The organism is Pseudomonas sp. UBA3153 (genome assembly GCF_002364635.1).
Classification (GTDB): domain Bacteria; phylum Pseudomonadota; class Gammaproteobacteria; order Pseudomonadales; family Pseudomonadaceae; genus Pseudomonas_O; species Pseudomonas_O kuykendallii.
In genome coordinates this window covers 111,562-168,287 of record NZ_DEYR01000003.1, presented here as the reverse complement: position 1 = coordinate 168,287, position 56,726 = coordinate 111,562, and the positions used below count along the sequence as shown (strand labels likewise).

The window sequence follows — 56,726 nt, the reverse complement described above, 5'->3', positions numbered from 1 at the left end:
CACCTTGATGCTGAAGAACTCGAGGTGTTCTTCGTAGTTCGGGCTGGCGATGGAGTAGGCGCGCAGCAGCGGGCGACCGTCAACTTCGAGACCGATCATGACGAACTGCCCATTCTGGAAGCGCAACCCTGGATCACGGGTCACCTTGAAGCTGAACAGGGTGTCGTTCCAGTGATGAACACTGAGAACGCGTTCGGTCGCCAACTTGCTCATTCGGGGTCTCCAGATAGAAGCAGCCGCCCAGGCGGGCAGAGAATTGCGCGGGATTCTAATCGCGCCCACAATATCTGTTAAATGAATTATCAAGATAAGGGTTATCGGTTATATAGATATGCGTTTTACCCTCCGGCAATTGCAGATCTTCGTCGCCGTGGCCCAGCACGAAAGCGTCTCGCGCGCGGCCGAATCGCTGGCGCTTTCCCAGTCGGCGGCGAGCACCGCGCTGACCGAACTGGAGCGGCAGACCGACTGCCAGCTGTTCGACCGCGCCGGCAAGCGCGTCAGTCTGAATGCCCTCGGCCATCAGCTGTTACCCCAGGCGATGGCGCTGATCAACCAGGCCAAGGCGATCGAGAACCTTCTCGACGGTCGCAGCGGCTTCGGCTCGCTGGCGGTGGGCGCGACCCTGACCATCGGCAATTACCTGGCGACCCTGCTGATCGGCAGCTTCATGCAGCGCCATCCGGAATGCAGGGTGAAGCTGCAGGTGCAGAACACCGCCAACGTGGTGCAGCAGGTGGCGCATTACGAACTCGACCTCGGGCTGATCGAAGGCGATTGCCGGCACCCGGACATCGAGGTGCAACCCTGGGTGCAGGACGAACTGGTGGTGTTCTGCGCGCCCGGCCATCCGCTCGCCGGTCGCGGCCGGGCCAGCCTGGAGGAGCTCACCGCCGAGGCATGGATTCTGCGCGAAAGCGGTTCGGGGACGCGGCTGACCTTCGAGCAGGCCCTGCGCACCCACCTCGCCGAACTGAACGTGCGCCTGGAGCTGGAACATACCGAAGCGATCAAGCGCGCGGTGGAGTCGGGCCTGGGCATCGGCTGCATCTCGCGCCTAGCGCTGCGCGACGCCTTCCGCCGCGGCAGTCTGGTGGCGCTGGAAACGCCCGACTTGGACCTGCGCCGGCAGTTCTATTTCATCTGGCACCGGCAGAAGTACCAGACCGCGGCGATGCGCGAGTTCCTCGAACAGTGCCGCCAACTCACCGCTGGCGTGGAGCGCAGCGACCAGGTGCAGCTGCTGCCGATCGCCTGATCAGCCCAGCAGGATCAGCGCCCAGACCACCGCGATCATCGTCAGCGCGACGAACTGGGCGGCACTGCCCATGTCCTTGGCATCCCTGGACAGCGGGTGCCGCTCCAGGGAAATCCGATCGACCACCGCCTCGATCGCCGAATTGAACAACTCGACGATCAGCGCCAGCAGGCACACGGCGATCAGCATCGCGCGTTCGCCGCGGCTGACCGAGAAGACCAAGCTGAGCGGAATCAGCGCCAGGTTGAGCAGCACCAACTGGCGGAACGCCGCCTCGCCGCGGAAGGCGGCACGCAGCCCGGCCAGGGAATACCCGGTGGCATTGAAGACGCGTTTGAATCCGACCTGCCCTTTGTACGGTGACATGCTGCGCCCCTCGCTGTTCGAGGGGGCGATGCTAGGCGGCGGTCGGTCAAGAAAACGTGAAGCGAGGCGGCGATCAGTTCGCCGGGATGCTTTCCATCTGCTGCAGCAGCAGCGCGGCCTGGGTGCGGGTGCGTACGCCGAGCTTGCGGAAGATCGCGGTGACGTGGGCTTTCACGGTGGCTTCGGAGACGCTCAGCTCGTAGGCGATCTGCTTGTTCAGCAGACCCTCGCACACCATCGTCAGCACGCGGAACTGCTGCGGGGTGAGGCTGGCGAGGCCGGCGCTGGCGGCCTTGGCTTCGGCGGAGACGCTGACCGCGGTGTCCGAGAGCACCGGCCACCACTCGTCGCCATCGAGCACCGCGCGCACGGCATGCTGGATCACTTCCAGCGGGCTGGACTTGGGAATGAAGCCGCTGGCGCCGAACTCCCGCGAGCGGGCGACCACCGCGGCCTCTTCCTGGGCCGAGATCATCACCACCGGCACCTGCGGGTACTGACCGCGCAGCAGCACGAGGCCGGAGAACCCGTAGGCGCCCGGCATGTTCAGGTCGAGCAGCACCAGGTCCCAGTCGCCCTTTTCCGCCAGGCGGCTTTCCAGCTCGGCGATGCTGGCGGCTTCCACCAGCCGCACGCCGCTGCCCAGCCCCAGCGTCAGAGCCTGGTGCAACGCGCTGCGGAACAGCGGGTGATCGTCGGCGATGAGAATTTCGTGGGCGGCCATGACATATCCCTATTTCTTGTTGGGCCCGAACATTCGAGAGGGTGTTACGGACGTAACGCGCGATCCCGGGCAACGCGGATCAGCCAACGACGGCTGGGCTGGTAAGCCCGGCCATCCGGCGTGAATGAGCACCCTGGTGCCGATTTCGACGCCACACGGACCCGCATCGTTCCTAAACACCCCTCTGAGCGGCGCCAAGCATGCCGAGCGATGCCGGGGTGGTCAAGCTGCGGGCTTTGCGGCAAAGTCTGCGCCTTTTTCCGCCGAGAGTCTTCATGCGAAGCCACGCCCTGCGCGCCGACCTACTGATGGTCCTGACCGCCCTGATCTGGGGGTTTTCCTTCGTCGCGCAACGCCTCGGCATGGACTCGGTCGGCCCCTTCCTCTATACCGGTCTGCGCTTCGCCCTCGGCAGCCTGGTGCTGTTGCCGATCGTGCTGTTCCTCGGCCGCGCCCGAAACGGCCAGCCGCGCCAGCCGCTCAATCGGGGGCTGGTGCTGGGCGGCATCGGCATGGGCCTGGCGGTATCGCTGGGGATCAACCTGCAGCAGGTCGGCCTGCTGTTCACCAGCGTCACCAATTCCGGCTTCATCACCGGGCTCTACGTGATCATCGTGCCGCTGCTCGGACTGCTGATCGGCCAGCGCGCCGGCGCCGGCACCTGGCTGGGCGCCTCGCTGGCGGTGGTGGGGATGTTCCTGCTCAGCGTCGGCGAGGGTTTCCACGTCGCCTCGGGCGACTGGCTGCAACTGGCGGGGGCGTTCGTCTGGGGCGTGCATGTTCTGCTGGTGGGGTTCTTCGCCAGCCGCCACGATCCGCTGCGCCTGGCGCTGCTGCAGTTCGCCACCTGCGCGGTGGTCAGCCTGCTGCTGGCGGTGTGCCTGGAGGACATCCGCCTCGCGGCGATTCTCGACGCCGGCCCGGCGATCCTCTACGGCGGGCTGTGCGGCGTGGCGATCGGCTACACCCTGCAGGTGGTGGCGCAGAAACACGCCATCGCCTCCCATGCGGCGATCATCCTCTCGCTGGAGGCGGTGTTCGCCGCCCTCGCCGGCGCGCTGTTCCTCGACGAGCTGCTCTCGCCGAAAGGCTACATCGGCTGCGCGCTGATGTTCGCCGGCATGCTGGTGGCGCAGCTGTGGCCGAGGAAAGCGGTTTGACCCTGGCGTTCGTGGCGCGGCTGTCCGCGCAGGCGGGATGACGCAGTGCCTGGTGGATCGGTAAAGCGCGATCCACCCTACGGCAGGAAGGCTTTCAGGCGCTGGTGCGCGTCGTCCTGCGGGTCGATCTCGTGGTGATATTTCGCGCCCAGGTAATGGGCGGTGAACACGTCGAGGTAGACGCCCAGCGCATCGGCCGCGGCGTCATCGCCGGCCAGCTCGAGGCAGAGCGCGGCGACTTCGGCGGTGCACAGGTGGTCATCGCGCTTGGAGCGGCGCAGGCGGTAGCGCGAGAGCTGCTCGGGCTGCAGGCTGAGCACCGGCAGGCGATCCAGGTAGGGACTCTTGCGAAACATCTTGCGCGCCTCGGTCCAGGTGGCGTCGAGCAGGACGAACAGCGGCCGCTTGCCCTCTTCCACCCGCACCTCGTCGACCACCCGTTCGGGCGCCGCGTACTCGCCGGGGAACACCAGGTACGGCTGCCACTGCGGGTCTTCCAGCAGCGCCGGTAGCGCTGGGTCGACCGCGGTGCGCAGCCAGCCGAACGCCGAGGTATCGCGTACCAGGTCGGCGATCAGCCAGCCGGTGTTGCTCGGTTTCAGCGCTTCGACGTCGTGCATCAGCAGGCACATCGCCGAACGCGTCTCCACCCGTGGCCGCCAGGCGCATACGCAGTGGCTGAACTGGATTCGGCAATCGGGACAGCGTGGCGCACGCGATCCACGGGCGACGAAGGGTTTCAGGCTGCGGGCGAGGCGTTCGGCGCGCAGGCGGGCGACGGCATGCATGATCGGCGGGGACTGGCGAAGGGCCGGCGAGTCTAACAGACCCGCCGGCACCGCCCCAGGCATCAGAAGCTGTGGTTGAGCGCCAATCCGATGAAGTGGATGCGGGTCTTGTACTCGCCGCTGTAGGTGCCACCGTTGCCGGTGCAGCGAACCCCGCTGTCCTGGTAGAGCCCGCCCGCGCCGGGCACCCAGCCGGCCGGCGAGCAACCGTCCGTGTAGTCCATCTTGCCGCTATCGAACTTGACGAAGCTGTAGGCCAGGTCCACCGAGGTCTCCGGGGTGAACTTGTAGTTGGCGCCGAACGACAGCCAGTAGCGGTCCGCGTCGGGGAAGCCGGGATGGCGCAGGTCGGTGCCGTTCACCGGCGATTTGTCGTAGGCCACCCCGGTGCGCAGCATCAGGTCCTTGGTGTACTGGTAGTTCATTCCGAGGGAGATCTTGTAGGTGTCCTTCCAGTCCTGCTTGACCGACAGATCACCCTCTTTGACGCCATTGAAGTACGGGTAGCCGGGAGTCTCGTCGATCGCCAGGCTCACGGTGTCCAGCCGCGAGTGGCCGGTGAAGGTCAGGTCGGCCATCAGCGCGATGCGCTCGTTGAGCTGATGGAAGGCGCTGAAGGACAGCGTTTCCGGCGTGTCGATGTTGCTCTTGCCCTTGGAATGCAGTGGGTGCAGGCGCGTGGCAGCGAAATCGCCCGGGTTGATCCAATTGCTCGGGTCGAGCACCGAGAGGATGTCTTCCGGCGGCGTGGAGGGGTCCGGCACCGCGCCGCTAACGCCGGCGAAGCTCCACTTGGTGTCGCCCTCTAGGGTGTGGCGGATGTGCGAGCGATAGGCGATGCCGAACCGGGTGTTCTCGGTCGGCTCCCACATGTAGCCGATGTTCCAGCCGAAGCCCCAGTCGTCGCCCTTGGCGCGGAAATAGCCGTCGCCGTTGACGTTGTCGGCGAAGTTCGAGGCCACGCAATCGACGAAGGCGTCGCGGCTCTGCAGCGGATCGCAACTGGCAATCTGCTCCGGCACCCCAAGGCCCAGCGGGTCGAGGATGGGATTCAACTGTCCCGCCGCTGCGGCGAGGAAGGTCGCCGCATAATTCTCATCGACGAACTGCCCGGCCAGTTGCCGCGACGCGCCTTTCACGTCCGCCGCGCCGCGCTGGGTGGACTTGATGTACTGCGCGGAGATGCCGAAGCCGACGCTGTGGTGCTCGTTGAAGCGGTAGGCGATGCTCGGGTTGAAGTTCACCGTGAGCAGATTCGCCGACTGGATACCGTAACGGCCGGCCCAGTCTTCCTGATAATCAAGCTTGGCGCCGTAGGGCGTGAAGATGCCCAGGCCGATGGTGACGTTGTCGTTCACCTGATGGGAGATGTACAGGTTCGGCGCGGCGGCGGAATCGGGCAGGTAGGAGCCGGCGTTGCCCTCAACCGGGTTACCGAAGACGTCCACGCTGCCGTTGTCGTGGTATTCGCCGCGGGGAATCACGATGGTGATGCCGTTGGTGACCTGATCGCCCTTGAGCCGGGTGAGGCCCGCCGGGTTGTAGAAGATGGTCGAAGGATCGGCCGCCTCGGCGCCGTTGGCGTGGGCGGTGCCCTGGGCGGAAACCGATTGCGAACCGAAGTGGTAACCCGAGGCGAGCGCCGTGGGTAGGTGGGCGGCCACCAGGCCGCCTGCAAGCATGGCCAGAGGCCAACGCTGGGGCTTTCTTGTCATTATTCTCAGCTCCTAGAGCATTCTGCTGTCAGCCTGGAGGCTCGATACAGTCAGGCCTCCTGCCTTCCCTGGGCGTGTTGTCGCAACCTGGGCGCTATTCTGACTGCGGACATCCGCGGAATTTCCCCGATCTTTGGTCGGGGAAGGCAGAAAGCCATCTTTTCGCTGTCGCGTTTGGTAACACTTAAGCGACCCTGTTCGTCAGCTCCCGCTTCGGCTCACAATCGCCTCCCTCGGAAGTCGCGGCGAACGCCCAGGCACGCGACCGGTCCAAGCCCCTGTCATTCGCTCCGGAGAACCTCATGCCGCGTTTCACTGCCCTCGTCCTCTGCGCCTTGCTGCCCGTTGCCGCGCAGGCCGCATCCCTCAAGGAAACCGAGCTTTCCGCCATGCTGCAGAAGGTCGCCAAGGAAAGCAGCGTCGGCACTCCGCGGGCGATCAACGAGGACATCCTCGACCAGGGCTACACCGCCGAGGGCAAGGAGCTGATCAACCATCTCAGCGTGCTACCGGCGCACGCCGCGAAGATGCGCGCCAACCCGGACGCGGTACGCGCCCAGCTCACCGCGAGCGTTTGCGGCAACCCCGGCTACCGCAAGCTGCTCGACCAGGGCGCCCTGCTGCGCTACGAGTTCTCCGAATACCAGACCAATAAGCCGGTCGGCACTGCGCGCTTCTCCAAGGCAGACTGCGCCCAGTGAGGGCCGTCTGCGCGGCGCGAGCCGTCCTGCCTGCTGAACCCTCTGCCCCACGCGGGTAAACTGAGGCCCATCGAAGCGCGTCAACACTCATCGTCCGAGGCGTCTTTTGCGGCGCCGCACGACGCGCGTTTCGATCTGCCCTGACGGCCTACGCCCCCCACGATGGGTGCGAGGCCGACAAAACCCGATTCGAACGCCGGCGCGATTCCGCCCCCCCGTGTGGGCCATCCGCTCAGCCCGACCGCTGTACGGGCTCGCTGGCGTCAATGCCGTTTCGCGCCCGTGGATGGCCGGACGACGAAGGAGAAGTTGCGTGACCCATCCCATCGAAGAAGCCCGCTCCCCGCTCGCCCACAGCGAGGAGGAGTTCGAGCGACGCCTCGAAGAACTGGTCGAGGCCCGCGTCCCGGAAAACAGCCGCAACCTGCCGTTGTACCGCGAGATGCTCGCCACCGTGCTGCGCATGGCCCAGGCCGACCGCAACCGCTGGGACGCAAAGATCATGCTGCAGACCCTGCGCGAGATGGAGCACGCCTTCGCCACGCTCGCGCAGTTCAAGGGCCGCCGCAAAGTCACCGTGTTCGGCTCGGCGCGCACGCCCATCGAGCATCCGCTGTACGCGCTGGCCCGCGAACTGGGCGCGACCCTGGCGCAGCGCGGGCAGATGGTCATCACCGGCGCTGGCGGCGGCATCATGGCGGCCGCCCACGAAGGCGCCGGCCTGAATCACAGCCTGGGGCTGAACATCACGCTGCCGTTCGAACAGCACGCCAACGCGACCGTCGACGGCACCGGGAACCTGCTGTCGTTCCACTTCTTCTTCGTTCGCAAACTGTTCTTCATCAAGGAGGCCGATGCCCTGGTGCTCTGCCCGGGCGGCTTCGGCACGCTGGACGAGGCGCTGGAAGTGCTGACCCTGATCCAGACCGGGAAAAGCCCGCTGGTCCCGGTGATCCTGCTGGACGAGCCCGCCGGCAGCTACTGGCGGGACGCCTTGCAGTTCATCAGCCGGCAACTGGGCGACAACCGCTACATCCTGCCGGGCGACATGAAGCTGATGCGCCTGGTGAACAACGTGGCGGACGCGGCGGACGAAATCGACCAGTTCTATCGCAACTTCCACTCCAGCCGCTGGCTGAACAACCGCTATGTCCTGCGCCTGCGCCATTCACTCAGCGAAGCCGCGCTCGACCGGCTGCGCCAGGACTTCACCGACCTGTGCCTGAGCGGCAGCTTCGAGCAACTGCCCTACGACGAGACCGAACAGGATGAACCGGAGCTCAGCCAGCTGACGTGGCTGGTCTTCGCCTTCACCGGCCGCGACCACGGCCGCCTGCGCGAGTTGCTGGACTTCGTCAATCGCCCTGAGCACTGGGCGAAGCGCTGATCGGGCCGTTCGCCCACGTCAGCCGGCGTTCCGCAAGGACGCCTGTTGGCGCTTGGCAGGCTTTCAAGGTCATGCACGCGCAGCCGCCCGAGCGACAAGCGCTCAGTCAGGCCTCGCCCATCATGCGAAGTCATTCCTTCCTGCAAGGCACTCCTGGGCGATACGGCCGGATCGTCCTTGCCGGGTGCGCGATCCTGAGGCAGATGCGACTGCGCTGACGAAACCTGACAACGAAGCTTTTTCCACCGCGCCGCCGGTACGGCCGTTGTCGGTGGCGGGGGGCGAGATCGATGGGTGAGCAGGAGAAATGTCCGCCAGACCTGGCGGCGGCCATGCAGGAACGAAGCACCTGTTGAATGCCGAGACCACCGAAGGTGGCAGCTCAATCGTCCAGGGCGCCGCGTAGCAGCCGGCCGATCATTTCCAGGGAGTAACCGCGGTAGGCGAGAAACCGCCCCTGCTGGGCGCGCTCGCGGGCATCGGTAGGAAGCTGGCCACGAAACTTGCGCTGCCAGACGTCGCGCAGGTTTTCGCTCCAGTCGATGTTCGACCGCTGCATCGCCTGTTCGATATCGTCGCGCTGCAATCCACGCTGGCCCAGTTCTTCGCGAATGCGCTGCGGCCCGTAACCGGCACGCGCGCGGCTCGAAACGTAGCTTTCCAGGTAGCGAGCGTCGCTGAGCAGGCCGTCTTCGGCCAACCGTTGCAATGCGCTGTCGATGAGTTCGGGAGGGGCGCCGCGCTTGCGCAGCTTTCGGGTCAGCTCGACGCGGCTGTGTTCACGCCGCGCGAGCAGATCCATGGCCGCCCGGCGTACCGCGACCGGTGTGTCGAGGACGACGGGCATGCCGTGACTCAGAGGTCGATGTCGGCCGTCTCGTCGGCCGCGACCGCAGAGGCCTTGCTGTCGGACGGTGCGACCAGCATTTTGTCGCGGATCGCCTTGTCGATGGCGTTGCCGATTTCCGGGTTGTCTTCCAGGAACTTGGCGGCATTGGCCTTGCCCTGGCCGATCTTGTTGCCTTGGTAGCTGTACCAGGCGCCGGACTTCTCGACGAAACCGAGTTGCACGCCGAGGTCGATGATCTCGCCGTTGCGGTAGATGCCCTTGCCGTAAAGAATCTGGAACTCGGCCTGGCGGAACGGCGGTGCCACCTTGTTTTTGACGACCTTGACGCGGGTCTCGCTGCCGACCACTTCCTCGCCTTCCTTCACCGCGCCGGTACGGCGGATGTCCAGGCGCACCGAGGCGTAGAACTTCAGCGCGTTACCCCCGGTGGTGGTTTCCGGGCTGCCGAACATCACACCGATCTTCATGCGGATCTGGTTGATGAAGATGACCAGGCAGTTGGCATTCTTGATGTTGCCGGTGACCTTGCGCAGGGCCTGGGACATCAGGCGAGCCTGCAGGCCGACATGGGTATCGCCCATCTCGCCTTCAATTTCGGCCTTCGGCACCAGAGCGGCCACGGAGTCGACGATGATCACGTCGACCGCGTTGGAGCGCACCAGCATGTCGGTGATTTCCAGGGCCTGTTCGCCGGTGTCCGGCTGCGAGACCAGCAGGTCATCGACGTTGACGCCGAGCTTGCCGGCGTAGTCCGGGTCGAGGGCGTGCTCGGCGTCGACGAACGCGCAGGTCGCGCCCTGCTTCTGGGCTTCGGCGATCACCGACAGGGTCAGGGTGGTCTTGCCCGAGGATTCCGGGCCGTAGATCTCGACGATCCGGCCCTTCGGCAGGCCGCCGATGCCGAGCGCGATGTCCAGGCCCAGCGAGCCGGTGGAGATGGCGGGAATGGCCTGGCGATCATGATCGCCCATGCGCATCACCGCGCCCTTGCCGAATTGTTTTTCGATCTGGCCAAGGGCCGCAGCCAGGGCGCGCTTCTTGTTCTCGTCCATTGAAGTCCTCTCGATTCAAGTGGGCCAGAGGCCACGACAACTGTATAAGTAGCCAGTATTAGAGCACAGGGTTGGCCGGTCGCCTACCCCCGCTCGGGATTTTCTCCGGCAGCTAGTCGGATAAATCCTTCGAGGGCGGCCTGCACGGTGGCGTGGCGAACCTGGTCGCGATTTCCAGGGAATTGCCGGCGTTGCGCGAACAGCCGTTCGCCGTCCGCCCAGGCCAGCCATACGGTGCCGACCGGCTTCTCCGGGGAACCGCCGTCCGGGCCGGCGACGCCGCTCACCGCCACGCCGAAACGCGCGTCGCTGCGGCTACAGGCGCCGCGCACCATCGCCTCGACGACCTCACGACTGACCGCGCCAACCCGCGCGAACAGTTCGACCGGAACCCCGAGCTGGGCGGTTTTCTGGGTATTGGAATAGGTGACGTAGCCGGCCTCGAACCAGGCGGAGCTACCGGGGATGCGGGTGATGGCTTCGGCGATGCCGCCACCGGTGCAGGATTCGGCGGTGGTGACCTGGGCGGCAAGTGGTTTCAGGCACTCGCCCAGTTGCCGGGCAAGATCGGTAAGCGTGTCCATGGCGTTCTCCGCAGGGTCGGGCATGCATACCCTACCTCAGTTGCGGCGCCGATCAGATCAGGGGCATCTTCGTTGTGCGCGGGCACCAGACCCGGGCCATCCTCCGTTGCAAAGCGGTCCAGGATGAACCAGCAACAGCGCCGAGGATCAGGACAGCACCTCAATCTCCCGCACCGCGGCGGCCGTGGGCGCGCTGTACAGCGACTGATTAGCGGCAAGTGCCTTGTACTTCAGCGCCTGGGCTTCTTCATGGCTGGCGCAGACGAAGTAGAAATCGTTGAGATAGAGCCGCCACAACGGCTGCGTGCCTTCTACTCTTTCGACCCTTACCACCATCTCCACACTCTCCGCTAGACGCCGGAATTGGCGTTCACGCAAATGACCGGAGCGGCGACGGTGAAGTTCAGCCAGGCCTGCCAGACGGCTTGCAGCTCGTCGGAACGCCATTCAGCCTTCGAGCATTTCGCGGATCCTGCTGCCCAGCGCATCCAGCGCGAACGGCTTGGTCATCATCTCCATGCCCTCGGCGAGCAGCCCACCGCGCACCGAGGTGGACTCCGCATAGCCGGTGACGAACAGCACCTTGAGTCCCGGGCGACCTTCGCGGGCGATATCGGCGAGCTGGCGGCCGTTCATGTCGGGCAGGCCGACGTCGGTGACCAGCAGGTCGATCTGCGGCTCGCGCCCGAGCAGCGCCAGGGCGGCCTTCGCATCCGCCGCCTCGAGGTAGCGATAGCCGAGCACGTCGAGCACCTCGGTAATCAGCATGCGCACGCTGGCCTCGTCTTCCACCACCAGTACGGTTTCGCCCAGACCGTAGGGCGCGCGGGGCGATTCGACTTCCAGCGGCAGTTGCTCATCCGGCGCGCGGCGCAGGTAGAGCTTCACCGTGGTGCCGCGACCCACTTCGCTGTAGATCCTGACGTGGCCGCCCGACTGCTTGGCATAGCCGTAGATCATCGACAGCCCCAGCCCGGTGCCCTGCCCCAGCGGCTTGGTGGTGAAGAACGGGTCGAAGGCCTTGGCGAGCACTTCCGCAGACATGCCCGAGCCGGTATCGGACACCGAGATCACCACGTACTCGCCGCTGGACACCGCCTCCAGGCCCGAGGTGTAGGAGTCGTCGAGCACCGTGTTCGCCGTGTCGATGCTCAGGTGGCCGCCCGTGGGCATGGCGTCACGGGCGTTGATGGCGAGGTTTACCAGCGCGCTTTCCAACTGGTTGGCGTCGCTCAGGGCGTGCCAGAGGTTATGGTGCAGCGCGGTCTCCAGGCTGATGCGCTCGCCCAGGGTGCGCCTGAGCATGTCGTCGAGGCCCTCGATCAGCAGGTTGACGTTGCACGGCCGCGTGTCCAGCGATTGCCGGCGGGCGAAGGCTAGCAGGCGGTGGATGAGCGCCGCGGCCCGCTGTGCGGCCGAGGACGCCGCGTCCATGAAGCGCTCGATGCCGTCGCTGCGCTGGGCGTCCAGACGCCGCTTGAGCATGTCCAGCGAGCCGATGATCACGGTGAGCAGGTTGTTGAAGTCGTGCGCGATGCCGCCGGTCAACTGGCCGATCGCCTCCATCTTCTGCGACTGGCGCAGCTGTTCCTCGGCGAGATGCAGCGCCTCGGCGCGCGCCTTGTCCGCGGTGAAATCGCGCCCCACGCCGCTGATCACCCCGTCACTGAAGACCGCCCCCCAGGTGATCCAGCGGTGGCCGCCGTCCTTGTGCAGCATCTGGCTGTCGATGCCGGAAATACTCGCGCCGTCCTCGACGAGGCTCATGTCCTGCCGGGCTCGCTCCTGGTGGTCAGGATGCACGAAGTCGAGCGCGTTGCGGCCGACGGATTCCTCCATGCTCCAGCCGAGCACGCGCGTCCAGGCAGGATTCACGGCGAGCAGGGTTCCATCCTTACGGCACAGGGTCATGATGTCGCCGGACAGCTGCCAGAGGCGGTTGCGATCGGCGGTGCGCTCCGCGACCTGCTGCTCAAGCGTCTCGTTGAGCCGGGCCAGCGCCTGGGACGCGGTCTTCTGCTCTTCGATGTCGGTGTTGGTGCCGACCCAGCGGATGATCGCGCCCTGCTCGTCGCGCACCGGCAGTGCGCGGGTCAGGTGCCAGCGGTACACACCATCGCGCCGACGCAGGCGGAATTCGGCTTCGTAGGTGTCGCCATTGAGCAGCGCCGCCTGCCAGCGCTCGGCCGTCTGCGGCATGTCCGCGGGATGCATGATGTGCCGCCAGCCGTGGCCCTCCAGGTCTCCCGGCGTGGCCCCGGTATAGTCGTAGATGCGCTCGTTGAACCAGTCGAGCAGACCGTTGGGCAGCGCCATCCACACGTGATGCGGCATTGCCTGGGCCAACGCGCGGAACTGCGCCTCGCTGGCGCGCAGCTCGGTGGCGGCACTGATCGCCCGATGCGCCGCCGAGGCGAAGCGCGACAGGCTGGTGAGCAGGCGCAAGTCCTCGGCATCGAACTGGCCGTCCGGATCGTGGCGGACTGCCCAGAGCGTGCCGATCGGCTGGTGTTGGACATGAAACGGCGTGAGCAGCAGCTCGATGACCGGTGGATCGATTAGCGCGGCGCCCGCGTAGCGCCGGCCCGGATCGCGCAGCAACAGGCTGGTGTCGCGGTCGATCACCTCGCCGCAGGGGCTGGCGAAACGCGACATCCGCCCTCCCACCCGCGGCGCCCAGCAACCGGCGACGGCGTGCCAGTGGAACCACTCCACGCCCGCAGCGTCCGTCTCGAGAATGCTGACACCGGCGGAATCCGCCTTGCAGGTCTCGACCACCAGCTCGACCAGCCTCTGCAGAACGGTTGCCGGACTTTCCGCCATGGCGTCCGCCAGTTCCGCCAGGGCACGGTTCTCACGCTCGAAGTCGGGCACACGGGAGGGGCGCGAGCCAAGAATCCGGATCGCAGAGCCATCCTCGTGTACTGATGAATCGTCCATCGCCGTTCCCCTCAATTAGCCATCCATGGGCACTCAGTACTTCTATGGGCGCTTACCGGCGCTGCGGACGACGCATGCCGACGGCCGCTGGCGTTGCCCCTGGATCACTGTATCGGGCGCCGACACAGGCTGAACACCCACCCGCGCCCCGATAATGGCGCCTTCCGACGATTGAACGATGAAACTGCCCGACGGGCGCTCACTACAGAATTTTCACCCGTTCATCATCGGCGCTTCACAGCCCCTGCGACAGGATCGCTCCCGACCCACCAGGAGCGTTCCATGAGACTCGTATCAATCCCGACCCGCCTCTTCCCGTCAGCCTGGGCGATGCTGCTCTGCGGGCTGCTGGCCTCGCTGCCTGGCTTCGCCGCCACCACGCCCGGCGAAACGGGCGGCGCCCGCGCGCCAACCTGGGCGACGCCCCTGAACGGGACGTTCAACCTCTATCGGATGTCTCCCACCCTCTATCGCAGCGCGCTACCGGCGCGCGCCAACCGCCAGCAGCTGGAAAAGCTCGGGGTACGAACGGTGATCAGCTTCATCGAGGACAGCGACGCGCCCTGGCTCGGCGACTCCGGCGTACAGCGGGTGAACATTCCGCTGCACGCGGATCGCGTCGACGATGCCGACGTCATCGAGGTGTTGCGCGCCGTACAACGCGCCCAGGCGAACGGGCCGGTGCTTATCCACTGCAAGCACGGCCGCGACCGCACCGGCCTGATGGCGGCGATGTACCGCCAGGTGATCGAGGGCTGGAGCAAACAGGCGGCGCTGGATGAAATGCAGCACGGCGGCTTCGGCGACCCGCGACGCATGGAGGATGCCATCGCCTACGTGGAAAGCGCCGACGCTCCGGCGATTCGACGGGCGCTGGCCAATGGCGACTGCAGTACCTCGCCCTTTTCCACCTGCCTGGTACAGGGCTGGCTGCAGCAACGCGTCGAGGCCAGCGCGGACTGACATCGGGCGCTTTGCGCGGGCGCTGATCCGTACCGCGCGTAGCCCCCTGTACCTGCTGGCGCCAGATCGCCCGTGGTAATCTTCGCCATCGCCGCAGCCAGCCGCTGTATTGTCTTCCGGGTGATCCGGCGCCGCTCTCCGACCGCGCGCCGCCCTTCCCCAGCAACCCTTCAGAATCCCTAAGTCACTGATGGCAAAGCAAAACAAGGATCTTTCGGCACATACGCCGATGATGCAGCAGTACTGGTCGCTGAAAAACCAGCACCCCGACCAACTGATGTTCTATCGCATGGGCGACTTCTACGAGATCTTCTACGAAGACGCGAAGAAAGCCGCCAAGCTGCTCGACATCACCCTCACCGCGCGCGGCCAGTCGGCCGGCCAGGCGATACCGATGTGCGGCATCCCGCATCACTCTGCCGAAGGCTACCTGGCCAAGCTGGTCAAGCTCGGCGAGTCGGTGGTGATCTGCGAGCAGATCGGCGATCCGGCCACCAGCAAGGGCCCGGTGGAACGCCAGGTGGTGCGCATCATCACGCCGGGCACCATCAGCGATGAGGCACTGCTCGACGAGCGCCGCGACAACCTGCTGATGGCCGTGCTCGGCGACGAGCGCCTGTTCGGCCTGGCGGTGCTGGATATTTCCAGCGGTCGCTTCAGCGTTCAGGAAATCGCCGGCTGGGAGAACCTGCTGGCCGAACTGGACCGGCTGAACCCGGCCGAGCTGCTGATTCCGGATGACTGGCCACAGGGGCTGCCGGCCGAAAAGCGCCGCGGTTCGCACCGCCGCGCGCCCTGGGATTTCGACCGCGACTCCGCCTTCAAGAGCCTTTGCCAGCAGTTCGCCACCCAGGACCTGAAGGGCTTCGGCTGCGAAAACCTGACGTTGGCCATCGGCGCTGCCGGCTGCCTGCTCGGCTACGCCAAGGAAACCCAGCGCACCGCCTTGCCGCACCTGCGCAGCCTGCGCCACGAGCGGCTCGACGACACGGTGATCCTCGATGGCGCCAGCCGGCGCAATCTGGAGCTGGACACCAACCTCTCCGGCGGTCGCGACAACACCCTGCAATCGGTGATGGACCGCTGTCAGACCGCGATGGGCAGCCGCCTGCTGACGCGCTGGCTGAACCGCCCGCTGCGCGACCGCACGGTGCTCGAGGCGCGCCAGGATTCCATCACCTGCCTGCTGGAACGCTATCGGTTCGAGCAGTTGCAACCGCAGCTCAAGGAAATCGGCGACGTCGAACGCATACTCGCCCGCATCGGCCTGCGCAACGCCCGCCCGCGCGACCTGGCACGCCTGCGCGACGCACTCAGCGCCCTGCCGGAACTGCAGAACGGCATGCACGATCTGGTCGCCGACCACCTGCTGCAACTGGCACAGAGCATCCGCACCTATCCGGAACTCGCCGACCTGCTGCAACGCGCGATCATCGACAACCCGCCGGCGGTCATCCGTGACGGCGGCGTGCTGAAGACGGGCTACGACGCCGAGCTGGACGAGCTGCTGTCGCTCAGCGAGAACGCCGGACAGTTCCTCATGGACCTGGAAACCCGGGAAAAGGCGCGCACCGGTCTGCCCAACCTGAAGGTTGGCTACAACCGCGTGCACGGCTACTTCATCGAACTGCCGAGCAAGCAGGCCGAGTCGGCACCGGCCGACTACATCCGCCGTCAGACGCTCAAGGGCGCCGAGCGCTTCATCACGCCCGAGCTCAAGGCCTTCGAAGACAAGGCGCTGTCGGCCAAGAGCCGCGCGCTGGCCCGCGAGAAGCTGCTCTACGAGGAACTGCTGGAACTGCTGATCGAGCAACTCGCACCGCTGCAGGACACCGCCGCCGCGCTGGCTGAGCTGGACGTGCTGAGCAACCTCGCCGAGCGTTCGTTGAACCTCGACCTGAACCGACCGCGCTTCGTCGAGGAACCTTGCATGCGCATCGAGCAGGGCCGTCATCCGGTGGTCGAACAGGTGCTGGAAACGCCGTTCGTCGCCAACGACCTGTCGCTCGACAACGGCACCCGCATGCTGGTGATCACTGGCCCCAACATGGGCGGTAAATCGACTTACATGCGGCAAACGGCGTTGATCGTGCTATTGGCGCACATCGGCAGCTTCGTACCCGCGGCGCGCTGCGAGCTGTCGCTGGTGGACCGGATCTTCACCCGCATCGGTTCCTCCGACGACCTCGCCGGCGGCCGCTCGACCTTCATGGTCGAGATGAGCGAAACCGCCAACATCCTGCACAATGCCACCGACCGCAGCCTGGTGCTGATGGACGAAGTCGGCCGCGGCACCAGCACCTTCGACGGCCTCTCGCTGGCCTGGGCGGCGGCCGAACACCTGGCTCGGCTACGCGCCTACACGCTCTTCGCCACTCACTACTTCGAGCTGACGGTGCTGTCGGAAAGCGAACCGGTGGTCGCCAACGTCCACCTCAACGCTACCGAGCACAACGAGCGGATCGTCTTCCTCCATCACGTCCTGCCTGGCCCCGCCAGCCAGAGCTATGGCCTGGCGGTCGCGCAGCTGGCGGGCGTCCCCGGCGACGTGATCGGACGCGCCAAGGAGCATCTGGCGCGCCTTGAAGTCACCAGCCTGCCGCATGAAGCACCGCGCCAGGAGCCCGGAAAACCCCTGGTTCCAGTGCAGAACGACTTGTTCGCCAGCCTGCCGCATCCGATTCTCGATGAGTTGGCGAGGATCAATCCGGACGAGCTGACACCGCGGCATGCTATGCAGCTGTTATATGAATGGAAGCAGCGGCTCTAACAGCGACGCAAGCAAGCTGTTAGAATCCTGCGCGCTTTAGGATTGCCCGGCCCCCGCCTGAGCCGAGGTCATCACTTATCGAGCTGCAACGTCCCAGCAGAGGATCGCAGCCGTAGTCTGAGGAGAGAACCTGAATGACCTTCGTCGTCACCGACAATTGCATCAAATGCAAATACACCGACTGTGTGGAAGTCTGTCCGGTGGACTGCTTTTACGAAGGTCCGAACTTCCTGGTGATCCATCCGGACGAGTGCATCGATTGCGCCCTGTGCGAACCGGAATGCCCTGCGCAGGCGATCTTCTCCGAAGATGAAATACCGGACGGCATGCAGCAGTTCATCGAGCTGAACACCGAACTGGCGGAGATCTGGCCGAACATCACCGAGCGGAAGGAAGCGTTGCCTGACGCCGAGGAATGGGATGGTGTGAAGGACAAGCTCCAGCACCTCGAGCGCTGATCGCCCCGCCATGAAAAAGGCCCGCACATGCGGGCCTTTTTATTGGATCTGGAAAACGCACACTTTCCTGCAGACAAAAAAGGGGCGGGTTTGACCCCGCCCACTTTTATCCCTAGTCCCTGCCTGTCCCATCATCATCCTGATGCCTCGCAATCCTGCGAGTGTCCTGGGTCGGCATCCTTACCGACCTGTGCTCTATTTCCCTGAGCACGGCGCGATCATATCCTGCTGCGGGACAACGGCAATCAGCCCAATATCCAAAATCGATTCAGAAAAAAATGCTTTCTTAAAAATAAATACTTTATAAAACAAATAATTACCGTTTTTCTCTCAGCATATTTCCGCGAAAGACTTATCGTTTTATCTCTTTATACTTACATCTACGTAAGCAATTACTTACATTGACTCACAAAAAACCCGACTTAACGTCGGGTCTTTGCTGCTGCATCCACGCTACTGGAACAGAGAATCGCTGGAGAGACCGTTCTTCTCCAGAATCTCCCGCAAGCGTTTCAGCGCTTCGACCTGAATCTGCCGAACCCGCTCCCTGGTGAGACCGATTTCCTGGCCCACCTCCTCCAGCGTGGAGCCTTCATGGCCGCGCAGGCCAAAGCGGCGGACCACCACTTCGCGCTGCTTGTCGGTGAGGTCGGATAGCCACTGATCGATGCTTTGCGAAAGGTCATCGTCCTGCAGCAGGTCGCACGGATCAGAGGGACGATCGTCGGTGAGGGTTTCGAGCAGGGTCTTGCCGGAATCCGGGCCCAGCGAGACATCCACCGACGTCACCCGCTCGTTGAGGCCGAGCATGCGCTTGACCTCGGACACCGGCTTCTCGAGCAGTCCGGCGATTTCCTCGGCAGAGGGCTCGTGATCGAGCTTCTGCGTCAACTCACGCGCGGCGCGCAGGTAGACGTTCAGTTCCTTGACCACATGGATCGGCAGGCGAATGGTGCGCGTCTGGTTCATGATCGCGCGTTCGATCGTCTGCCGAATCCACCAAGTGGCGTAGGTAGAGAAACGGAAACCACGCTCCGGATCGAACTTCTCCACGGCGCGGATCAAGCCGAGGTTGCCTTCCTCGATCAGATCCAGCAGAGACAGGCCACGGTTGACGTAGCGACGAGCGATTTTTACCACCAGGCGCAGGTTGCTCTCGATCATGCGCTTGCGCCCCGCGGGGTCGCCACTTTGCGAGAGGCGCGCGAAATGAACTTCTTCTGCGGGGGTCAGGAGTGGGGAGAAACCGATTTCGTTGAGGTAGAGCTGAGTGGCGTCCAGCGCCCGTGTGTAGTCGATGTACTTATGCTGCTTGGTGGCTGCCGCTTTCGATCTGGTCGGTTTGTCAGGTTCATCGTGTGGTGCCTCATCAAGAACCAGAGCCGATTCCATAAGCAACACATCTTCGTCGACATCAAACCCGGTGGCTTCTTCGTTGAGCGCCATTCTTGTTGTCCTTCTGCTGAGTTCGACAATGAGTTCGGCCACCTTTCCGTGGTGGGCCCGACTCATTCATTTCCGCAGGAGGTACTTGCAGATCAGCGACGCGGCAAATATTGCAGAGGATCGACTGGCTTGCCTTGACGGCGAATCTCGAAGTGGAGCTTCACCCGGTCGGTTCCGGTGGATCCCATCTCGGCAACGGTTTGCCCGGCCTTGACCTGCTCTCCCTCCCGCACCAAGAGCCTCCGGTTGTGGCCGTAGGCACTCACATAGGTATCGCTATGCTTGATGATTACTAGTTCGCCGTAACCCCGCAATCCACTGCCGGCGTACACCACAGAGCCATCAGACGCAGCTAAAACAGGCTGGCCCAATTCCCCTGCTATATCAATTCCTTTATTCAAACTACCGTTTGATGAGAATTTACCGATCAAAACGCCGTTTGCGGGCCATGCCCAGCCGCTGGGAGAACGGTCCACGGACTGCATCGGAGTGGTCGCCACAGTCGGCGCCACAGGCCGGGGCGCGGCGGCCGGAGTTCCGGTTACCGGTTGCGGAACGATCAGCACCGGCGCGCTGGGCGTCGGCATGGTGGTCACGACGGGGGTATTCGCGCTGGCGACCGCCGTTGGCGCGGCAGGCTGGCTGGCGCCGTTGCCAAAACGGATCTTCTGACCGGGGCGGATGACATAGGGCGGCGGGATGCCGTTGCGCGCCGCCAGCGCCTTCCAGTCCCAGCCATAACGGAAGGCGATGGAGAACAGGGTGTCACCGCGTTGAACGGTGTACTGGCCGCTGGTAACCGGTTGCCGCGAGCTGGCACCGCTCTTGTTGCGATCGACGACCTGCACGCCGCTCGAAGACGAACTGGCGCAACCGCCGAGAAGCGCGCCGATGAGCAAACCGCCGAGGACCCACAAGCCACCGCGTTTGAGCTGCCTGTTCGTAGCGCTCACCCGAGGCTCCCAGCGTGAATGTGATAAACGCCCGCCAGCTGACAGCCATGGAAACGAATCGATACAAATTCGCCGGCAGCAACCACGGGAGCAGAAGAGAGAAGAACTGAGGGCAGACCCGAAGACATGCCCCGATGTAGCGGAAAAGCGTTATCCATGGATCCTTCCAGAGCGATTCAGGCCAGCGGACCGTTCAACAGCGGAACGAAGCGCACCGCATCCAGTACATGGCGGGAAAAACCGTTGTCTTCGCGGACGATCAGCATCAGTTGCTGGACGTCGCCCGCGCCGACCGGGATCACCAGGCGTCCACCCGGCGCCAGCTGATCCAGCAGCGCCTGGGGCACATCGGCGGCGGCAGCGGTGACGATGATGCCGTTGTAAGGCGCCAGCGCCGGCCAGCCTTCCCAGCCATCCCCCCAGCGAAAGACCACGTTGCGCAATTTGAGTTCGACGAGGCGCTCTTTGGCGCGGTCCTGCAAGGTCTGGATGCGCTCCACCGAGAACACCCGCTCGACCAGTTGGGCGAGCACGGCCGTCTGGTAACCCGAGCCGGTGCCGATCTCCAATACCTTGTCCAGCGGGCCGGCAGCCAGCAACAGTTCGGTCATGCGGCCGACCATGAACGGCTGGGAGATGGTCTGATTGTGGCCGATGGGCAGCGCGGTGTCTTCGTAAGCGCGGTGCGCCAGGGCCTCGTCGACGAACAGATGGCGCGGCGTGCGACGGATCACTTCGAGGACATGCGGATTGGACAGCCCTTCCTCGTACAGCCGCTGGATCAGCCGGTCGCGGGTGCGCTGGGACGTCATGCCGGTGCCACGATGGATGGCGTCGTCGTGTTCGCGCTTCATCGCAGCAAGCCCTCCAGCCAACCGTCGAGCCCTTTGAAGGCTTCATGGAACGTACGGTCCAGCTGCAACGGCGTGATCGACACATAGCCTTGCGTCACGGCGTGGAAATCGGTGCCGGGCCCGCCGTCCTCGGCGTCCCCGGAAACCGAGATCCAGTAGCCCTCCTTGCCACGCGGGTTCACCTGCTTCACCGGCGGCTTGGCCCGCGCCCGGTGGCCGAGGCGGGTCAGCTGGATGCCGCGGATCTGCTCCAGTGGCAGGTCCGGAATGTTCACGCTGAGCACGGTACGTGGAGGCAGATCCAGAGTGTGATGCTGCTCCACCAGCCGGCGGGCGATGGCGGCCGCGGCGGGCAGGTTGTCCGGACGGCGGGAAACCAGCGAGAAGGCGAACGCCGGGCTGCCGGCGAAACGGCCTTCGATGGCCGCGGCTACCGTGCCGGAATAGAGCACGTCGTCGCCCAGGTTGGCGCCCAGGTTGATCCCTGAGACGACCATGTCCGGCGCTTCGGCGAGCAAGCCGTTGAGGCTCAGGTGCACGCAGTCGGTGGGCGAGCCGTTGAGGCCGATGAAGCCGTTGGGCATGACGATGGGATGCAGGGGACGGTCGAGGGTCAGCGCGCTGCTGGCGCCGCTCATGTCCTGGATCGGTGCGACCACCGAGCACGCGGCGAAATCCGACAACGCGCCATGCAGCGCGGCGAGGCCGGGCGCATAAACCCCGTCGTCGTTGGCGATCAGAATACGCATTAGAGGTCCGTCTGCCCTGCCGGCGAGAGATCGACGATCTCGCGCACCACGGCGGTGGCGAAGCATCCAGCCGGCAGGACGAATTCGAGTTGCAGAATGTCAGGCCGGGGATAATGCCATGCCAGGCCGCCGATGGGGAGGCGCAGGATTCGCCGTTCGTGCGCCATGCCCGCATTGGCCAGCCAATCGCACAGTGCCGCTTCGCGTTGCCCCACGCCATTCTCCAGGGCCTGCACGGCGGCAGCGGCCGGCGATTCGCCCTTGCCCCAGAGCGCGCCGGTGGGATGCAGATCGAGAACCGCCAGGCGAGGATCGGCGCACTCGGCCTCACCGGCAGGGAAGAAGCTCCGGCTGTCGGTGAAGGCCAGCAGATCGCCAACCAGCGCCCGACTCCAGCTGCCCGCGGCGACACGCTCGGCCACGATGCGGTTGAACAGGTAGCTGCGCGCCGCCGAAAGCATCCGCGAGCGCAGGTTGCGCTGTTCCGGCATCTCGCCACGGCGGGCGAACTCCCGGGCACCCGCCAGGTTGCCGCCCTCGTGGCCGAAGCGCTGCAGGCCGAAATAGTTCGGCACGCCCTCGGCGGCGATGCGCTGCAGACGCGCCTCGAGCGCGTCGCGGTCGGCCTCTAGGGCGGTCAGGCGCAGGGTGAAGCCGTTGGCGGCGTGTGCACCACGCTGCAGTTTGCGCGTGTGGCGTGTCCGCTCGAGGATGCGCAGGCTGTCGCTTTCCGCAGCGCCGAGGTCGGGATCGGCCTTGCCCGGCAGGTGCAGGCTGAACCATTGGCGGGTCAGCGCCTGGCGGTCCTTGAGACCGGCGTAGCTGATCATTTTCAGTGGTACGCCGGCGGCCTTGGCGATTCGCCGGGCCGCTTCCTCGGTGTTCAGACCGCGCTTTTCCACCCACAGCCAGAGGTGCTCGCCCTCGCCCGTCAGCGGGATGTCGAGCGCCTCGTCGACCTGGAAGTCTTCGGCGGTCTCCTTGAGCAGCGCATGCCCGCAGGGTTCGCCATGGGCACGCGGACCGAGCAGTTCGAGTTCGGTCATAGCGGCAGCAACAGCGCCACCGCATGCACGGCGATGCCTTCTTCGCGGCCGACGAAGCCGAGCTTCTCGGTGGTGGTGGCCTTGACGTTGACCTGATCCAGCGCGACCTGCAGGTCTTCGGCGATCAGCGCGCGCATCGTCTCGATGTGCGGCGCCATCTTCGGCGCCTGGGCCTCGATGGTGGCGTCGACGTTGCCGACCTTCCAGCCTTTCTCGGCGACCAGTCGCAGCACGTGGCGCAGCAGCGCGCGACTGTCGGCGCCCTTGAATTGCGGATCGGTGTCGGGAAAATGCCGGCCGATGTCACCGAGCGCCGCCGCACCGAGCAACGCGTCGCTCAGCGCGTGCAGCAGCACGTCGCCGTCGGAGTGGGCGACGAGCCCGAAACGATGAGGAATGCGCACCCCGCCGAGGGTGATGAAATCGCCCTCGCCGAAGCGGTGCACGTCGTAGCCGTGGCCAATACGCATGGAAAAGTAACCTTGGGAAAGTCAGCCCGTGATTCTAAAGGAAAGCGCGAATGCCAGCGCGGCAGCCTTCCGAAAGCGCGTGCCGGCTCCTCGATAACGGGGCGCGAAACCGGGCCGATGGCTGACGGATTGCGCATTGGCCGGGAAGATCGTCACCGCGGGACGCGCGCCCTCGGTGACCCGGCCGGGCGTCGTTTGCCTTCTGGCGTGTCGACGCGGATGAAGCCCAGGGCGCCGAGATCGGCTTCCAGATTCAAGGCCGACTGCGGCAATCACGAATCGGGGGCGGGCGGCGCGCAGCGGAACCCGTCACGCCCCGATGGCTTACCCCTTCAGGAACTGCGCATGATGGCGCAGGTGATCGTCGATGAAGCTGGCGATGAAGTAGTAGCTGTGGTCGTAACCCGGCTGCAGGCGCAACTGCAGCGGATGCGACGCCGCCGAAGCCGCCGCCTGCAGGGCTTCCGGTTTGAGCTGGTTGACCAGGAAATCGTCGCGGTCGCCCTGATCGATGAGGATCGGCAGCTTCTCCGTCGCATCGGCGATCAGCACGCTGGCATCCCACTCGCGCCAACGCGAACGGTCTTCGCCCAGATAGTGGGAGAAAGCCTTCTCGCCCCATGGGCAGTTCATCGGGTTGGCGATCGGCGCGAAAGCCGACAGCGACTGGTACCGACCGGGGTTCTTCAGCGCACAGACCAGCGCGCCGTGCCCGCCCATGGAGTGTCCGGCGATGCCGCGCTTGTCGGAGACCGGGAAGTTGGCCTCGATCAGCGCCGGCAGCTCGGCGACCACGTAGTCGTACATCCGGTAGTGCTTCGCCCAGGGCTGCCGGGTGGCATTGAGGTAGAAGCCGGCGCCGAGGCCAAAGTCGTAGGCGCCGTTGGCGTCATCCGCCACGCCTTCCCCGCGCGGGCTGGTGTCCGGGGCGACGATGATCAGCCCGAGCTCGGACGCCAGCCGATGCGCGCCGGCCTTCTGCATGAAGTTCTCGTCGGTGCAGGTCAGCCCGGAGAGCCAGTAGAGCACCGGCAGGCTGGCGCCCTGCTCGGCCTGCGGCGGCAGGTAGACGGCGAACACCATGTCGCAGTTGAGGCTGGAAGAACGGTGCTTGTAGCGCTTGTGCCAGCCGCCGAAGCTCTTGTTGCTGGAAACGATTTCGAGGCTCATGACCACTCCGTAGGGTGCGCCACGCGCACCAGGGGGTTAGCGGTGCGCATAGCGCACCCTACGAAAGAACCGCAGGCGTCGAGGGGCGCTGGACCACCCGTTGCCTGAAGCTTGTCGCTTGCAGCTATCAGTAATGGATGACGGTGCGGATGCTCTTGCCTTCGTGCATCAGGTCGAAGGCCTCGTTGATCTGCTCCAGACCCATTGTGTGGGTGATGAAGGTATCCAGCGGAATCTCGCCGCTCTGCGCCTTCTCCACATAGCTCGGCAGCTCGGTGCGACCCTTCACGCCGCCGAATGCCGAACCGCGCCAGACGCGGCCGGTTACCAGCTGGAACGGACGGGTACTGATTTCCTGGCCGGCGCCGGCCACACCGATGATCACGCTCTCGCCCCAGCCCTTGTGCGCGCATTCCAGCGCCGCACGCATCAGTTGCACGTTGCCGACGCACTCGAAGCTGTAGTCCACGCCGCCATCGGTCATTTCGACGATGACGTCCTGGATCGGCTTGTCATGGTCCTTCGGATTGACGAAGTCGGTCGCGCCCAGCTCGCGGGCCACGTCGAACTTGGCCGGGTTGATGTCGATGGCGATGATCCGCGAGGCCTTGGCCATCTTCGCGCCGATGATCGCCGCCAGGCCGATGCCGCCGAGGCCGAAGATCGCCACGGTGGCGCCCTCTTCCACTTTCGCGGTGTTGAGCACGGCGCCGATGCCGGTGGTCACGCCGCAACCGAGCAGGCAGACCTTCTCCAGCGGCGCTTCCTTGGGAATCACCGCCAGCGAGACTTCCGGCAGCACGGTGTATTCGGAGAAGGTCGAGCAGCCCATGTAGTGGTAGATCGGCTCGCCGTTGTAGGAGAAACGCGACGTGCCGTCCGGCATCAGGCCCTTGCCCTGGGTGGCGCGCACCGAGCTGCACAGGTTGGTCTTTCCGGACTTGCAGAATTTGCACTCGCGGCATTCGGCGGTGTAAAGCGGGATGACGTGGTCGCCGACCTTCACCGAGGTCACGCCCTCGCCCACGGCTTCGACGATGCCGCCGCCTTCGTGGCCGAGGATCGACGGGAACACGCCCTCGGAGTCGGCGCCGGACAGCGTGTAGGCGTCGGTGTGGCAGACGCCGGTGGCGACGATGCGCACCAGCACCTCGCCGGCCTTCGGCGGCGCGACGTCCACTTCGACGATCTTCAGGGGTTCGTTCGGCGCGAAGGCCACGGCGGCGCGGGATTTGATCATGGCGAAATCTCTCGGGGTTGAGCAGTAAACCGAGAGTGTAATTCACGCGCAGGCTGGGATAATGGATGATCCAAGGAAACTTTATTGCCATACAGGGACAATCGATGAACGCACACCGCTGGGAAGGCCTGGACGAGTTCGTCGCCGTTGCCGAATGCGGCAACTTCCTGCGCGCCGCCGAGCGACTGCGGGTGTCCTCCTCCCACGTCAGCCGCCAGGTGGCGCGCCTGGAGGAACGCCTGCAGGCACGCTTGCTCTACCGCACCACGCGCAAGGTCTCGCTGACCGAAGCCGGGCAGACCTTCTTTGCCCGCTGCCAGCGGCTGATCGAGGAACGTGACGCCGCCTTCCTCGCAGTCGGCGACCTGCAGGGCGCGCCCACCGGACTGCTGCGCATGACCGCGGCGGTGGCCTACGGCGAACGCTTCATCGTGCCGCTGGTGAATGAATTCATGGCGCGTCATCCGCAGCTGCGGGTGGAAATCGAACTGTCCAACCGCACGCTCGACCTGGTTCAGGAAGGCTTCGACCTGGCGATCCGCCTGGGGCGACTGAGCGAATCGCGACTGGTCGCCACCCGTCTCGCACCGCGCGCCATGTACCTCTGCGCCGCGCCCACCTACCTGGAGCGCTACGGCCGCCCGCACACGCTGTCGGAACTGGCGGCACACAACTGCCTGATCGGCACCAGCGATACCTGGATGCTTCAGGACGGCGGCCGCGAGCATCCGTTCAGGCCCAGCGGCAACTGGCGCTGCAACAGCGGCCAGGCGGTGCTCGACGCCGCGCTGCGCGGTTTCGGTCTGTGCCAGTTGCCGGACTACTACGTGCTGGAGCCGCTGCGCCGCGGCGAACTGGTCAGCCTGCTGGAGCACCACCAGCCGCCGAACACGGCGGTGTGGGCGGTCTATCCGCAGCGACGCTTTCTGTCGCCCAAGGTCGGTCAACTGGTGCAGGCCCTGAAGACCGGTCTGGCGCAGAGAGCGGAGTACCAGGCGCTGGTGGTTTGAAGGCCGCGGAGTAACCGAGTGTGGTGGTGGTTTCGCCGGACTCAGGGCGAGTCCGTCGCCCGGCGACGCCGGGTCAGCCCTTTTGCTTCCACGCCAGCCGCAGCCACTCCAGGTCTTCCGGGCGGGTGACCTTGAGGTTGTCGGCGCGGCCCTCGATCAGCCGCGGCGCAGCGCCGGCCAGCTCCATCGCCGACGCTTCGTCGGTGATCGCCGCACCACTGGCCAAGCCCTGCTCCAACGCCTGACGCAACGCGCCGAGGCGGAACATCTGCGGGGTGAAGGCGAGCCAGATCAGTTGACGGTCGAGGGTACGGGCGACCTTGCCGTCGACGCCGGCGAGCTTGACCGTGTCGCGCGACGGCACCGCGAGCAGGCCGCCGACCGGATCGTCGGCCAGCTCGCCGAGCAGGCGGTCCAGATCGCTGCGGGCGAGATTCGGCCGCGCGGCGTCGTGCACCAGCACCCAGTCGTCGACCTCGGCGCCCAGGGCTTCGAGCCTCACCAGCGCGTTGAGCACCGAGTCCGCCCGCTCCGCGCCACCGTCGGCGCGCTGGATACGCGGATCGTCGGCGCAGCCCAGGGTCGGCCAGTAGGGATCGTCGCAGCCAAGCGCCAGCACCAGCCCCCGCAGGCCGGGGTGATCGAGGAAGCAATCGAGGGTGTGTTCGAGAAGCGTCCGGCCGCCGAGCGGCAGGTACTGCTTGGGCCGGTCGGCACGCATGCGGGCGCCGACGCCGGCGGCGGGAATCACCACCCAGAAGTGCGGCAGGGAATTCATTGGGCCAACTGGTAGAGGGTCTCGCCGTCCTTGACCATACCGAGTTCGTGGCGGGCACGTTCCTCGACGGTCTCGGTACCTTTCTTCAGCTCCATCACTTCAGCCTCGAGCACGCGATTGCGCTCGAGCAGGCGTTCGTTCTCGCCCTTCTGATCGCTGATCTGGCGATTCAACTCGGTGACTTGCGCCAGGCTGCCGTCACCGACCCAGAGTCGGTATTGCAGACCCGCCAGCAGCAGGATCAGCACGACGAAAAGCCAGTAAGGACTACGCATCAGAAAATAGAGCCCGCGGTTGATGAGATTCGGCGACAAAAAAGGGCGGCCGTGGCCGCCCTTTTAGCACAGCGCTGGTTAGCCGCGGAACTCCGCGCGCCCCTTGTAGGGTGCTTTTCCGCCGAGCTGCTCTTCGATGCGCAGCAGCTGGTTGTACTTGGAAACGCGGTCGGAGCGGCACAGCGAACCGGTCTTGATCTGGCCGGCGGCGGTGCCTACGGCCAGGTCGGCGATGGTGCTGTCTTCGGTTTCGCCGGAGCGGTGCGAGATCACCGCGGTGTAGCCGGCGGCCTTGGCCATCTGGATGGCCTCCAGGGTTTCGGTCAGCGAGCCGATCTGGTTGAACTTGATCAGGATCGAGTTGGCTATGCCCTTGTCGATGCCTTCCTTGAGAATCTTGGTGTTGGTCACGAACAGGTCGTCACCGACCAGCTGGACCTTCTCGCCGATCTTGTCGGTGAGGATCTTCCAGCCTGCCCAGTCGGACTCGTCCAGGCCGTCTTCGATGGAGATGATCGGGAAGCGCTCGGTCAGGCCTTTCAGGTAGTCGGCGAAACCGGCGGCGTCGAAGGATTTGCCTTCGCCGGAGAGGTCGTACTTGCCGCCTTCGAAGAACTCGCTGGCCGCGCAGTCCAGAGCCAGGGTCACGTCGGTGCCCAAGGTGTAGCCGGCGTTGGCGATGGCTTCGGCGATGGCCGACAGCGCCGCTTCGTTGGATTCCAGGTTCGGCGCGAAGCCGCCCTCGTCGCCCACCGCGGTGCTCAGGCCACGAGCTTTCAGCACGGCCTTGAGGTGATGGAAGATTTCCGCGCCCATGCGCAGCGCGTCGGCGAAAGTCTTGGCGCCAACCGGCTGGACCATGAATTCCTGGATGTCGACGTTGTTATCGGCGTGCTCGCCGCCGTTGATGATGTTCATCATCGGCACCGGCATCGAATAGACGCCCGGGGTGCCGTTGAGGTTGGCGATGTGCGCGTAGAGCGGCAGGTCCTGGTCCTCGGCGGCGGCCTTGGCAGCGGCCAGGGAGACGGCGAGGATCGCGTTGGCGCCCAGCTTGGCCTTGTTCTCGGTACCGTCCAGTTCGATCATCGCGCGGTCCAGCGCGGCCTGTTCGACCGGGTCCTTGCCCAGCAGCAGGCTGCGGATCGGCCCGTTGATGTTGTCCACGGCCTTGAGCACGCCCTTGCCCAGGTAACGGCTCTTGTCGCCGTCACGCAGTTCCAGCGCTTCGCGCGATCCGGTGGAAGCGCCCGACGGCGCGCAGGCGCGGCCGACGATACCGTTGTCCAGGATCACATCGGCTTCCACGGTGGGGTTGCCACGGGAGTCGAGGACTTCACGTCCCTTGATGTCGACGATCTTTGCCATTCTTGTAACTCCAGAAGTTGACGAAAACGCGGCTGAGAATCCTAAAGACCTGCGCGGCGGCGTTTAGATCGCAGCGCGCACGGAAAATTCAGGCCGTTTCGATGGGGGCGAAGCGCTTGATCAGGTCATCCAGCTGCTTGAGCTGGGTGAGGAACGGCTCGAGCTTGTCCAGGCGCAGGGCGCAGGGACCGTCGCACTTGGCGTGGTCCGGGTCCGGATGCGCTTCGAGGAACAATCCGGCGAGGCCCTGGCTGAGACCGGCCTTGGCCAGGTCGGTGACCTGCGCGCGACGCCCGCCCGCCGAATCGGCGCGGCCGCCCGGCATCTGCAGGGCGTGGGTGACGTCGAAGAACACCGGGTACTCGAAGGACTTCATGATGCCGAAGCCGAGCATGTCGACGACCAGGTTGTTGTAGCCGAAGCTGGAACCGCGCTCGCAGAGGATCAACTGGTCGTTACCGGCCTCTTCGCACTTGGCTAGGATGTGCTTCATTTCCTGCGGGGCGAGGAACTGGGCCTTCTTGATGTTGATCACCGCGCCGGTCTTGGCCATCGCCACCACCAGATCGGTCTGCCGCGAGAGGAAGGCCGGCAGCTGGATGATGTCGCATACGTCCGCCACCGGCTGCGCCTGATACGGCTCGTGAACGTCGGTGATCACCGGTACGCCGAAGGCCTTCTTCACGTCCTCGAAGATCTTCATGCCCTCGTCCAGACCGGGGCCGCGGAACGAGGTGACGGAGGAGCGGTTGGCCTTGTCGAAGCTGGCCTTGAACACGTAGGGAATGCCGAGCTTCTCGGTGACCCGCACGTATTCCTCGCAGGTCTTCATCGCCAGGTCGCGGGATTCGAGCACGTTGATGCCGCCGAACAGCACGAACGGCTTGTCGTTGGCGATCTCGATGTCGCCGACGCGGATGATCTTCTGGCTCATGCTTTACGGGCCTTCTGCGCCAGCGCGGCATTCACGAAGCCGCTGAACAGCGGGTGGCCGTCACGCGGAGTGGAGGTGAACTCGGGGTGGAACTGGCAGGCGACGAACCACGGGTGATCCGGCGCCTCGACCACTTCCACCAGCGCGCCGTCGCCGGAGCGGCCGGTGATCTTCAGGCCGGCCTCGATCAGTTGCGGCAGCAGGTTGTTGTTCACTTCGTAGCGATGGCGATGACGCTCGACGATCACGTCCTTGCCGTAGCAATCGTGGACCAGCGAGCCGCTCTCGAGCTGGCACTCCTGGGCGCCCAGACGCATGGTGCCGCCGAGGTCGGAGGCTTCGCTGCGAACCTCGACGCTGCCGGCCGCGTCCTCCCATTCGGTGATCAGGCCGACCACCGGATGTCCCGAGGCCTTGTCGAACTCGGTGGAGTTGGCGTCGCTCCAGCCCAGCACGTCACGGGCGAACTCGATCACCGCGACCTGCATGCCCAGGCAGATGCCGAGGTAGGGAATCTTGTTCTCGCGGGCGTATTTGACGGTGGCGATCTTGCCTTCCACGCCGCGCAGGCCGAAGCCGCCCGGAACCAGGATGGCATCGACACCTTCGAGCAGGCCGGTGCCCTGGTTCTCGATGTCTTCGGAATCGATGTAGCGCAGATTGACCTTGGTGCGGCTCTGGATACCGGCGTGGCTCAGCGCCTCGATCAGCGACTTGTAGGCGTCCAGCAGCTCCATGTACTTGCCGACCATGGCGATGGTCACTTCGTTTTCCGGGTGCAGCTTGGCGTCGACGACGCGGTCCCACTCGGACAGGTCGGCCGGGCCGCACTGCAGGCCGAAACGCTCGACGACGAAGTCGTCCAGGCCCTGGGCGTGCAGCACCGCCGGAATCTTGTAGATGGTGTCCACGTCTTCCAGACCGATCACCGCGCGCTCTTCGACGTTGGTGAACAGCGCGATCTTGCGCCGCGACGACACGTCCACCGGATGGTCGGAGCGGCAGATCAGCACGTCCGGCTGCAGGCCGATGGAGCGCAGCTCCTTCACCGAGTGCTGGGTGGGCTTGGTCTTGGTCTCGCCGGCGGTGGCGATGTAGGGCACCAGGGTCAGGTGCATCAGCATCGCGCGCTTGGCGCCGACCTCGACGCGCAACTGGCGGATAGCCTCGAGGAACGGCTGCGATTCGATGTCGCCCACCGTTCCGCCGATCTCTACCATCGCCACGTCGGCATCGCCGGCTCCCTTGATGATGCGCCGCTTGATCTCGTCGGTGATGTGCGGAATCACCTGGATGGTCGCGCCGAGGTAGTCGCCGCGCCGCTCGCGACGCAGCACGTCCTCGTAGACGCGGCCGGTGGTGAAGTTGTTGTTCTGGGTCATCGTGGTGCGGATGAACCGCTCGTAGTGGCCCAGATCGAGGTCGGTCTCGGCGCCGTCGTGGGTGACGAACACCTCACCGTGCTGGAACGGGCTCATGGTGCCCGGATCGACGTTTATGTAGGGGTCCAGCTTGAGCATGGTGACCTTCAGGCCCCGCGCCTCCAGGATGGCCGCCAATGAAGCCGAAGCGATGCCTTTCCCCAATGAAGAAACAACACCACCCGTGACGAAGATGTAGCGCGTCATGAAAGATCCTAGAAGTCTGCGTTCAGGCGGTAGACCGCCGAAGGGGAGCGAAGAGCGATTGCGCACGAGGCGGCAATGGCCAACTTCTGCGAACTCCGAGGGAGACGCACAGAAGCTGTATAAGACGGGAGCGTAGTCTACCGGAAAGCCCCTATCAGCTCAAACCTTGGTCGCTCGTCGGTAGCGTCCAGATCAGCTCGCCGCCCTGCGAAGCGCGCGGTGCGAGAGCCGGCAGGTTCGCCACCGCGAGCAGTTCGTCGCCGCGATAGAGCAGAGGCAAACGCCCGCGCACGAACGCCGGCAGCGCCATTTCGCTGAGCAGCCGCTTGAGATCGCGATGCCCTCGTCCGGGCAGGTCCAGGCGCTCGCCACCCTGGCGATAACGCACCCGCAGCGAGCCGCACGTCGCTGTTGCGCGCCATTCGAGGCAGCCGTTCCCGGGCAGTTGCAGCGGCGTCGAAGGATCGCTCCACGCCGGCGGCTCGGCGGGTGTGCGCAACCATATGCCGGACAGCCACCAGATCCGCCCCGCGGCGCGATGCAGCTCGCCGCCGCCCAGGCGCCAGACCGGCGCTGCATCCACCGCCGCGCCGCAGAGATCGTCCCAGCCGGCCCAGTGATCGCTGTCCGGCATCGGCGTCAGCGGCGCCAGCCAGTGACGCAACGCGTTGCGCTGACGCGCCGACGACAGTGCCAGCAGGGGCGGCAACGCCAGCGAGGGCAGCGTCAGCCAGGCGAAAGGCGCGGGGCTTGTTGCGGCCTCGAGGTCTTCGATGGCCCGCTCGTCTAGCAGGCCCTGGGCCTCGCGCAGGTGCACGGCGCTGCGCGCCAGGTTATGCACCGCCTGCGGCCAATGCCCGTCGAATTGCGGAAAGACCGCATGGCGCAGGTGATTGCGCGCGAAGCGGCGGTCGGCGTTGCTCGGGTCTTCTATCCAGCTCAGCCCGTGCTGCCGGGCGTAGGCCTCCAGCTCGCGACGCGGAACCTCCAGCAGCGGACGCACCAGCTGCCCGCGACCGAGCGCCCGGCTGACCGGCATCGCCGCCAGACCGCGCACGCCGGCGCCGCGCAGCAAACGCAGCAGCAGGGTTTCCGCCTGGTCGTCGCGATGCTGCGCCACCAGCAGGACTTCGCCCTCGCCCAGGCCCTCGGCGAACGCCCGGTAGCGCGCCTCGCGGGCGGCGCGCTCGAGGCTGGCGCGGGAGTCGACCTGCACCCGGCTGACCCGCAGCGCGACACCGAGCGCCGAGCAGAACGCCTGACAGTGCGCGGGCCAGGCGTCGGCCGCCGTCTGCAGGCCGTGGTGGACATGGAGGGCGGAAAGCGCCGGCAACGCCTCGCGCTCGGCGAGCCGGGCGAGCAGGTGCAGGAGAACGCTGGAATCGAGCCCGCCGGAGAATGCCACCCGCCACGCCGTGGCGGAGCGCCAAGGCGCGAGGGCGGCGAGAAGATGGGTTTCGAGGTTCATGCTGGCGGCCTCGAAGGGGAGCCGGCCCGGGAGGGCGAAAGACCTGCCCGGCGGCGCACCCGCTTCAGCGGACGCCTCGCCGGGGACGGGCGTCAGGCGACGCCGTAGCTCATCAGGCGCGCGTAACGGCGCTCGAGCAGTGCGTCCTGGTCCATGTCCTTGAGAAACGCCAGTTGCTCGCTCAGCGTGTCACGCAGGTTGGCGCCCATGGCGGCCGGATTGCGGTGCGCGCCGCCCAGCGGCTCGCCGATCACCTTGTCGACGATGCCAAGGCCTTTCAGGCGCTCGGCGGTGATGCCCATGGCCTCGGCGGCGTCGGGGGCCTTCTCGGCGGTCTTCCAGAGGATCGAGGCGCAGCCTTCCGGGGAGATCACCGCGTAGGTCGAGTACTGCAGCATGTTCAACTGGTCGCAGACGCCGATGGCCAGCGCGCCGCCGGAACCGCCCTCGCCGATGACCGTGGCGATGATCGGCGTCTTCAGCCGCGCCATCACGCGCAGATTCCAGGCGATGGCTTCGCTCTGGTTGCGCTCTTCGGCATCGATCCCGGGGTAGGCGCCGGGCGTGTCGATGAAGGTCAGGATCGGCATCTTGAAGCGCTCGGCCATTTCCATCAGGCGGCAAGCCTTGCGGTAGCCCTCGGGGCGCGGCATGCCGAAATTGCGGCGGACCTTCTCTCGCACTTCGCGGCCCTTCTGGTGGCCGATGACCATTACCGGAGCGTCGTTCAGGCGGGCTACGCCGCCGACGATGGCGGCATCGTCTGAGAAGTGGCGGTCGCCGTGCAGCTCGTCGAACTCGCTGAACACGTGTTCGATGTAGTCGAGCGTGTAAGGACGCTTCGGATGGCGGGCGAGTTGGGCGATCTGCCAGCTGCTGAGGTTGCCGAAGATGCTTTCGGTGAGCGATTCGCTCTTGTCCTGCAGGCGGGCAATTTCGTCGCCGATGTTCAGCGAATTGTCGTTACCGACCAGGCGCAGCTCTTCGATCTTGGCTTGCAAGTCGGCGATCGGCTGTTCGAAATCGAGAAAGTTCGGGTTCATAGGCATCCGTCATGCGTCGACGGCCAGGCGGCCGAGAAGCTGTTCCGTTTTTGGCGCCCTACCTTACGGGATCGGGCGCTCCGGGTCGAGTTGGGCGCAGGAGTTGGACTCCTGCGGTCAACGGTAGTGCAGGAAGACGTTGTCGCGCCCGAACTGGTCACGCAATGCCTGGATCAAGTTGTCCGCCGGCTCGATTCGCCAGCTTTCGCCGAACTGCAACAGGGCGCGCGCCTCGCTGCCGGTGTAGTCCATGGTGATCGGGCAGGAGCCGCGGTGGCGTCCGCACAGGTCGGCCAGCCAGCGCAGGCGATCGCCCTTGAGCGCGTCGGCGGCGACCTTGACCCGCAGGCTGTCCGCCAGCCCGGTCCGCGCCTCCTCGAGGCTCATCACGCGTTTGGCGCGCAGGCGCAGGCCGCCGGAGAAGTCGTCGTTGCTGACTTCGCCCTCGACCACCACCAGCGCATCGGTCTGCAGCAGCGCGCTGGCGGTGTTGAAGGCTTCGGCGAACAGCGAGGCCTCGATGCGGCCGGAGCGGTCGTCGAGGGTGATGAAGCCCATCTTGTCGCCCTTCTTGTTCTTCATCACGCGCAACGCGACGATCAGCCCGGCGACGGTCTGTGTGTCGCGCGCCGGCTTCAGCTCGACGATGCGCTGGCGGGCGAAACGCCGCACCTCGCCTTCGTATTCATCGATCGGGTGGCCGGTGAGATAGAGCCCGAGGGTCTCCTTCTCGCCGCGCAGACGCTCCTTGAGCGACAGCTCCCGGGCGTTGCGGTGGTTGGCGTAGACATCTGCCTCCGGCTCGGAGAACAGCCCGCCGAACAGGTCCATGTGCCCGCTGTCGTGGCTGCGCGCGGTCTGCTCGGCGGCCTGCACCGCCTCCTCCATCGCCGCCAGCAACACCGCGCGGTTCCGGTCGATGTTGGCCTGGTAGGCCTTGGGCTCCTCGAAGAAGTACGGCCCGAGGCGGTCCAGCGCACCGCCCCGAATCAGCGCCTCGAGGGTGCGCTTGTTGATGCGTTTGAGGTCGACGCGGGCGCAGAAGTCGAACAGGTCGGTGAACGGCCCGCCTTCGCTACGGCATTCGGAAATCGCTTCCACCGGACCTTCGCCGACGCCCTTGATGGCGCCCAGGCCATATACGATGCGGCCGTCGTCATCCACGGTGAACTTGAACTCGGAGTTGTTCACGTCCGGCGCGAGAATGCGCAGCTTCATGCTGCGGCACTCTTCGATCAGGGTCACGACCTTCTCCGTGTTGTGCATGTCCGCCGAGAGCACGGCGGCCATGAACGGCGACGGGTGATGTGCCTTGAGCCAGGCGGTCTGGTAGGAGACCAGCCCGTAGGCGGCCGAGTGGGATTTGTTGAAGCCGTAGCCGGCGAACTTTTCCACCAGGTCGAAGATGTTGCCGGCGAGGTTGGCGTCGATGTTGTTGCGCGCGCAGCCTTCGATGAAGCCGCCGCGCTGCTTGGCCATTTCCTCGGGCTTCTTCTTGCCCATCGCGCGGCGCAGCATGTCGGCACCGCCGAGCGTGTAGCCGGCCATCACCTGGGCGATCTGCATCACCTGTTCCTGATACAGGATGATGCCGTAGGTGGGCTTGAGCACGGGTTCCAGGCCCGCGTACTGGTAATCCGGGTGTGGGTAGGAGAGCGGCTCGCGACCGTGCTTGCGGTTGATGAAATCGTCCACCATGCCCGACTGCAGCGGGCCGGGGCGGAACAGCGCCACCAGGGCGATCATGTCTTCCAGGCAGTCTGGCTTGAGCTTCTTGATCAGCTCCTTCATGCCGCGCGATTCGAGCTGGAACACGGCCGTGGTCTCGGCCTTCTGCAGCATCGCGTAGGTGGCCTTGTCGTCGAGCGGGATGAAGTCGATGTTGACCAGATCCTGCTCAGACACGCCCTTGCGCCGCTGCTCGCGATGAATGGTCTCCAGCGCCCACTTGATGATGGTCAGGGTGCGCAGGCCGAGGAAGTCGAACTTGACCAGGCCGGCCTGCTCGACGTCGTCCTTGTCGAACTGGGTCACCAGGCCGCCACCCTCCTCGTCGCAGGCGATCGGCGAGAAGTCGGTGAGCTTCGTCGGCGCGATGACCACGCCACCGGCGTGCTTGCCGGTGCCGCGGCAGATGCCCTCGAGCTTGAGCGACATCTCCCAGATTTCCGCCGCCTCTTCGTCGACCTTGAGGAAGTCGCGCAGCGGCTCCTCCATCTCGTAGGCCTTCTCCAGGGTCATGCCGACCTCGAAGGGAATCATCTTCGACAGGCGGTCGGCCAGGCCGTAGGACTTGCCCTGCACCCGCGCCACGTCGCGTACCACCGCCTTGGCCGCCATGGTGCCGAAGGTGATGATCTGGCTCACTGCGTTGCGCCCGTATTTCTCGGCGACGTAGTCGATCACCCGGTCGCGACCGTCCATGCAGAAGTCGACGTCGAAGTCGGGCATGGAGACCCGCTCGGGGTTGAGGAAGCGCTCGAACAGCAGGTCGTAGGCCAGCGGATCGAGATCGGTGATTTTCTGCACGTAGGCGACCAGCGAACCGGCACCCGATCCACGCCCCGGCCCCACCGGCACGCCGTTGCGCTTGGCCCACTGGATGAAGTCCATGACGATCAGGAAGTAACCGGGGAAGCCCATCTGAATGATGATATCCAGCTCGAAATTCAGCCGGTCGATGTAGATCTGCTTCTTCGCGTCGTAGTCCGGGGTGTCCCTGGGCAGCAGCACTTCCAGGCGCTCGTCGAGGCCGTCGAAGGAGACCTTGCGGAAGTACTCGTCCATGGTCATGCCGTCCGGCACAGGGAAGTTGGGCAGGAAATACTTGCCCAGCTGCACCTCAATGTTGCAGCGCTTGGCGATCTCGACGGTGTTTTCCAGCGCCTCGGGCAGGTCGCTGAACAGCTCGGCCATTTCTTCCGGGCTCTTCAGGTACTGCTGGTCCGAATAGTTGCGCTGCCGGCGCGGATCATCGAGGCCACGGCCTTCTCCGATGCACACGCGGGTTTCGTGGGCCTCGAAGTCTTCCTGCTTGATGAAGCGCACGTCGTTGGTCGCCACCAGCGAGGCACCGCCGCGCTCTGCGAGGGCCACGGCGGCGTGCAGGTGCTCCTCGTCGTTGACCCGACTGGTGCGCTGGATCTCCAGATAGAAACGCTCGGGAAACACCGCCTGCCATTCGGCGAGCAGCGCATCCGCTTCGCGCTCGTCGCCGGAGAGCAGCGCCAGGCCGATCTCGCCTTCCTTGGAGCCGGACAGCGCGATCAGCCCTTCGGCGGCTTCCTTCACCCAGTCGCGCTGGATGATCACCATGTCGTTGCTCTGGCCATCGGTCCAGCCGCGCGAGACCAGCTCGGTGAGATTCCGGTAACCCTTTGGGTTCATCGCCAGCAGCGTCAGCCGGGTCAGCGGGCCGTCCTCGTGACGGCTGGCCATCCAGATGTCCGCGCCACAGATCGGCTTGATGCCGGCGCCCATCGCCGCCTTGTAGAACTTCACCAGCGAACACATGTTGTTCTGGTCGGTGACCGCCACCGCCGGCATGCCCTTACCCGCCACCGCCTTGACCAGCGGCTTGACCCGAACCAGCCCATCCACCAGGGAAAACTCGGTATGCAGGCGCAGGTGGACGAACGAAGCGGGCATGGCGGAAACCTTCAGCGGGGCAAAAAACAGGGGTGGGATTGTAACGGTTTTGCCCGGTGCGGGGAGGCGCCCGGCAGGGCATCAGGGGTGCGGGCGACGAACCGGCGGGACGGCGCGGAGCGCGCTCAGAAGAACGAGGGAACCTGCTCGCTGGTCTGCGCCTCGATGGCCAGCCAGGCTTCGCGAACCGGCGCGAAGGAGCGCCGGTGGATCGGCGTCGGCCCCAGCCGACGCAGCGCTTCCAGGTGTTCGGCGGTGGCGTAGCCCTTGTGCGCGGCGAAGCCATATCCGGGGTACTGCTGCTCAAGCACGCCCATTTCGCGGTCTCGGCTGACCTTGGCGAGGATCGAAGCGGCGGCGATCGCCGGCACCTTGGAGTCGCCCTGAACCACGGCGGCGCTGGGCACACCGAGCTTCGGGCAGCGATTGCCGTCGATCAGCGCCAGCTTCGGTCTGATGTCGAGGCCTTCGACCGCGCGCTGCATGGCCAGCATGGTGGCGTGGAGAATGTTCAGGGAATCGATCTCCTCCACCTCGGCGCGGCCGATGCACCAGGCCAGCGCCTTCTCGCGGATCTCGTCGAAGAGCCGCTCGCGACGGGCCTCGCTGAGTTTCTTCGAGTCGTTCAGACCGAGGATCGGCCGCGCCGGATCGAGGATCACCGCGGCGGTGACCACCGCGCCACACAGCGGGCCGCGGCCGACCTCGTCGACACCGGCGACCAGCTCTTCCACCAGGCTGAAATCCAGGCCCATCTGCATCAGCTGCGCTCCACCAGTTGCAACACCGCACTCGCCGCCTCGGCCGAGGCATCGCGGCGCAGCGTGCGGTGAATGGCATCGAAGCTCTCGGTTTGCGCCTCGCCGCCGTCCAGCAACGGCAGGAGCTCGGCGGCCAGCGCTTCGGGCGTCGCCGCGTCCTGCAGCAACTCGGGCACCAACAGGCGACCGGCGAGCAGGTTGGGCAGCGACACGTAGGGACTCCTGACCAGGCGGCTAAGAATTCGATAGGTCAGCGGCGCGACCTTGTAAGCCACCACCATCGGCCGCTTGCACAGCAGCGCCTCGAGGGTCGCGGTGCCCGAGGCGATCAGCACCGCGTCGCAGGCGCCGAGCGCCTCGTGGGACTGACCGTCGAGCAGGCTCAGCGGCAGATCGCGCCCGACCAGCATCTGCTCGAGCTGCGCGCGCCGTTCGGGGCTGGCGCAGGGCAGCACGAACCGCAGGTCGGGACGGCTGGCCAGCAGGCGCTCTGCGGTGTCGAGGAACAGCCCGCCAAGCCGCCCGACTTCACCGCCGCGGCTGCCCGGCAGCAAAGCAATGACCGGCGTTTCGAGGGGAAGCCCTAGCGCCAGCCGCGCCGCGGCGCGGTCGACTTCGAGAGGAATCGCATCGGCCAACGGATGACCGACGAAATGCACCGGAACATGGTGTTCGGTGTAGAAACGCGCCTCGAAGGGGAACAGCGTGAGCATCAGGTCGCAGGCATCACGGATCTTGAACACCCGCTTCTGCCGCCAGGCCCACACCGACGGGCTGACGTAGTGCACGGTACGAATCCCGGCACGACGCAGCTTGAACTCCAGACCGAGGTTGAAGTCCGGCGCATCGATGCCGATCACCACATCCGGGCGCTGCTCGATCAGCGTGGCGACCAGGCGTCGACGACGCGCCAGCAGCTCGGCCAGGCGCCCCAGCACTTCGACCAGGCCCATCACCGCCAGGCGCTCCATGGGGAAATAGGAATTCAGCCCTTCGGCGATCATCCGCGACCCGCCGATACCGATGAATTCGACCTGCGGGTGCCGAGCCTTGAGCGCCTGCATCAAACCGGCGCCGAGAATGTCCCCGGACGCTTCGCCGGCGATCAGGGCGATGCGCAATGGCCTGCTCATGGGATCAGCGGGTGATACCGCGGGTGGACGTCATCACCGAATCGCGGAAGATCGCGACTTCGGGAAACTGCGCGGCGGATTCGGCCAGCTCGGCGAGCGCCTGGTCCACGGTGAGCCCCTGGCGGTAGACCACCTTGTAGGCGCGGCGCAGCGCCTGGATGGCCTCGGCGGAAAAGCCGCGGCGGCGCATACCCTCGAAGTTCATGCTGCGGGCTTCAGCGGGATTGCCGAACACGGTGACGAATGCCGGGACGTCCTTGCCGATCGCCGTGCCCATGCCGGAAAAACTGTGCGCGCCGATGTGGCAGAACTGATGGACCAGGGTGTAGCCGGAGAGGATCGCCCAGTCGTCCATGTGCACGTGCCCGGCCAGCGCGGTGTTGTTGACCAGGATGCAGTGGTTGGCGATCACGCTGTCATGGCCGATGTGGGCATAGGCCATGATCAGGTTGTGGTCGCCGATCGTCGTCTCGGAGCGATCCTGCACGGTGCCGCGGTGGATGGTGACGCCCTCGCGGATCACGTTGTGATCGCCGATCACCAGGCGCGTCGCCTCGCCCTTGTACTTCAGATCGGGCGTGTCTTCGCCGATCGAGGAGAACTGGTAGATGCGGTTGTGCTTGCCAATCCGTGTCGGCCCTTTAAGGATCACATGCGGGCCGATCACGCTTCCCTCGCCAATTTCCACATCGGCGCCGACGATGGACCAGGGGCCGACTTGAACGTCGTCTGCCAGCCTTGCCGTCGGGTCGATGATCGCGCGAGGGTCAATCAAACTCATAACTTGCGTTCCGCACAGATGATTTCGGCCGAGCAGACCGCCTTGTCATCGACGCTGGCCTGGCACTCGAACTTCCAGATGCTGCGTTTGACGCTGAGAAAGCGCGCCTCGAGGATCAACTGGTCACCCGGCAGCACGGGCTGACGGAAACGCAGCTTGTCCGACCCTACGAAGTAATAGAGCGTACCGTCGGCCGGCTTCACGTCGAGCATCTTGAAGCCAAGGATACCGGCGGCCTGGGCCATCGCCTCGATGATCAGCACGCCGGGCATGATCGGGTGCTGCGGGAAGTGCCCGTTGAAGAACGGCTCGTTGATGCTGACATTCTTGTAGGCGCGAATGCGCTTGCCTTCAACATCCAGGTCGACAACCCGGTCCACAAGCAGGAACGGGTAGCGGTGCGGCAGGTATTCGCGAATCTCGTTGATGTCCATCATTTCCGGGGGAGCCTGTATGAGGTGGGGGATGCGCAGAAGCGAATCGATCAGGCTTCTGATGGAGCTTCCCCGCCTGGGGTCACGGACGCCAGGCGCTTTTCCAGTTGCTGTAGGCGGCGCGCCATGTCGTCGAGCTGACGAATCCGCGCTGCGCTCTTCTTCCACTCGCCAGCCGGCTGCATCGCCGTGCCCGACGAGTATGCGCCCGGCTCGGTGATGGAGCGGGTGACCATGGTCATTCCGGTGACGAAAACGTTATCGCAAACCTCGATGTGGCCGACCATGCCGACGCCACCGGCGATCATGCAGTGGCTGCCGATCTTGGTGCTGCCGGAAATTCCGACGCAACCGGCCATCGCGGTGTGATCGCCGATCTGCACGTTGTGCGCAACCATGATCTGGTTGTCCAGCTTCACGCCATTGCCGATCAGAGTGTCCGCCAGAGCGCCGCGGTCGATCGTGGTGTTGGCCCCGATCTCCACGTCGTCACCGATGCTCACGCCGCCAATCTGCGCGATCTTCTGCCAGACGCCCTTCTGGTTGGCGAAGCCGAAGCCCTCGCCACCGATCACCGCGCCCGACTGGATGACCACCCGCTCGCCGATGCGCACGTCGTGATAGAGCGTGACGCGCGGAGCCAGCCAGCCACCCGCACCGACCACGCTGCGCGCCCCGATGAAGCAGTGCGCGCCAATGCTAGTTCCCGCGGCGATACGCGCGCCGCTCTCGATCACGGCGTAGGCGCCCACCGTGGCCCCGGCTTCCACCACGGCATCGGCGGCGACCACGGCGGTCGGATGCACGCCGGCAGGTGCCTGCGGCTTGCGGTCGAACAGGTGCGAGAGTTGCGCGTACGCCAGGTACGGATCGGCCACCAGCAGCGCATCGCCGGAGAAACCTTCGGCATCGGCGGGCTTGAGTAGCACCGCCGCGGCACGGGTGATCGACAGGTGTTTGCGGTACTGCGGATTGGCCAGGAAGCTCAACTGATCAGGGCCGGCATCCTGTAAGGAGGCCAGCCCTGCGACCGGTTTGTCTGCGGAGCCATGCAAGGTGGCTCCCAGACGCTCAGCCAGCTTGCCGAGCGTGTAGAGGTTGGCCGTCATTTCAGCGCAGCTGGTTCATGCGCTCGATGACCTGGCGGGTGATGTCGTACTGAGGTTTGACATCGATGACCGCACCACGCTCGAACACCAGGTCGAACGCGCCTTTCTTGATCACTTCTTCGACGGCCTGGTCCAGCTTGGGCTTGAGCTGCTTGAGCATCTCGCGGTCGGCAACGGCCTTGGCTTCGTTCAGCTCCTTGGACTGGAACTGGAAGTCACGGGCCTTTTGCTTGAACTCGAGCTCCATGCGCTCGCGCTCGGCGGTCTGTACCTTGTCGCCACCCTTGACCAGTTTGTCCTGGATGTTCTTGGCGTCCGTTTCCAGGGTCTTCAGCTTGGTCAGCTGCGGGCCGAATTTCTTCTCGGCATCCACGGCGTACTTCTTGGCTGCGTCGGATTCGAGTAGCGCCATCTGGTAGTTCAGAACCGCGATTTTCATTTCGGCGAAGGCCGGGGTCGCCATGAAAGCGGCGAAGATCAGAACCAGTTGAGTCAACTTACGCACGATGCACTCCAGGTAACACTACGGTTAACAAGTAAAAGTTAGAACGTCTGACCCAGCGAGAACTGGAAGACCTGCATGTCAGCATCATCCGGTTTCTTCACCGGCATCGCCAGGCTGAAGCTCAGCGGACCCATGGCGGTGATCCAGGTCAGGCCCACACCCACGGAGCTGGCCAGATTGCCGAAGTCGATATCGCCACAGCCCTGCGTGTTCATGTACTGCGTGGATGCAGTCTTGGTGGGGCACTTGGTCAGGAACACGTTACCGACGTCCCAGAACAATGCGGTGCGCAGCGAACGCTGGTCCTTGACGAACGGCAGCGGGAAGAGAATCTCCGCACCGCCCTGGATCAGGACGTTACCACCATACGCTTCCGGACTGTCGTCGTCGGTATAGCGGCCATCGGGACCGGGCGTACCGTCAGTGCGTATGGAGCCGTCGGCATTACGCGCAACGCTGGGCGTGCTGCGCGGGCCCAGGGTGCTGTCCTCGAAACCGCGTACGGAGTTGAAACCACCCGCGTAGTAGTTCTCGTAGAACGGCAGGCCCGAGGTGGAACCGTAGCCATCGCCATAGCCCAGCTCGGTATGCAGGCGCATGGTGTAGTTGGTGGTGATCGGCTTGAACCATTGGGCGCGGTAGTCGATCTTGTAGAACGACAGGTCGCTGCCCGGCAGGGTCGTCTCGAAGGTCAGGCTCTGCGAGTGGCCACGAGTCGCTAGGGTGCCGCGGTTGAGGGTCGACTCGGACCAGCCGATGGAACCCTTGACGTTGAGGAAGTTGTCACCCTCGTTCTCGAGGAACGAAAGGATCTCGTCGACGGTGTAGCGGCCGGTATCCAGGCTGTCCTGCTGCACGGTCAGGCCGTAGGTCAGGCGCGAAGTCTCGCTGATCGGGTATCCGATGTTCACGCCGGCGCCCAGGCTGTCGACCGAGTAGCTCGACACGTCGACGTCGAGCTCGTCGTAGTCGGTGGTGCGGTAGAAGGCGTTGTAGCCCAGGCTCACGCCATCGGCGGTCCAGTAGGGATCGACGAAGCCGAAGTTGTAGCGGGTCTGGTACTCGCTGCGGGTCAAGCCGATGCTGACCTTGTTACCGGTACCGAGGAAGTTGTTCTGGCTGATCGAACCACCGAGGATCAGGCCGGCGTTCTGCGCAAAACCGACGCTGGCGGTGATCGAGCCAGACGGCTGCTCTTCCACGGAATAGTTGACGTCGATCTGGTCGTCGACACCCGGAACCTGCGGGGTTTCGACGTTGACCTCCTTGAAGAAGCCCAGACGATCGAGACGTGTCTTCGACTGGTCGATCAGGTAGGTCGAAGCCCAGCCGCCTTCCATCTGGCGCATTTCACGACGCAACACTTCGTCTTCGGTCTTGGTGTTGCCACGGAAGTTGATGCGGTTGACGTAGGCGCGCTTGCCCGGATCGACGGCGAAGGTGATCGAGACGGTGTGGTCCTCATCATGCGCCTGCGGCACGCCGTTGACGTTGGCGAAGGTGTAGCCCTCGTTACCCAGCCGGCGGGTGATCAGCTCGGACGTGGTGGTCATGATCTTGCGCGAGAACACCTGGCCCGGCTTGACCAGCAGCAGCGACTTGACGTCCTCCTCGGGCACCTTGAGGTCACCGGAGAGTTTCACCTCGCGGATGCTGTACTTCTGGCCTTCGTCGACGTTGACGGTGATGTAGACGTGTTTCTTGTCCGGCGTGATGGACACCTGGGTGGAAGAGATATCCATGTTGATGTAGCCGCGGTCCAGGTAATAGGAACGCAGGCGCTCGAGGTCACCGGAGAGTTTTTCGCGGGCGTACTTGTCGTCGTTCTTGAAGAACGACAGCCAGTTGCTGGTCTTCAGTTCGAACAGGTCGGACAGGTCCTCGTCGGAGAACACCGTGTTGCCGACCACGTTGATGTGCTGGATCGCGGCGACCGTGCCTTCGTTGATGTCGATCTTCAGCGACACGCGGTTGCGCGGCTGGGGAATCACCTCGGTCTTGATCTCGGCCGAGTAGCGGCCCTGGGCAACGTACTGGCGCTGCAGTTCGTTGCGCACACCTTCGAGCGTGGCACGCTGGAAAATCTCGCCCTCGGAGAGGCCGGACTGATTCAGCCCCTTCATCAGATCGTCGGTGGAGATCGCTTTGTTGCCTTCGATCTCGATACCGGAAATCGAGGGGCGCTCGACCACGTTGATTACCAGCACCTCGCCGTCACGGCCGAGCTGGATATCCTGAAAGAAACCGGTTTTGAACAGGGCTCGTGTGGCCTCCACCAGACGACGGTCATCGACCGGATCGCCGACGTTCAGCGGCAAGGCACCAAAGACGCTGCCGGCGGAGACCCGCTGCAGGCCGTTGACGCGGATATCGGAGATGGTGAAGGACTCGGCGTGAACCTCGGCAATCATGAGTGCGGCAAGCACCGCAGTTAGGAGCAGGCGTTTCATGAAGTCCTTGTTTTCCAACTGGTAATAATGAATCTGCCGCAATCAGCGGCAGATTCGAAAATTCAGCGACGCGTCACAGGCGACCAATGTCGTTGATCAAGGCGAGCAGCATAACGCCGACGACCAAGCTGATACCGATCTGCACTCCCCAGCCCTGGACCCGCTCGGACAAGGGACGCCCGCGCGTCCACTCGATCAGATAGAAAAGCAGGTGTCCACCATCGAGGACAGGGATCGGCAAAAGATTGAGAACCCCCAAGCTTATGCTCAGGTAGGCGAGGAAATTCAGGAAGTCCCCAACACCCGACTGGGCCGAAGCGCCGGCCACTTTAGCAATGGTTATCGGCCCGCTCAAGTTTTTTACCGAGAGTTCGCCGAAGAGCATTTTCTTTAGCGAGTCGAGGGTTAGGACGCTCATCGTCCAGGTTCGCTGGAGCCCCTGGCCTACCGCATCGAGCGGGCCGTAGCTGACTTCGCGAAGCATGTCCGCCGGCCATTCGCCGCCCTTCACGCCCGCGCCAAGATAGCCGCTGCGTGCCTCGCCTTCGCCGCGCGCGCCCAGGGTAACCGGCACGTCAAGGCGCTGACCGTCGCGCTCGATGGCGAAGCTGACCGCCTCGCCCGGATGCGCGCGCACCTTGTCCACGACCTGCTGCCAGTCGTCGATGGGTTCGTCATTCAGCGCAAGCAGGCGATCACCCGCCTTCAACCCGGCCGCCTGGGCAGGACCTTCCGGATCGAACTGCGCCAGCAGCGGCGGCAACGCCGGGCGCCAAGGACGAATCCCAAGCGACCCCAGCGGGTCCGGCTCGTCGGCGCCTTTCAGCCAACGGGCGAGGGCCAACTGATGCATCTGCTCGGCACTGCCGTCATCGACGCGGGTGACGATATCCAGGACGCCACTCTCACCGAGGCGACGCACCAGTTGCAGGTTGACCTGCGACCAACCCACCACCGGGTCGCCGTCGATGGCGACGATCTCCTGCCCGGCAGCCAGCCCGGCCTTCGCCGCCAGGCTGCCTTCCTCGACATGCCCGATGACCGGACGCACCTGCTGCGAGCCGAGCATGGCCAGCACCCAGAAGAACAGCAGCGCGAGAAGGAAGTTGGCGATCGGGCCGGCGGCGACGATGGCGATGCGCTGACGAACCGGCTTGCGGTTGAAGGACTCGTCGAGCAGTTCGGCGGGCACTTCGCCCTCGCGCTCATCGAGCATCTTGACGTAGCCGCCGAGAGGAATCGCGGCGACCACGAACTCGGTCCCATGGCGGTCGTGCCAGCGCAGCAACGGCGTGCCGAAGCCCACCGAGAAGCGCAGCACCTTGACGCCGCAGCGCCGGGCCACCCAGAAATGGCCGAACTCATGGAAGGTCACCAGCACGCCAAGGGCGACCAGCGTACCGAGGATCATATACAGCGCATTCATCGACTTGCTCCGGGGCGCCTGCGGTCGACCGCTGCGCCAGGTTCGGGATATCGGCTACCGCCCGTGGCGTTGCAACCACTGCTGAGCCAGGCCCCGCGCAGCGTCGTCGGCGGCGAGAACCGTATCGAGGCTATCCGCAGCGACCACCGGCTCGGCATCCAGCACGGCCTCGATCATACCCGCGATTTCGTTGAAGCGAACGCGCCGTTCGAGAAAGGCCGCGACCGCCACTTCGTTCGCGGCGTTCAGCATGGCGGGCGCGGTACCGCCCGCTTCGGCGCACTGGCGGGCCAGTCGCAGACAGGGGAAACGTTCCTCGTCGGGACGCTGGAAGTCGAGGCGGCCGATGGCGAAGAGATCGAGCGGCGATACTCCGGAGTCGATCCGCTCCGGCCAGGCCAGGGCGTGGGCGATGGGTGTACGCATGTCGGGATTGCCCAGTTGGGCGAGCACCGAACCGTCGACATAATCGACCAGCGAGTGGATGACGCTCTGCGGATGGATCACGACCTCGACCTGCGCCGGAAGCGCGTCGAACAGCCAGCAGGCTTCGATCAGCTCCAGCCCCTTGTTCATCATGCTCGCCGAATCTACGGAAATCTTCCGCCCCATCGACCAGTTCGGATGGCTGCAGGCCTGCTCGGGGCTGACGTCCGACAGCGCCTCCAGCGGCGTTTCGCGGAACGGTCCGCCGGAGGCGGTCAGCAGAATGCGCCGCACGCCGACCGGCGCCAGCCCCTTGGCATAGTTGCCGGGCAGGCACTGGAAGATCGCGTTGTGCTCACTGTCGATCGGCAGCAGCACCGAGCCGCTGCGGCGCACGGCCTGCATGAACAGCGCGCCGGACATGACCAGTGCTTCCTTGTTCGCCAGCAGCACCCGCTTGCCCGCTTCCACCGCGGCCAGCGTCGGTTCCAGGCCGGCCGCGCCGACGATGGCCGCCATCAGCGTGTCGACGTCGGGATGCTTGGCCACCTCGCAAAGCCCCGGCTTGCCGGCGAGCACGCGAATATCCAGGCCGGCCGTCAGCAGACGCTCCTGCAAACGCCGCGCCGCGACGTCCGTCGGCACCACGGCGAAGCGGGGTCGATGGCGCAGGCAAAGCGCTTCCAGCTCGTCAAGACGACTGAATGCAGTCAGCGCGAAGACCTGATAACGCTCGGGATGCCGGGCGATGACGTCGAGGGTGCTGAGGCCGATGGAACCAGTGGCGCCGAGTACGGTAATGCGCTGCGCCTGGCTCACGGCGTGGCCCAGCCGGCGACCCAGAGCAACACGGCGAAGGTTGGCAGAGCGGCGGTCAGGCTGTCGATGCGGTCGAGCACGCCGCCATGACCGGGCAGCAGGTTGCTGCTGTCCTTGAGGCCGGACTGGCGCTTGAACATGCTTTCGGTGAGGTCACCCACCACGGAGATCGCCACGACCACCGCTGCGCCAGCCAGCGCCGGCAGCAGCGTGGTCGCGCCCCAGCCACGGAACAGGCCGACGATGAGCGTGATCAGCAGGCTGGCGAGCAGACCGCCGAAGAAGCCTTCCCAGCTTTTCCCGGGACTCACGCGCGGCGCGAGCTTGTGCCGGCCGAAACGCCGGCCCGCAAAATAGGCACCGATGTCGGCGCCCCAGACCAGCACCATCACCGCGAGAATCAGCCAGTTGCCCAGCGGCAACTGCTTGAGCAGCATCAGGCCCTGCCAGGCCGGCAGCAGAATGAGCAGGCCGATGAGCAGACGCGCCGGCAATCCGCTCCAGAAGCGTGCGCTGTTCGGATAGCCGATCACCAGCAACACCGCGGCCGCCCACCAGAGCATCGCCAGCACCAGCAGCACACCCGCCAACGCCGGCAGCAGATAGAGCGCGGAGAGCAGCACCGCCACCACGACGGCGTAGCCCACGCGCTGTGACTGCGCGACCAGCCCGATCAGACGCGCCCACTCCCAGGCTCCAAGGCAGACCACCACACCGATGAACAGTGCGAAGGCTCCCGCTTCGAGGAGGAAGAACCCACAGAGGGCGATGGGCAGCAGAATCAGCGCGGTGATGATCCGTTGTTTCAGCATTGAGCCGGTACCTCGGCCGCCATGACCTGCTCGCTGGTCTTGCCGAAGCGGCGCTGGCGGGTGGCGAAATCGGCCAGCGCATTGCGCATGGCCTCGTGTTTGAAGTCGGGCCAGAACAGGTCGGAGAAGTACAGCTCGGCATAGGCCAGTTGCCAGAGCAGGAAGTTGCTGATGCGGTGCTCGCCGCCGGTGCGGATGCACAGGTCCGGCAACGGCATGTCACCGGTCGCCAGGTGGCCCTGCAACATGGCCGCGGAGATGTCCTCGGGGAGCAGACGACCGCCCTGCACCTCGCGCGCCAGGCGCTGGGTGGCCTGGACGATGTCCCACTGGCCGCCGTAGTTGGCCGCGACCTGCAGGACGAAGCGCGTGTGCCGCTCGGTGAGCGCTTCGACTTCGCGCATCGACGCCTGCAGTTCAGGATGGAAGCGCGAGCGGTCGCCGATGATCTTCAGGCGGATGCCGTTGTCGTTGAGTCGCCTGGCCTCGCGACGCAGCGCACCGAGGAAAAGCTCCATCAGCGCGCCCACCTCTTCGGCAGGGCGTTGCCAGTTCTCGCTGGAAAAGGCGAACAACGTCAGCACTTCCACACCTTCGTCGGCGCAGACCTCGATCACCGCGCGCACGGCGTCGACACCGGCCTTGTGCCCGGCGACGCCCGGCAACAGGCGGCGCTTCGCCCAACGGTTGTTGCCGTCCATGATGATCGCGACATGACGCGGTACCACGGCGCCCTGCCCGACTTGCTTGGTCTTCTCCATGAGCGCGGCCCCGGCTGACCTCACACGGCCATCAGATCGGTTTCTTTCGCTTCCAGCGCCTTGTCCACCAGGGCGACGAACTTGTCGGTGAGCTTCTGCACTTCATCGGCGGCACGACGTTCGTCGTCTTCGCTGATTTCCTTTTCCTTCGACAGGTCCTTGAGCTGCGCCAGCGCGTCGCGACGGATGTTGCGCACGGCGACCCGGGCGTTCTCCGCCTCGGCACGCGCCTGCTTGGTGTAGCCCTTGCGGGTTTCCTCGGTCAACGCGGGCATCGGCACGCGAATCACGGTACCGGCGTTGGACGGGTTCAGGCCCAGGTCGGAAGTCAGGATGGCCTTTTCCACCGCGGCGATCATGTTCTTGTCGAACACGCTCAGCTTGAGGGTGCGGGAGTCTTCGACGGAAACGCTGGCGACCTGGTTCAACGGCACCAGGTCACCGTAGGCCGGCACGCGGACGCCACCGAGGATGTCGGGATGGGCGCGACCGGTACGGATCTTGGCGAACGCGTGATCCAGCGATTCCAGGGTTTTCTGCATGCGCTCCTGCGCGTCTTTCTTGATCTCGTTGATCATTCGTTCGACTCCTCGATCAGGGTACCTTCGGCGCCGCCTACGACGATGTTCAGCAGAGCGCCGGGCTTGTTCATGTTGAAGACACGCAGCGGCATGTTGTGGTCGCGGCACAGGCAGATCGCGGTCAGGTCCATCACGGCGAGCTTGCGGTCGAGCACGGCATCATAAGTCAGCCGGTCGAACTTCTCCGCATGCGGGTCCTTGAACGGATCGGCGGTGTAGACGCCATCGACCTTGGTGGCCTTGAGCACCACATCGGCATCGATTTCGATGGCGCGCAGGCAGGCGGCAGAGTCGGTGGTGAAGAACGGGTTACCGGTGCCGGCGGAGAAGATCACCACTTCACCGGACTTCAGGTGACGCATGGCCTTGCGGCGGTCATAGTGGTCGGTGACACCGACCATGGAGATGGCCGACATGACCAGCGCGGGGATGTTCGAGCGCTCGAGGGCGTCGCGCATCGCCAGGGAATTCATCACGGTGGCCAGCATGCCCATGTGGTCGCCGGTGACCCGATCCATGCCGGCAGCGGACAGTGCCGCCCCGCGGAACAGGTTGCCCCCGCCGATAACCAGGCCGACCTGAACGCCGATGCCGACCAGTTGACCGACTTCCAGCGCCATGCGGTCGAGTACTTTCGGGTCGATGCCGAAGTCTTCCGAACCCATCAGGGCTTCGCCGCTTAACTTGAGCAGAATCCGTTTATAGCGAGGTTGACGACCACTCACCTGCTGAGCCATTTGCGTTTCTCTCCTGCGGCGTTGAGGTTTTCGGCCCCTCGGGGGCCTGCGTATTGCGCTTGGACAGCGCCTCGCTCACGAGTTGCAGCGGAGCGCCAGAAACTTTCGCCGGGCCTGTGGAAACCCGGCCAAACACTGCCCCCAGTTTGACGAAAAGGCCGCACGCGTGAACGGGCAGCCTCTTCGGGGCGACACAGTGTATACCGACTTATTGCTTGGTCGCGGCGACCTGGGCAGCAACTTCGGCAGCGAAGTCGACTTCGGCACGTTCGATGCCTTCACCTACTTCGTAACGAACGAAGGACACCACTTCTGCACCGGCTTTCTTGGCCAGATCGCCGACCTTGATTTCCGGGTCCTTGACGAACGCCTGCTCGACCAGGCTGGCTTCGGCGAGGAACTTGTTGATACGGCCCTTGACCATGTTCTCGACGATGTTTTCCGGCTTGCCGGCGATCTTGTCGGCGTTCAGCGCCAGGAAGATTTCCTTTTCCTTGGCCACGGCTTCTTCGGAAACCTGCGACGGGCTGACGAACTGCGGGTTGCTCGCCGCGACGTGCATGGCGATTTCCTTGGCCAGTTCGGCGTTGCCACCCTTCAGGGTAACCAGTACGCCGATGCGGTGGCCGTGCAGGTAGGCACCGACGACATCGCCTTCGACGCGGGTCAGGCGACGAATGTTGACGTTCTCGCCGACCTTGGCAACCAGCGCCTCGCGAGCGGATTCCTGAGCGGCGACCAGCGGAGCGGCGTCGGACAGTTTCTCGGCGAAGGCTTTTTCCAGGCTGGCGGAGACGAAGTTCTTGAAGTCGTCCTGCAGGGCGAGGAAGTCGGTCTGCGAGTTGACTTCGATGATCACGGCGGACTTGTTGTCATCGGCCACTTTGACGGCGATGGAGCCTTCAGCGGCGATGTTGCCGGCTTTCTTGGCGGCCTTGATGGCGCCCGCGGCACGCATGTCGTCGATCGCTTTCTCGATGTCGCCGCCGGCGGCGGTCAGCGCCTTCTTGCAATCCATCATGCCTTGGCCAGTACGCTCGCGCAGTTCTTTAACCAGGGCTGCAGTGATTTCTGCCATGTTCTTGATCCTCTAGAAAGGTCTTCAACCATTCCACCCGATACGGATGACAACCGGGTGATCGATTCTGAGGTGGCAAAAAGGGGGCCTAGCCCCCTTTCTGCGCACCGGGTGACGCTGGCGTCGGCTTATCAGCCTTCGGCGGCCTCGGGAGCAGCTTCTTCGACGAACTCGTCGGCGCCGCCCTGGGCGTTCTGACGGCCTTGCAGCACGGCGTCGGCCATGGCGCCGAGGTACAGCTGAACGGCACGGATGGCGTCGTCGTTACCTGGGATGATGTAGTCAACGCCTTCCGGGCTGCTGTTGGTATCGACGATGCCGATGACCGGGATACCGAGCTTGTTGGCTTCGGTGATCGCGATGCGCTCGTGGTCGACGTCGACGACGAACAGTGCGTCCGGCAGGCCGCCCATGTCCTTGATGCCGCCCAGGCTGCGGTCCAGTTTTTCCAGATCGCGCGAACGCATCAGGGCTTCTTTCTTGGTCAGCTTGGCGAAGGTGCCGTCCTGGGACTGGGTTTCCAGTTCGCGCAGGCGCTTGATCGAGGCGCGGATGGTCTTGTAGTTGGTGAGCATGCCGCCCAACCAGCGGTGGTCGACGAACGGCGAGCCGCAACGGGCCGCTTCTTCGCGAACGATCTTGCCGGCGGAACGCTTGGTGCCGACGAACAGGATCTTGTTCTTGCCTGCGGACAGCTTCTCAACGAAAGCCAGGGCTTCGTTGAACATCGGCAGGGTTTTTTCCAGGTTGATGATGTGAATCTTGTTACGCGAGCCGAAAATGTACTTGCCCATTTTCGGGTTCCAGTAACGGGTCTGGTGGCCGAAGTGCACACCGGCCTTCAGCATGTCGCGCATGTTGACTTGAGACATTTCTATTCCTCGATAGTCGGGTTAGGCCTCCACGCATCCCAATATCCAACCCTTGCGGGCACCCAGGATATCGTGTCGATACGTGTGTGGGGTTCAAGCTCTTCGGACTGCATGCCCGTAAAAGCGGCGCGTTTTATACCACAAGGTGGCGCGAGCCGAAAGGAAAACCGCTGCCTGCACACCGGCTTTTCGCTGCCGGTTATGGGCGGCGGGCTCGAACTGGTAGAATCGTGCCTTTATTTGCCTTGTGCCAGAGAGCCCCAATGACCGTCACCATAAAGACGCCCGAGGAAATCGAAAAAATGCGCGTAGCCGGCCGCCTGGCCGCCGACGTGCTGGAAATGCTCGGCGAGCACGTGCGCGTGGGCGTGACCACCGAAGAGCTGGACCGCATCTGCCACGACTACATCGTCAACGTGCAGGACGCGATCCCCGCGCCGCTCAACTACAAGGGCTACCCCAAGTCGATCTGCACCTCGATCAACCAGGTGGTATGCCACGGCATTCCCAACGAGAAGCCGCTCAAGGATGGCGACATCGTCAACATCGACATCACCGTGATCAAGGACGGCTACCACGGCGACACCAGCAAGATGTTCCTGGTCGGGAAGACACCGGAGTGGGCCGAGCGCCTCTGCCGGGTCACCCAGGAATGCCTCTATAAAGGCATCCAGCTGGTCCGTCCCGGCGCGCACTTGGGCGACATCGGCGAGGTGATCCAGAAGCATGCCGAGAAGCAGGGCTACTCGGTGGTCCGCGAATACTGCGGGCATGGCATCGGCAAGGTGTTCCATGAAGAGCCGCAGGTGGTCCATTACGGTCGCGCCGGCACCGGCATGGAGCTGCGCGAAGGGATGACCTTCACCATCGAGCCGATGATCAACCAGGGCCGCGCGGAAACCCGCCTGCTCGGCGACGGCTGGACGGCCATCACCAAGGACCGCAAGCTGTCCGCGCAGTGGGAACACACCATCCTGGTCACCGCCGATGGCTACGAGATCCTCACCCTGCGCAGCGACGACACCATAGCGCGCACCCCGGCCTGACGGGCCGGGAACCGCACCGAACGCATTCCCGCACCGGAGAGCCCCAGGCATGCCGCAGATGGACCCCGAGCTGTTCGACCGCGGCCAGTTCCAGGCCGAACTGGCCCTTAAATCCAGCCCGATCCCGGCCTTCAAGAAGGCCATCCGCCAGGCCCGCGAAGTGCTCGACGAGCGCTTCGCCAGCGGCCGCGACATCCGTCGCCTGGTGGAGGACCGTGCCTGGTTCGTCGACCAGATCCTGCATGAAGCCTGGGTTCGCTTCGACTGGAGCGAGGACGCCGACATCGCGCTGGTGGCGGTCGGCGGCTATGGGCGTGGCGAGCTGCACCCGTACTCGGACATCGACCTGCTGATCCTGCTGGACAACGCCGACCACGAGATCTTCCGCACGCCGATCGAGGCCTTCCTCACCCTGCTCTGGGACATCGGCCTGGAAGTCGGCCAGAGCGTGCGCTCGGTGGAGGAATGCGCGGAAGAAGCCCGCGCCGACCTCACGGTGATCACCAACCTGATGGAAAGCCGCACCATCGCCGGCCCGGAGCGCCTGCGCCAGCGGATGATCGAGGTCACCAGCTCGCAGCGCATGTGGCCGAGCCTGCAGTTCTTCCTGGCCAAGCGCGAGGAACAGGCCAAGCGTCACGCCAAGTACAACGACACCGAATACAACCTCGAACCCAACGTGAAGGGCTCGCCTGGCGGCCTGCGCGACATCCAGACCATCCTCTGGATCGCCCGCCGGCAGTTCGGCACGCTGAACCTGCACGCGATGGTCGGCCAGGGCTTCCTCATCGAAAGCGAGTATTCCCTGCTCGCCTCTTCCCAGGAGTTCCTCTGGAAGGTCCGCTACGCCCTGCACATGCTCGCCGGGCGCGCCGAGGACCGTCTGCTGTTCGACCACCAGCGGCGCATCGCCGGGCTGCTCGGCTTCGAGGAGACCGACGCCAAGCTCGCCGTCGAACGCTTCATGCAGAAGTACTACCGGGTGGTGATGGGCATCGCCGAGCTGAACGACCTGATCAACCAACACTTCGAGGAAGTCATCCTCAGCACCGGCAAGATCTGCCAGCTCAAGCCGCTGAACAGCCGTTTCCAGCTGCGCGACGGCTACATCGAGGCGAGCAACCCGAACGTCTTCAAGCGCACCCCGTTCGCCATCCTGGAAATCTTCGTGCTGATGGCCCAGCACCCGGAAATCAAGGGGGTTCGCGCCGACACCATCCGCCTGCTGCGCGACCACCGGCACCTGATCGACGACGAGTTCCGCAGCGATATCCGCAACACCAGCCTGTTCATCGAACTGTTCAAGTCCAGCCAGGGCATCCACCGCAACCTGCGGCGGATGAACCGCTACGGCATCCTCGGGCGCTACCTGCCGGAATTCGGCCACATCGTCGGGCAGATGCAGCACGACCTGTTCCACATCTATACGGTGGACGCGCACACGCTGAACCTGATCAAGCACCTGCGCAAACTGCGCCGCCCGGAGCTGGCGGAGAGGTTTCCGCTGGCCAGCAAGGTCATCGACAAGCTGCCCAAACCCGAGCTGATCTACCTCGCCGGGCTCTACCACGACATCGGCAAGGGGCGCGGCGGTGACCATTCGGCGCTGGGCGCGCTGGACGCCGAGGCGTTCGCCCACCGCCACCACCTGCCGGCATGGGATACACGGCTGATCGTCTGGCTGGTGCAGAACCACCTGACCATGTCGACCACCGCCCAGCGCAAGGACCTCTCCGACCCGCAGGTGATCTTCGATTTCGCCCAGTTGGTCGGCGACCAAACGCACCTCGACTACCTCTACGTGCTCACCGTCGCCGACATCAACGCGACCAACCCGAGCCTGTGGAACTCCTGGCGCGCCAGCCTGCTGCGCCAGCTCTACACCGAGACCAAGCGCGCGCTGCTGCGCGGCCTGGAAAACCCGCTGGACCGCGAAGAGCAGATCCGCCAGACGCAAAGCGCCGCGCTGGACATCCTCGCCCGCGCCGGCATCGACCCGGACGACGCCGAGCAGCTCTGGTCGCAACTGGGCGACGACTACTTCCTGCGCCACACCGCCGGCGACGTGGCCTGGCACACCGAGGCGATCATCCAGCACCCGGCCAGCGACGGCCCGCTGGTGCTGATCCGCGAGACCGCCCAGCGCGACGTCGAAGGTGCCACGCAGATCTTCATCTACGCGCCCGACCAGCACGACTTCTTCGCCGTGACCGTGGCCGCGATGGACCAGCTCAACCTGAACATCCACGACGCGCGGATCATCACCTCGACCAGCCAGTTCACCCTCGACACCTACATCGTGCTCGACGCCGACGGCGGCAGCATCGGCGACAACCCGGAGCGCATCCGCGAAATCCGCGCCGGGCTGATCGATACGCTGAAGAACCCCGACGATTACCCGTCGATCATCCAGCGCCGGGTGCCGCGCCAGCTCAAGCACTTCGCCTTCGCTCCGCGCCTGACCATCCACAACGATGCGCAGCGCCCGGTGACCGTGCTCGACCTGACCGCTCCGGACCGCCCCGGCCTGCTGGCGCGGATCGGCAAGATCTTCCTCGACTTCGACCTGTCCCTGCAGAACGCCAAGATCACCACCCTTGGCGAGCGCGTGGAGGACGTGTTCTTCGTCACGGACGCGGCCAACCAGCCGCTCTCCGACCCGCAGCTGTGCGCGCGCCTGCAGCAGGCGATCGTCCAGCAACTCTCCGACGCCGACAGCACAGTCGCGCCGGGACGCATCAGCATCTGAAACCGCCGGCAGGCCTGCCGCCACGAGACCGCCTTCGCATGAACAACGCCCTCGACACCCTGCAACCCTACCCCTTCGAAAAACTGCGGGCGCTGCTCGCAGGCGTGCAGCCGGCGGCCGGCAAGTCGCCGATCGCGCTGTCCATCGGCGAGCCCAAGCATGCCTCGCCGGCGTTCGTCGCCCAGGCGCTGAGCGACAACCTGGCGCAACTGGCGGTGTACCCGACGACGCTGGGCATTCCGGCCCTGCGCGAAGCCATCGCCGGCTGGTGCCAGCGCCGCTTCGGCGTGCCCGAAGGCTGGCTGGACGCGGCGCGCCATGTACTGCCGGTGAACGGCACGCGCGAGGCGCTGTTCGCCTTCACCCAGACGGTGGTCGAGCGCAGCGCCAACGGCCTGGTGGTCAGCCCGAACCCGTTCTATCAGATCTACGAGGGCGCGGCGCTGCTCG

At 65.0% G+C, this 56,726-nt stretch carries 52 protein-coding genes (2 of these 52 only partly in view); 11 read left to right on the top strand and 41 right to left on the bottom strand.

Annotated elements, in window-relative coordinates:
* A protein-coding gene (gene fpr, locus B2X67_RS01820) for a ferredoxin-NADP reductase (protein ID WP_090226740.1) crosses the window boundary here: on the bottom strand, positions 1-213 show its start. Its footprint begins 564 nt before the window's first position; the window shows 213 of its 777 coding nt (coding positions 1-213); it begins with the start codon at positions 211-213; its stop codon lies off the left edge, out of view.
* 118 nt (positions 214-331) lie between these two features.
* Between fpr and B2X67_RS01815 the strand changes: the two genes are divergently transcribed.
* The gene (locus B2X67_RS01815; RefSeq protein ID WP_282339737.1) at positions 332-1,258 is read left to right on the top strand and encodes a LysR family transcriptional regulator; all 927 of its coding nucleotides are present in this window, start codon (positions 332-334) and stop codon (positions 1,256-1,258) included.
* Here B2X67_RS01815 and B2X67_RS01810 read toward each other — a convergent pair whose 3' ends face one another.
* Together B2X67_RS01810 and erdR are read right to left on the bottom strand one after the other, a co-directional pair.
* Positions 1,259-1,624, bottom strand: coding sequence for a diacylglycerol kinase (locus B2X67_RS01810; protein WP_282339739.1), 366 nt, complete (start codon positions 1,622-1,624; stop codon positions 1,259-1,261). It abuts the gene before it with no gap.
* A gap of 73 nt (positions 1,625-1,697) precedes the next feature.
* A complete protein-coding gene (erdR, locus tag B2X67_RS01805; protein WP_090226733.1) occupies positions 1,698-2,348 on the bottom strand; it encodes a response regulator transcription factor ErdR in 651 nt (216 codons plus the stop codon).
* A 200-nt stretch (positions 2,349-2,548) separates the two neighbouring features.
* On the opposite strand from erdR, the gene B2X67_RS01800 reads away from it, so the two are divergent.
* Positions 2,549-3,508, top strand: coding sequence for a DMT family transporter (locus B2X67_RS01800; protein ID WP_376747717.1), 960 nt, complete (start codon positions 2,549-2,551; stop codon positions 3,506-3,508).
* A 77-nt stretch (positions 3,509-3,585) separates the two neighbouring features.
* Here B2X67_RS01800 and B2X67_RS01795 read toward each other — a convergent pair whose 3' ends face one another.
* Together B2X67_RS01795 and B2X67_RS01790 are read right to left on the bottom strand one after the other, a co-directional pair.
* Positions 3,586-4,299 (bottom strand): tRNA-uridine aminocarboxypropyltransferase, encoded by a 714-nt coding sequence (locus B2X67_RS01795; protein WP_286784432.1) that lies wholly within the window; start codon positions 4,297-4,299, stop codon positions 3,586-3,588.
* A 59-nt stretch (positions 4,300-4,358) separates the two neighbouring features.
* Positions 4,359-6,011, bottom strand: coding sequence for an OmpP1/FadL family transporter (locus tag B2X67_RS01790; RefSeq protein WP_282339746.1), 1,653 nt, complete (start codon positions 6,009-6,011; stop codon positions 4,359-4,361).
* A gap of 302 nt (positions 6,012-6,313) precedes the next feature.
* Between B2X67_RS01790 and B2X67_RS01785 the strand changes: the two genes are divergently transcribed.
* Together B2X67_RS01785 and B2X67_RS01780 are read left to right on the top strand one after the other, a co-directional pair.
* Positions 6,314-6,712 carry a quorum-sensing-regulated virulence factor family protein gene (locus tag B2X67_RS01785; RefSeq protein WP_090226723.1) on the top strand — a complete coding sequence of 133 codons (399 nt, stop codon included), beginning with the start codon at positions 6,314-6,316 and terminating at the stop codon, positions 6,710-6,712.
* A 325-nt stretch (positions 6,713-7,037) separates the two neighbouring features.
* The gene (locus tag B2X67_RS01780) at positions 7,038-8,099 is read left to right on the top strand and encodes a TIGR00730 family Rossman fold protein (RefSeq protein WP_282339804.1); all 1,062 of its coding nucleotides are present in this window, start codon (positions 7,038-7,040) and stop codon (positions 8,097-8,099) included.
* Between the two features lie 382 nt (positions 8,100-8,481).
* Here the strand turns inward: B2X67_RS01780 and recX are convergent, their stop codons facing one another.
* The 5 genes from recX to B2X67_RS01755 form a co-directional block, all read right to left on the bottom strand.
* Complete coding sequence (recX, locus tag B2X67_RS01775; RefSeq protein ID WP_282339749.1) at positions 8,482-8,946, bottom strand: recombination regulator RecX; 465 nt, start codon at positions 8,944-8,946, stop codon at positions 8,482-8,484.
* A gap of 8 nt (positions 8,947-8,954) precedes the next feature.
* Positions 8,955-10,001: a recombinase RecA gene (recA, locus tag B2X67_RS01770; RefSeq protein WP_090226715.1), complete on the bottom strand. Its 1,047-nt coding sequence runs from the start codon at positions 9,999-10,001 to the stop codon at positions 8,955-8,957.
* A gap of 83 nt (positions 10,002-10,084) precedes the next feature.
* The gene (locus B2X67_RS01765) at positions 10,085-10,585 is read right to left on the bottom strand and encodes a CinA family protein (RefSeq protein WP_286784431.1); all 501 of its coding nucleotides are present in this window, start codon (positions 10,583-10,585) and stop codon (positions 10,085-10,087) included.
* 147 nt (positions 10,586-10,732) lie between these two features.
* On the bottom strand, positions 10,733-11,032 hold the full coding sequence (locus tag B2X67_RS01760; RefSeq protein WP_286784411.1) for a hypothetical protein: 300 nt from the start codon (positions 11,030-11,032) through the stop codon (positions 10,733-10,735).
* On the bottom strand, positions 11,033-13,525 hold the full coding sequence (locus B2X67_RS01755; protein ID WP_282339756.1) for a PAS domain-containing protein: 2,493 nt from the start codon (positions 13,523-13,525) through the stop codon (positions 11,033-11,035).
* Between the two features lie 282 nt (positions 13,526-13,807).
* Between B2X67_RS01755 and B2X67_RS01750 the strand changes: the two genes are divergently transcribed.
* The 3 genes from B2X67_RS01750 (at position 13,808) to fdxA (ending at position 17,716) form a co-directional block, all read left to right on the top strand.
* Positions 13,808-14,488, top strand: a complete 681-nt coding sequence (locus B2X67_RS01750; RefSeq protein ID WP_286784410.1) for a dual specificity protein phosphatase family protein — start codon at positions 13,808-13,810, stop codon at positions 14,486-14,488.
* Positions 14,489-14,678: 190 nt separating this feature from the next.
* Positions 14,679-17,258, top strand: a complete 2,580-nt coding sequence (gene mutS, locus B2X67_RS01745; protein ID WP_286784409.1) for a DNA mismatch repair protein MutS — start codon at positions 14,679-14,681, stop codon at positions 17,256-17,258.
* Positions 17,259-17,392: 134 nt separating this feature from the next.
* Positions 17,393-17,716, top strand: coding sequence for a ferredoxin FdxA (gene fdxA / locus B2X67_RS01740; RefSeq protein ID WP_090226703.1), 324 nt, complete (start codon positions 17,393-17,395; stop codon positions 17,714-17,716).
* 453 nt (positions 17,717-18,169) lie between these two features.
* On the opposite strand, the gene rpoS is transcribed toward fdxA, so the two are convergent.
* The 8 genes from rpoS to B2X67_RS01700 all read right to left on the bottom strand — a co-directional run bounded on the left by rpoS (position 18,170) and on the right by B2X67_RS01700 (position 25,644).
* Positions 18,170-19,162: an RNA polymerase sigma factor RpoS gene (gene rpoS, locus B2X67_RS01735; RefSeq protein ID WP_282339763.1), complete on the bottom strand. Its 993-nt coding sequence runs from the start codon at positions 19,160-19,162 to the stop codon at positions 18,170-18,172.
* Between the two features lie 92 nt (positions 19,163-19,254).
* Positions 19,255-20,115, bottom strand: a complete 861-nt coding sequence (locus B2X67_RS01730; protein WP_286784408.1) for a peptidoglycan DD-metalloendopeptidase family protein — start codon at positions 20,113-20,115, stop codon at positions 19,255-19,257.
* Positions 20,116-20,291: 176 nt separating this feature from the next.
* The gene (locus B2X67_RS01725) at positions 20,292-20,927 is read right to left on the bottom strand and encodes a protein-L-isoaspartate(D-aspartate) O-methyltransferase (RefSeq protein WP_175534335.1); all 636 of its coding nucleotides are present in this window, start codon (positions 20,925-20,927) and stop codon (positions 20,292-20,294) included.
* A gap of 38 nt (positions 20,928-20,965) precedes the next feature.
* On the bottom strand, positions 20,966-21,718 hold the full coding sequence (gene surE, locus B2X67_RS01720; protein WP_286784407.1) for a 5'/3'-nucleotidase SurE: 753 nt from the start codon (positions 21,716-21,718) through the stop codon (positions 20,966-20,968).
* Positions 21,718-22,764, bottom strand: coding sequence for a tRNA pseudouridine(13) synthase TruD (truD, locus tag B2X67_RS01715; protein WP_286784406.1), 1,047 nt, complete (start codon positions 22,762-22,764; stop codon positions 21,718-21,720). The genes surE and truD overlap by 1 nt, the downstream gene beginning before the upstream one ends.
* Entirely contained in the window at positions 22,761-23,234 is a 474-nt protein-coding gene (ispF, locus tag B2X67_RS01710; protein WP_282339772.1) for a 2-C-methyl-D-erythritol 2,4-cyclodiphosphate synthase, read from the bottom strand. The genes truD and ispF overlap by 4 nt, the downstream gene beginning before the upstream one ends.
* A 324-nt stretch (positions 23,235-23,558) precedes the next feature.
* On the bottom strand, positions 23,559-24,404 hold the full coding sequence (gene fghA / locus B2X67_RS01705) for an S-formylglutathione hydrolase (protein WP_376747716.1): 846 nt from the start codon (positions 24,402-24,404) through the stop codon (positions 23,559-23,561).
* Positions 24,405-24,531: 127 nt separating this feature from the next.
* Positions 24,532-25,644, bottom strand: coding sequence for an S-(hydroxymethyl)glutathione dehydrogenase/class III alcohol dehydrogenase (locus tag B2X67_RS01700; RefSeq protein ID WP_286784404.1), 1,113 nt, complete (start codon positions 25,642-25,644; stop codon positions 24,532-24,534).
* 104 nt (positions 25,645-25,748) lie between these two features.
* Here B2X67_RS01700 and B2X67_RS01695 point away from each other — a divergent pair, with 104 nt between their 5' ends.
* The gene (locus tag B2X67_RS01695; RefSeq protein ID WP_286784403.1) at positions 25,749-26,654 is read left to right on the top strand and encodes a LysR family transcriptional regulator; all 906 of its coding nucleotides are present in this window, start codon (positions 25,749-25,751) and stop codon (positions 26,652-26,654) included.
* Positions 26,655-26,727: 73 nt separating this feature from the next.
* Here B2X67_RS01695 and ispD read toward each other — a convergent pair whose 3' ends face one another.
* From ispD to rpsB, 23 genes are all read right to left on the bottom strand, one after another.
* Positions 26,728-27,432: a 2-C-methyl-D-erythritol 4-phosphate cytidylyltransferase gene (gene ispD / locus B2X67_RS01690; protein WP_286784402.1), complete on the bottom strand. Its 705-nt coding sequence runs from the start codon at positions 27,430-27,432 to the stop codon at positions 26,728-26,730.
* On the bottom strand, positions 27,429-27,707 hold the full coding sequence (gene ftsB / locus B2X67_RS01685) for a cell division protein FtsB (protein WP_090226677.1): 279 nt from the start codon (positions 27,705-27,707) through the stop codon (positions 27,429-27,431). The genes ispD and ftsB overlap by 4 nt, the downstream gene beginning before the upstream one ends.
* Before the next feature lie 78 nt (positions 27,708-27,785).
* Positions 27,786-29,075 (bottom strand): phosphopyruvate hydratase, encoded by a 1,290-nt coding sequence (gene eno / locus B2X67_RS01680; RefSeq protein WP_282339783.1) that lies wholly within the window; start codon positions 29,073-29,075, stop codon positions 27,786-27,788.
* 88 nt (positions 29,076-29,163) lie between these two features.
* Positions 29,164-30,009 (bottom strand): 3-deoxy-8-phosphooctulonate synthase, encoded by an 846-nt coding sequence (kdsA, locus tag B2X67_RS01675; protein ID WP_282339785.1) that lies wholly within the window; start codon positions 30,007-30,009, stop codon positions 29,164-29,166.
* Positions 30,006-31,637: a CTP synthase gene (locus B2X67_RS01670; RefSeq protein WP_282339787.1), complete on the bottom strand. Its 1,632-nt coding sequence runs from the start codon at positions 31,635-31,637 to the stop codon at positions 30,006-30,008. Before B2X67_RS01670 ends, kdsA begins: the two co-directional genes overlap by 4 nt.
* 154 nt (positions 31,638-31,791) lie before the next feature.
* The gene (gene tilS, locus B2X67_RS01665) at positions 31,792-33,105 is read right to left on the bottom strand and encodes a tRNA lysidine(34) synthetase TilS (protein ID WP_282339789.1); all 1,314 of its coding nucleotides are present in this window, start codon (positions 33,103-33,105) and stop codon (positions 31,792-31,794) included.
* A gap of 92 nt (positions 33,106-33,197) precedes the next feature.
* Positions 33,198-34,148 (bottom strand): acetyl-CoA carboxylase carboxyltransferase subunit alpha, encoded by a 951-nt coding sequence (locus tag B2X67_RS01660; RefSeq protein WP_273231763.1) that lies wholly within the window; start codon positions 34,146-34,148, stop codon positions 33,198-33,200.
* A 117-nt stretch (positions 34,149-34,265) separates the two neighbouring features.
* A complete protein-coding gene (gene dnaE, locus B2X67_RS01655) occupies positions 34,266-37,796 on the bottom strand; it encodes a DNA polymerase III subunit alpha (protein ID WP_286784401.1) in 3,531 nt (1,176 codons plus the stop codon).
* A gap of 125 nt (positions 37,797-37,921) precedes the next feature.
* Complete coding sequence (gene rnhB, locus B2X67_RS01650) at positions 37,922-38,557, bottom strand: ribonuclease HII (protein WP_286784400.1); 636 nt, start codon at positions 38,555-38,557, stop codon at positions 37,922-37,924.
* Complete coding sequence (gene lpxB / locus B2X67_RS01645; protein WP_286784399.1) at positions 38,557-39,690, bottom strand: lipid-A-disaccharide synthase; 1,134 nt, start codon at positions 39,688-39,690, stop codon at positions 38,557-38,559. Before lpxB ends, rnhB begins: the two co-directional genes overlap by 1 nt.
* Before the next feature lie 4 nt (positions 39,691-39,694).
* Positions 39,695-40,471 (bottom strand): acyl-ACP--UDP-N-acetylglucosamine O-acyltransferase, encoded by a 777-nt coding sequence (gene lpxA / locus B2X67_RS01640; RefSeq protein WP_273231753.1) that lies wholly within the window; start codon positions 40,469-40,471, stop codon positions 39,695-39,697.
* Positions 40,468-40,908, bottom strand: coding sequence for a 3-hydroxyacyl-ACP dehydratase FabZ (gene fabZ, locus B2X67_RS01635; protein ID WP_090226657.1), 441 nt, complete (start codon positions 40,906-40,908; stop codon positions 40,468-40,470). The genes lpxA and fabZ overlap by 4 nt, the downstream gene beginning before the upstream one ends.
* Before the next feature lie 47 nt (positions 40,909-40,955).
* Positions 40,956-42,014, bottom strand: coding sequence for a UDP-3-O-(3-hydroxymyristoyl)glucosamine N-acyltransferase (gene lpxD, locus B2X67_RS01630; RefSeq protein WP_286784398.1), 1,059 nt, complete (start codon positions 42,012-42,014; stop codon positions 40,956-40,958).
* A 1-nt stretch (position 42,015) separates the two neighbouring features.
* The gene (locus tag B2X67_RS01625; protein ID WP_090226651.1) at positions 42,016-42,519 is read right to left on the bottom strand and encodes an OmpH family outer membrane protein; all 504 of its coding nucleotides are present in this window, start codon (positions 42,517-42,519) and stop codon (positions 42,016-42,018) included.
* Positions 42,520-42,557: 38 nt separating this feature from the next.
* Positions 42,558-44,969, bottom strand: a complete 2,412-nt coding sequence (bamA, locus tag B2X67_RS01620; RefSeq protein ID WP_282339799.1) for an outer membrane protein assembly factor BamA — start codon at positions 44,967-44,969, stop codon at positions 42,558-42,560.
* 73 nt (positions 44,970-45,042) lie between these two features.
* Positions 45,043-46,395 carry an RIP metalloprotease RseP gene (gene rseP, locus B2X67_RS01615; RefSeq protein WP_286784397.1) on the bottom strand — a complete coding sequence of 451 codons (1,353 nt, stop codon included), beginning with the start codon at positions 46,393-46,395 and terminating at the stop codon, positions 45,043-45,045.
* A gap of 54 nt (positions 46,396-46,449) precedes the next feature.
* Positions 46,450-47,640: a 1-deoxy-D-xylulose-5-phosphate reductoisomerase gene (gene ispC / locus B2X67_RS01610; protein ID WP_286784396.1), complete on the bottom strand. Its 1,191-nt coding sequence runs from the start codon at positions 47,638-47,640 to the stop codon at positions 46,450-46,452.
* Positions 47,637-48,452, bottom strand: a complete 816-nt coding sequence (locus tag B2X67_RS01605; protein ID WP_282344178.1) for a phosphatidate cytidylyltransferase — start codon at positions 48,450-48,452, stop codon at positions 47,637-47,639. The genes ispC and B2X67_RS01605 overlap by 4 nt, the downstream gene beginning before the upstream one ends.
* Positions 48,446-49,213 carry a polyprenyl diphosphate synthase gene (gene uppS / locus B2X67_RS01600; RefSeq protein ID WP_282344179.1) on the bottom strand — a complete coding sequence of 256 codons (768 nt, stop codon included), beginning with the start codon at positions 49,211-49,213 and terminating at the stop codon, positions 48,446-48,448. Before uppS ends, B2X67_RS01605 begins: the two co-directional genes overlap by 7 nt.
* 20 nt (positions 49,214-49,233) lie before the next feature.
* On the bottom strand, positions 49,234-49,791 hold the full coding sequence (frr, locus tag B2X67_RS01595) for a ribosome recycling factor (protein WP_090226640.1): 558 nt from the start codon (positions 49,789-49,791) through the stop codon (positions 49,234-49,236).
* A complete protein-coding gene (pyrH, locus tag B2X67_RS01590) occupies positions 49,788-50,531 on the bottom strand; it encodes a UMP kinase (protein ID WP_090226637.1) in 744 nt (247 codons plus the stop codon). Before pyrH ends, frr begins: the two co-directional genes overlap by 4 nt.
* Positions 50,532-50,739: 208 nt before the next feature.
* Positions 50,740-51,609, bottom strand: a complete 870-nt coding sequence (gene tsf, locus B2X67_RS01585) for a translation elongation factor Ts (RefSeq protein WP_090226635.1) — start codon at positions 51,607-51,609, stop codon at positions 50,740-50,742.
* Between the two features lie 131 nt (positions 51,610-51,740).
* The gene (rpsB, locus tag B2X67_RS01580) at positions 51,741-52,481 is read right to left on the bottom strand and encodes a 30S ribosomal protein S2 (RefSeq protein WP_090226632.1); all 741 of its coding nucleotides are present in this window, start codon (positions 52,479-52,481) and stop codon (positions 51,741-51,743) included.
* A 263-nt stretch (positions 52,482-52,744) separates the two neighbouring features.
* On the opposite strand from rpsB, the gene map reads away from it, so the two are divergent.
* The 3 genes in view from map to dapC are tightly spaced (at most 49 nt apart) and all read left to right on the top strand, a layout consistent with a single transcriptional unit that may run on beyond the window.
* On the top strand, positions 52,745-53,527 hold the full coding sequence (gene map / locus B2X67_RS01575; protein ID WP_090226630.1) for a type I methionyl aminopeptidase: 783 nt from the start codon (positions 52,745-52,747) through the stop codon (positions 53,525-53,527).
* Positions 53,528-53,576: 49 nt separating this feature from the next.
* Positions 53,577-56,276: a [protein-PII] uridylyltransferase gene (locus tag B2X67_RS01570; protein WP_286784395.1), complete on the top strand. Its 2,700-nt coding sequence runs from the start codon at positions 53,577-53,579 to the stop codon at positions 56,274-56,276.
* Between the two features lie 38 nt (positions 56,277-56,314).
* Positions 56,315-56,726: the start of a succinyldiaminopimelate transaminase gene (dapC, locus tag B2X67_RS01565; protein ID WP_286784394.1), read on the top strand. It continues 785 nt past the right edge of the window; 412 of the gene's 1,197 nt are visible here — the first part of the coding sequence; it begins with the start codon at positions 56,315-56,317; its stop codon lies beyond the right edge, outside the window.

Coding starts and splice junctions, on each gene's coding strand:
- B2X67_RS01815 (WP_282339737.1), top strand. CDS start 332: ATGCGTTTTACCCTCCGGCAATTGCAGATCTTCGTCGCCGTGGCCCAG.
- B2X67_RS01810 (WP_282339739.1), bottom strand. CDS start 1,624: ATGTCACCGTACAAAGGGCAGGTCGGATTCAAACGCGTCTTCAATGCC.
- erdR (WP_090226733.1), bottom strand. CDS start 2,348: ATGGCCGCCCACGAAATTCTCATCGCCGACGATCACCCGCTGTTCCGC.
- B2X67_RS01800 (WP_376747717.1), top strand. CDS start 2,549: ATGCCGAGCGATGCCGGGGTGGTCAAGCTGCGGGCTTTGCGGCAAAGT.
- B2X67_RS01790 (WP_282339746.1), bottom strand. CDS start 6,011: ATGACAAGAAAGCCCCAGCGTTGGCCTCTGGCCATGCTTGCAGGCGGC.
- B2X67_RS01785 (WP_090226723.1), top strand. CDS start 6,314: ATGCCGCGTTTCACTGCCCTCGTCCTCTGCGCCTTGCTGCCCGTTGCC.
- recX (WP_282339749.1), bottom strand. CDS start 8,946: ATGCCCGTCGTCCTCGACACACCGGTCGCGGTACGCCGGGCGGCCATG.
- recA (WP_090226715.1), bottom strand. CDS start 10,001: ATGGACGAGAACAAGAAGCGCGCCCTGGCTGCGGCCCTTGGCCAGATC.
- B2X67_RS01765 (WP_286784431.1), bottom strand. CDS start 10,585: ATGGACACGCTTACCGATCTTGCCCGGCAACTGGGCGAGTGCCTGAAA.
- B2X67_RS01760 (WP_286784411.1), bottom strand. CDS start 11,032: ATGGCGTTCCGACGAGCTGCAAGCCGTCTGGCAGGCCTGGCTGAACTT.
- B2X67_RS01755 (WP_282339756.1), bottom strand. CDS start 13,525: ATGGACGATTCATCAGTACACGAGGATGGCTCTGCGATCCGGATTCTT.
- B2X67_RS01750 (WP_286784410.1), top strand. CDS start 13,808: ATGAGACTCGTATCAATCCCGACCCGCCTCTTCCCGTCAGCCTGGGCG.
- mutS (WP_286784409.1), top strand. CDS start 14,679: ATGGCAAAGCAAAACAAGGATCTTTCGGCACATACGCCGATGATGCAG.
- fdxA (WP_090226703.1), top strand. CDS start 17,393: ATGACCTTCGTCGTCACCGACAATTGCATCAAATGCAAATACACCGAC.
- rpoS (WP_282339763.1), bottom strand. CDS start 19,162: ATGGCGCTCAACGAAGAAGCCACCGGGTTTGATGTCGACGAAGATGTG.
- B2X67_RS01725 (WP_175534335.1), bottom strand. CDS start 20,927: ATGACGTCCCAGCGCACCCGCGACCGGCTGATCCAGCGGCTGTACGAG.
- surE (WP_286784407.1), bottom strand. CDS start 21,718: ATGCGTATTCTGATCGCCAACGACGACGGGGTTTATGCGCCCGGCCTC.
- truD (WP_286784406.1), bottom strand. CDS start 22,764: ATGACCGAACTCGAACTGCTCGGTCCGCGTGCCCATGGCGAACCCTGC.
- ispF (WP_282339772.1), bottom strand. CDS start 23,234: ATGCGTATTGGCCACGGCTACGACGTGCACCGCTTCGGCGAGGGCGAT.
- fghA (WP_376747716.1), bottom strand. CDS start 24,404: ATGAGCCTCGAAATCGTTTCCAGCAACAAGAGCTTCGGCGGCTGGCAC.
- B2X67_RS01700 (WP_286784404.1), bottom strand. CDS start 25,644: ATGATCAAATCCCGCGCCGCCGTGGCCTTCGCGCCGAACGAACCCCTG.
- B2X67_RS01695 (WP_286784403.1), top strand. CDS start 25,749: ATGAACGCACACCGCTGGGAAGGCCTGGACGAGTTCGTCGCCGTTGCC.
- ispD (WP_286784402.1), bottom strand. CDS start 27,432: ATGAATTCCCTGCCGCACTTCTGGGTGGTGATTCCCGCCGCCGGCGTC.
- ftsB (WP_090226677.1), bottom strand. CDS start 27,707: ATGCGTAGTCCTTACTGGCTTTTCGTCGTGCTGATCCTGCTGCTGGCG.
- eno (WP_282339783.1), bottom strand. CDS start 29,075: ATGGCAAAGATCGTCGACATCAAGGGACGTGAAGTCCTCGACTCCCGT.
- kdsA (WP_282339785.1), bottom strand. CDS start 30,009: ATGAGCCAGAAGATCATCCGCGTCGGCGACATCGAGATCGCCAACGAC.
- B2X67_RS01670 (WP_282339787.1), bottom strand. CDS start 31,637: ATGACGCGCTACATCTTCGTCACGGGTGGTGTTGTTTCTTCATTGGGG.
- tilS (WP_282339789.1), bottom strand. CDS start 33,105: ATGAACCTCGAAACCCATCTTCTCGCCGCCCTCGCGCCTTGGCGCTCC.
- B2X67_RS01660 (WP_273231763.1), bottom strand. CDS start 34,148: ATGAACCCGAACTTTCTCGATTTCGAACAGCCGATCGCCGACTTGCAA.
- dnaE (WP_286784401.1), bottom strand. CDS start 37,796: ATGCCCGCTTCGTTCGTCCACCTGCGCCTGCATACCGAGTTTTCCCTG.
- rnhB (WP_286784400.1), bottom strand. CDS start 38,557: ATGCAGATGGGCCTGGATTTCAGCCTGGTGGAAGAGCTGGTCGCCGGT.
- lpxB (WP_286784399.1), bottom strand. CDS start 39,690: ATGAGCAGGCCATTGCGCATCGCCCTGATCGCCGGCGAAGCGTCCGGG.
- lpxA (WP_273231753.1), bottom strand. CDS start 40,471: ATGAGTTTGATTGACCCTCGCGCGATCATCGACCCGACGGCAAGGCTG.
- fabZ (WP_090226657.1), bottom strand. CDS start 40,908: ATGATGGACATCAACGAGATTCGCGAATACCTGCCGCACCGCTACCCG.
- lpxD (WP_286784398.1), bottom strand. CDS start 42,014: ATGACGGCCAACCTCTACACGCTCGGCAAGCTGGCTGAGCGTCTGGGA.
- bamA (WP_282339799.1), bottom strand. CDS start 44,969: ATGAAACGCCTGCTCCTAACTGCGGTGCTTGCCGCACTCATGATTGCC.
- rseP (WP_286784397.1), bottom strand. CDS start 46,395: ATGAATGCGCTGTATATGATCCTCGGTACGCTGGTCGCCCTTGGCGTG.
- B2X67_RS01605 (WP_282344178.1), bottom strand. CDS start 48,452: ATGCTGAAACAACGGATCATCACCGCGCTGATTCTGCTGCCCATCGCC.
- uppS (WP_282344179.1), bottom strand. CDS start 49,213: ATGGAGAAGACCAAGCAAGTCGGGCAGGGCGCCGTGGTACCGCGTCAT.
- frr (WP_090226640.1), bottom strand. CDS start 49,791: ATGATCAACGAGATCAAGAAAGACGCGCAGGAGCGCATGCAGAAAACC.
- pyrH (WP_090226637.1), bottom strand. CDS start 50,531: ATGGCTCAGCAGGTGAGTGGTCGTCAACCTCGCTATAAACGGATTCTG.
- tsf (WP_090226635.1), bottom strand. CDS start 51,609: ATGGCAGAAATCACTGCAGCCCTGGTTAAAGAACTGCGCGAGCGTACT.
- rpsB (WP_090226632.1), bottom strand. CDS start 52,481: ATGTCTCAAGTCAACATGCGCGACATGCTGAAGGCCGGTGTGCACTTC.
- map (WP_090226630.1), top strand. CDS start 52,745: ATGACCGTCACCATAAAGACGCCCGAGGAAATCGAAAAAATGCGCGTA.
- B2X67_RS01570 (WP_286784395.1), top strand. CDS start 53,577: ATGCCGCAGATGGACCCCGAGCTGTTCGACCGCGGCCAGTTCCAGGCC.